Annotated in this window: 55 protein-coding genes, 1 pseudogene and 1 riboswitch (1 of these 57 running past the window's edge); of the genes and pseudogenes, 13 read left to right on the forward strand and 43 right to left on the reverse strand. The window is 53.5% G+C overall.

The features are described 5' to 3' along the window. Both EDM21_RS24780 and EDM21_RS00010 read right to left on the reverse strand, forming a co-directional pair. A pseudogene (locus EDM21_RS24780) lies at positions 1–271 on the reverse strand (hypothetical protein); the annotation flags it as partial. Between the two features lie 192 nt (positions 272–463). After that, positions 464–1,780 (reverse strand): purine/pyrimidine permease, encoded by a 1,317-nt coding sequence (locus tag EDM21_RS00010; protein ID WP_157331715.1) that lies wholly within the window; start codon positions 1,778–1,780, stop codon positions 464–466. Positions 1,781–2,309: 529 nt separating this feature from the next. On the opposite strand from EDM21_RS00010, the gene EDM21_RS00015 reads away from it, so the two are divergent. Next, entirely contained in the window at positions 2,310–3,488 is a 1,179-nt protein-coding gene (locus EDM21_RS00015) for a MalY/PatB family protein (protein WP_157331717.1), read from the forward strand. 207 nt (positions 3,489–3,695) lie between these two features. On the opposite strand, the gene EDM21_RS00020 is transcribed toward EDM21_RS00015, so the two are convergent. Continuing rightward, the gene (locus EDM21_RS00020; RefSeq protein WP_157331719.1) at positions 3,696–4,193 is read right to left on the reverse strand and encodes an SMI1/KNR4 family protein; all 498 of its coding nucleotides are present in this window, start codon (positions 4,191–4,193) and stop codon (positions 3,696–3,698) included. 21 nt (positions 4,194–4,214) lie between these two features. Continuing rightward, positions 4,215–5,225, reverse strand: a complete 1,011-nt coding sequence (locus EDM21_RS00025; RefSeq protein ID WP_157331720.1) for an HNH endonuclease signature motif containing protein — start codon at positions 5,223–5,225, stop codon at positions 4,215–4,217. A gap of 241 nt (positions 5,226–5,466) precedes the next feature. Here EDM21_RS00025 and EDM21_RS00030 point away from each other — a divergent pair, with 241 nt between their 5' ends. Continuing rightward, positions 5,467–6,450: a ketoacyl-ACP synthase III gene (locus EDM21_RS00030; RefSeq protein WP_157331722.1), complete on the forward strand. Its 984-nt coding sequence runs from the start codon at positions 5,467–5,469 to the stop codon at positions 6,448–6,450. A gap of 132 nt (positions 6,451–6,582) precedes the next feature. Here EDM21_RS00030 and EDM21_RS00035 read toward each other — a convergent pair whose 3' ends face one another. The 7 genes from EDM21_RS00035 to EDM21_RS00065 all read right to left on the reverse strand — a co-directional run bounded on the left by EDM21_RS00035 (position 6,583) and on the right by EDM21_RS00065 (position 11,347). Continuing rightward, complete coding sequence (locus EDM21_RS00035; protein WP_157331724.1) at positions 6,583–7,263, reverse strand: hypothetical protein; 681 nt, start codon at positions 7,261–7,263, stop codon at positions 6,583–6,585. Further along, on the reverse strand, positions 7,260–7,592 hold the full coding sequence (locus tag EDM21_RS00040) for a hypothetical protein (RefSeq protein WP_157331726.1): 333 nt from the start codon (positions 7,590–7,592) through the stop codon (positions 7,260–7,262). The genes EDM21_RS00035 and EDM21_RS00040 overlap by 4 nt, the downstream gene beginning before the upstream one ends. 18 nt (positions 7,593–7,610) lie before the next feature. Then, positions 7,611–7,901 carry a hypothetical protein gene (locus EDM21_RS00045; protein ID WP_157331728.1) on the reverse strand — a complete coding sequence of 97 codons (291 nt, stop codon included), beginning with the start codon at positions 7,899–7,901 and terminating at the stop codon, positions 7,611–7,613. Between the two features lie 134 nt (positions 7,902–8,035). After that, positions 8,036–9,172, reverse strand: coding sequence for a hypothetical protein (locus EDM21_RS00050; protein ID WP_157331730.1), 1,137 nt, complete (start codon positions 9,170–9,172; stop codon positions 8,036–8,038). Beyond that, positions 9,078–9,965 carry a glycosyltransferase family 2 protein gene (locus EDM21_RS00055; RefSeq protein ID WP_157331732.1) on the reverse strand — a complete coding sequence of 296 codons (888 nt, stop codon included), beginning with the start codon at positions 9,963–9,965 and terminating at the stop codon, positions 9,078–9,080. Before EDM21_RS00055 ends, EDM21_RS00050 begins: the two co-directional genes overlap by 95 nt. A 118-nt stretch (positions 9,966–10,083) precedes the next feature. Beyond that, a complete protein-coding gene (locus tag EDM21_RS00060; RefSeq protein WP_157331734.1) occupies positions 10,084–10,692 on the reverse strand; it encodes a DUF1796 family putative cysteine peptidase in 609 nt (202 codons plus the stop codon). Positions 10,693–10,717: 25 nt separating this feature from the next. Further along, positions 10,718–11,347: a DUF1796 family putative cysteine peptidase gene (locus tag EDM21_RS00065; protein WP_157331736.1), complete on the reverse strand. Its 630-nt coding sequence runs from the start codon at positions 11,345–11,347 to the stop codon at positions 10,718–10,720. Positions 11,348–11,523: 176 nt separating this feature from the next. On the opposite strand from EDM21_RS00065, the gene EDM21_RS00070 reads away from it, so the two are divergent. Further along, on the forward strand, positions 11,524–11,919 hold the full coding sequence (locus EDM21_RS00070) for a hypothetical protein (protein ID WP_157331738.1): 396 nt from the start codon (positions 11,524–11,526) through the stop codon (positions 11,917–11,919). A 107-nt stretch (positions 11,920–12,026) separates the two neighbouring features. Further along, complete coding sequence (locus EDM21_RS00075; protein WP_157331740.1) at positions 12,027–12,491, forward strand: hypothetical protein; 465 nt, start codon at positions 12,027–12,029, stop codon at positions 12,489–12,491. Between the two features lie 124 nt (positions 12,492–12,615). Here the strand turns inward: EDM21_RS00075 and EDM21_RS00080 are convergent, their stop codons facing one another. Continuing rightward, the gene (locus tag EDM21_RS00080; RefSeq protein ID WP_157331742.1) at positions 12,616–13,848 is read right to left on the reverse strand and encodes a glycosyltransferase family 4 protein; all 1,233 of its coding nucleotides are present in this window, start codon (positions 13,846–13,848) and stop codon (positions 12,616–12,618) included. A gap of 250 nt (positions 13,849–14,098) precedes the next feature. Here EDM21_RS00080 and EDM21_RS00085 point away from each other — a divergent pair, with 250 nt between their 5' ends. Next, on the forward strand, positions 14,099–15,013 hold the full coding sequence (locus tag EDM21_RS00085) for an NAD-dependent epimerase/dehydratase family protein (protein WP_157331744.1): 915 nt from the start codon (positions 14,099–14,101) through the stop codon (positions 15,011–15,013). 101 nt (positions 15,014–15,114) lie between these two features. Here EDM21_RS00085 and EDM21_RS00090 read toward each other — a convergent pair whose 3' ends face one another. From EDM21_RS00090 to EDM21_RS00100, 3 genes are read right to left on the reverse strand one after another with little or no spacing between them, the layout of a single operon-like run. Further along, a complete protein-coding gene (locus EDM21_RS00090; RefSeq protein WP_157331747.1) occupies positions 15,115–16,155 on the reverse strand; it encodes a glycosyltransferase family 4 protein in 1,041 nt (346 codons plus the stop codon). Between the two features lie 53 nt (positions 16,156–16,208). After that, positions 16,209–16,391 (reverse strand): hypothetical protein, encoded by a 183-nt coding sequence (locus tag EDM21_RS00095; RefSeq protein WP_068774004.1) that lies wholly within the window; start codon positions 16,389–16,391, stop codon positions 16,209–16,211. Positions 16,392–16,424: 33 nt separating this feature from the next. Continuing rightward, a complete protein-coding gene (locus tag EDM21_RS00100) occupies positions 16,425–17,654 on the reverse strand; it encodes a glycosyltransferase family 4 protein (protein WP_157331748.1) in 1,230 nt (409 codons plus the stop codon). A gap of 199 nt (positions 17,655–17,853) precedes the next feature. On the opposite strand from EDM21_RS00100, the gene EDM21_RS00105 reads away from it, so the two are divergent. Further along, positions 17,854–18,207: a hypothetical protein gene (locus EDM21_RS00105; RefSeq protein WP_157331750.1), complete on the forward strand. Its 354-nt coding sequence runs from the start codon at positions 17,854–17,856 to the stop codon at positions 18,205–18,207. 126 nt (positions 18,208–18,333) lie between these two features. Here the strand turns inward: EDM21_RS00105 and EDM21_RS00110 are convergent, their stop codons facing one another. Next, entirely contained in the window at positions 18,334–18,708 is a 375-nt protein-coding gene (locus EDM21_RS00110; RefSeq protein WP_157331752.1) for a hypothetical protein, read from the reverse strand. A 287-nt stretch (positions 18,709–18,995) separates the two neighbouring features. Between EDM21_RS00110 and EDM21_RS00115 the strand changes: the two genes are divergently transcribed. Then, positions 18,996–20,192, forward strand: a complete 1,197-nt coding sequence (locus tag EDM21_RS00115; protein WP_157331754.1) for a glycosyltransferase family A protein — start codon at positions 18,996–18,998, stop codon at positions 20,190–20,192. A gap of 66 nt (positions 20,193–20,258) precedes the next feature. On the opposite strand, the gene EDM21_RS00120 is transcribed toward EDM21_RS00115, so the two are convergent. The 23 genes from EDM21_RS00120 to EDM21_RS00230 form a co-directional block, all read right to left on the reverse strand. Continuing rightward, positions 20,259–21,341: a glycosyltransferase family 4 protein gene (locus tag EDM21_RS00120; protein WP_157331756.1), complete on the reverse strand. Its 1,083-nt coding sequence runs from the start codon at positions 21,339–21,341 to the stop codon at positions 20,259–20,261. A 127-nt stretch (positions 21,342–21,468) separates the two neighbouring features. Beyond that, a complete protein-coding gene (locus EDM21_RS00125) occupies positions 21,469–22,212 on the reverse strand; it encodes a glycosyltransferase (protein ID WP_157331758.1) in 744 nt (247 codons plus the stop codon). A 6-nt stretch (positions 22,213–22,218) separates the two neighbouring features. Continuing rightward, positions 22,219–23,058 carry a glycosyltransferase gene (locus tag EDM21_RS00130; RefSeq protein WP_157331760.1) on the reverse strand — a complete coding sequence of 280 codons (840 nt, stop codon included), beginning with the start codon at positions 23,056–23,058 and terminating at the stop codon, positions 22,219–22,221. Between the two features lie 32 nt (positions 23,059–23,090). Then, the gene (locus EDM21_RS00135) at positions 23,091–23,987 is read right to left on the reverse strand and encodes an NAD-dependent epimerase/dehydratase family protein (RefSeq protein ID WP_235917953.1); all 897 of its coding nucleotides are present in this window, start codon (positions 23,985–23,987) and stop codon (positions 23,091–23,093) included. Further along, positions 23,969–24,799 carry a dTDP-4-dehydrorhamnose reductase family protein gene (locus tag EDM21_RS00140; RefSeq protein WP_157331762.1) on the reverse strand — a complete coding sequence of 277 codons (831 nt, stop codon included), beginning with the start codon at positions 24,797–24,799 and terminating at the stop codon, positions 23,969–23,971. Before EDM21_RS00140 ends, EDM21_RS00135 begins: the two co-directional genes overlap by 19 nt. Next, positions 24,796–25,782, reverse strand: a complete 987-nt coding sequence (locus tag EDM21_RS00145) for a polysaccharide biosynthesis protein (RefSeq protein WP_157331764.1) — start codon at positions 25,780–25,782, stop codon at positions 24,796–24,798. The genes EDM21_RS00140 and EDM21_RS00145 overlap by 4 nt, the downstream gene beginning before the upstream one ends. Continuing rightward, on the reverse strand, positions 25,772–26,863 hold the full coding sequence (gene wecB / locus EDM21_RS00150; protein WP_157331766.1) for a non-hydrolyzing UDP-N-acetylglucosamine 2-epimerase: 1,092 nt from the start codon (positions 26,861–26,863) through the stop codon (positions 25,772–25,774). The genes EDM21_RS00145 and wecB overlap by 11 nt, the downstream gene beginning before the upstream one ends. Positions 26,864–26,885: 22 nt before the next feature. Then, a complete protein-coding gene (locus EDM21_RS00155) occupies positions 26,886–27,074 on the reverse strand; it encodes a hypothetical protein (protein ID WP_157331768.1) in 189 nt (62 codons plus the stop codon). A gap of 5 nt (positions 27,075–27,079) precedes the next feature. Continuing rightward, on the reverse strand, positions 27,080–28,804 hold the full coding sequence (locus tag EDM21_RS00160) for a glycosyltransferase family 4 protein (RefSeq protein ID WP_157331770.1): 1,725 nt from the start codon (positions 28,802–28,804) through the stop codon (positions 27,080–27,082). Between the two features lie 214 nt (positions 28,805–29,018). Next, positions 29,019–29,429 (reverse strand): hypothetical protein, encoded by a 411-nt coding sequence (locus EDM21_RS00165; RefSeq protein WP_157331772.1) that lies wholly within the window; start codon positions 29,427–29,429, stop codon positions 29,019–29,021. 117 nt (positions 29,430–29,546) lie between these two features. After that, positions 29,547–30,713, reverse strand: a complete 1,167-nt coding sequence (locus EDM21_RS00170; RefSeq protein ID WP_157331774.1) for a CgeB family protein — start codon at positions 30,711–30,713, stop codon at positions 29,547–29,549. Between the two features lie 27 nt (positions 30,714–30,740). After that, positions 30,741–31,844: a CgeB family protein gene (locus EDM21_RS00175; protein ID WP_157331776.1), complete on the reverse strand. Its 1,104-nt coding sequence runs from the start codon at positions 31,842–31,844 to the stop codon at positions 30,741–30,743. Continuing rightward, positions 31,841–32,713 (reverse strand): dTDP-4-dehydrorhamnose reductase, encoded by an 873-nt coding sequence (gene rfbD / locus EDM21_RS00180; protein ID WP_157331778.1) that lies wholly within the window; start codon positions 32,711–32,713, stop codon positions 31,841–31,843. The genes EDM21_RS00175 and rfbD overlap by 4 nt, the downstream gene beginning before the upstream one ends. Then, positions 32,710–33,729 carry a dTDP-glucose 4,6-dehydratase gene (rfbB, locus tag EDM21_RS00185; protein ID WP_157331780.1) on the reverse strand — a complete coding sequence of 340 codons (1,020 nt, stop codon included), beginning with the start codon at positions 33,727–33,729 and terminating at the stop codon, positions 32,710–32,712. Before rfbB ends, rfbD begins: the two co-directional genes overlap by 4 nt. After that, a complete protein-coding gene (locus EDM21_RS00190; protein ID WP_166541748.1) occupies positions 33,730–34,449 on the reverse strand; it encodes a sugar phosphate nucleotidyltransferase in 720 nt (239 codons plus the stop codon). 343 nt (positions 34,450–34,792) lie between these two features. Next, the gene (locus EDM21_RS00195) at positions 34,793–40,228 is read right to left on the reverse strand and encodes a WIAG-tail domain (RefSeq protein ID WP_157331783.1); all 5,436 of its coding nucleotides are present in this window, start codon (positions 40,226–40,228) and stop codon (positions 34,793–34,795) included. A 324-nt stretch (positions 40,229–40,552) separates the two neighbouring features. Then, positions 40,553–41,701 (reverse strand): glycosyltransferase family 4 protein, encoded by a 1,149-nt coding sequence (locus tag EDM21_RS00200; protein ID WP_157331785.1) that lies wholly within the window; start codon positions 41,699–41,701, stop codon positions 40,553–40,555. Between the two features lie 19 nt (positions 41,702–41,720). Further along, positions 41,721–42,056, reverse strand: coding sequence for a L,D-transpeptidase family protein (locus EDM21_RS00205; RefSeq protein WP_166541749.1), 336 nt, complete (start codon positions 42,054–42,056; stop codon positions 41,721–41,723). A gap of 220 nt (positions 42,057–42,276) precedes the next feature. After that, entirely contained in the window at positions 42,277–43,083 is an 807-nt protein-coding gene (locus tag EDM21_RS00210; protein WP_157331787.1) for an alpha/beta fold hydrolase, read from the reverse strand. A gap of 65 nt (positions 43,084–43,148) precedes the next feature. Then, positions 43,149–43,925, reverse strand: a complete 777-nt coding sequence (locus EDM21_RS00215) for a carbohydrate ABC transporter permease (RefSeq protein WP_235917990.1) — start codon at positions 43,923–43,925, stop codon at positions 43,149–43,151. A 154-nt stretch (positions 43,926–44,079) separates the two neighbouring features. Next, entirely contained in the window at positions 44,080–44,970 is an 891-nt protein-coding gene (locus tag EDM21_RS00220) for a carbohydrate ABC transporter permease (RefSeq protein WP_157331791.1), read from the reverse strand. Between the two features lie 110 nt (positions 44,971–45,080). Further along, positions 45,081–46,406, reverse strand: a complete 1,326-nt coding sequence (locus tag EDM21_RS00225; protein WP_157331793.1) for an ABC transporter substrate-binding protein — start codon at positions 46,404–46,406, stop codon at positions 45,081–45,083. A gap of 202 nt (positions 46,407–46,608) precedes the next feature. After that, complete coding sequence (locus EDM21_RS00230; RefSeq protein WP_157331795.1) at positions 46,609–47,259, reverse strand: glycerol-3-phosphate responsive antiterminator; 651 nt, start codon at positions 47,257–47,259, stop codon at positions 46,609–46,611. A gap of 200 nt (positions 47,260–47,459) precedes the next feature. Continuing rightward, a riboswitch (Lysine riboswitch) is annotated at positions 47,460–47,650 on the forward strand. 120 nt (positions 47,651–47,770) lie between these two features. On the opposite strand from EDM21_RS00230, the gene EDM21_RS00235 reads away from it, so the two are divergent. After that, positions 47,771–49,225, forward strand: coding sequence for an amino acid permease (locus EDM21_RS00235; protein ID WP_068773981.1), 1,455 nt, complete (start codon positions 47,771–47,773; stop codon positions 49,223–49,225). Positions 49,226–49,307: 82 nt separating this feature from the next. Here EDM21_RS00235 and EDM21_RS00240 read toward each other — a convergent pair whose 3' ends face one another. Both EDM21_RS00240 and EDM21_RS00245 read right to left on the reverse strand, forming a co-directional pair. After that, complete coding sequence (locus tag EDM21_RS00240) at positions 49,308–50,843, reverse strand: sodium:solute symporter family transporter (protein WP_166541750.1); 1,536 nt, start codon at positions 50,841–50,843, stop codon at positions 49,308–49,310. Positions 50,844–50,877: 34 nt separating this feature from the next. Then, complete coding sequence (locus EDM21_RS00245; RefSeq protein WP_157331797.1) at positions 50,878–51,195, reverse strand: DUF485 domain-containing protein; 318 nt, start codon at positions 51,193–51,195, stop codon at positions 50,878–50,880. 544 nt (positions 51,196–51,739) lie between these two features. Between EDM21_RS00245 and asd the strand changes: the two genes are divergently transcribed. The 4 genes from asd (at position 51,740) to EDM21_RS00265 (ending at position 55,611) form a co-directional block, all read left to right on the forward strand. After that, positions 51,740–52,531 carry an archaetidylserine decarboxylase gene (gene asd / locus EDM21_RS00250; protein ID WP_157331799.1) on the forward strand — a complete coding sequence of 264 codons (792 nt, stop codon included), beginning with the start codon at positions 51,740–51,742 and terminating at the stop codon, positions 52,529–52,531. A gap of 23 nt (positions 52,532–52,554) precedes the next feature. After that, the gene (locus tag EDM21_RS00255; RefSeq protein ID WP_157331801.1) at positions 52,555–53,808 is read left to right on the forward strand and encodes an MFS transporter; all 1,254 of its coding nucleotides are present in this window, start codon (positions 52,555–52,557) and stop codon (positions 53,806–53,808) included. Positions 53,809–53,989: 181 nt separating this feature from the next. After that, entirely contained in the window at positions 53,990–54,814 is an 825-nt protein-coding gene (locus EDM21_RS00260) for an alpha/beta fold hydrolase (RefSeq protein WP_157331803.1), read from the forward strand. A 113-nt stretch (positions 54,815–54,927) separates the two neighbouring features. After that, entirely contained in the window at positions 54,928–55,611 is a 684-nt protein-coding gene (locus EDM21_RS00265) for a hypothetical protein (RefSeq protein WP_166541751.1), read from the forward strand. Here the strand turns inward: EDM21_RS00265 and EDM21_RS00270 are convergent. Next, on the reverse strand, positions 55,586–56,869 hold the full coding sequence (locus tag EDM21_RS00270) for an enolase C-terminal domain-like protein (protein WP_157331805.1): 1,284 nt from the start codon (positions 56,867–56,869) through the stop codon (positions 55,586–55,588). The genes EDM21_RS00265 and EDM21_RS00270 overlap by 26 nt on opposite strands. A gap of 161 nt (positions 56,870–57,030) precedes the next feature. Here EDM21_RS00270 and EDM21_RS00275 point away from each other — a divergent pair, with 161 nt between their 5' ends. Further along, on the forward strand, positions 57,031–57,291 hold the full coding sequence (locus EDM21_RS00275; protein WP_157331807.1) for a hypothetical protein: 261 nt from the start codon (positions 57,031–57,033) through the stop codon (positions 57,289–57,291). 246 nt (positions 57,292–57,537) lie between these two features. Here the strand turns inward: EDM21_RS00275 and EDM21_RS00280 are convergent, their stop codons facing one another. After that, positions 57,538–57,671, reverse strand: the 3' portion of a protein-coding gene (locus tag EDM21_RS00280; RefSeq protein ID WP_157331809.1) for a hypothetical protein. 337 nt of this gene lie beyond the right edge of the window; the window shows 134 of its 471 coding nt (coding positions 338–471); its start codon lies off the right edge, out of view; it ends in the stop codon at positions 57,538–57,540.

Below are 57,671 nucleotides of genomic sequence, written 5' to 3' on the forward strand. Positions count from 1 at the left end.
TATATTTGTCTCGAACCAGATCGTAGATGAAAGAGAAGTCGATGGCATTCTCGATTTTACGTACTAAATGATGCTTAGGGACTAACTCGTCCAAGGAATGAACGGAAACTTGAAAGCGACCTTCGTTTTTGCTCTTACTCAGCATTTTTACACCTCGGCTCACCGTCTTACTTACTAATTCGATAAAAAAGCCCGTAGACCCTGCTCCTTGCGGAACTTTGTCTACAGGCTGAAAGCAGGGGAATCTCTCCCCTGCTTTTTCTCGTGCCATTTCCAATTGACCCGAATGTTCTCCGCTCCTGCCTAGCTTAGATACGCTGGATGCCTCTGCCTTAACCTGCAAAGACATACGTTCCGAACCCGGTAACACGTTCCAACACGTTCCTCAGCGGCCAACCGGGCGCAAGTTGGGAATATCCGCCTGAAACGGCCGCAGAAACGAATCCATGGCACCCGGTCAAAATTAACGGGAACCGCTCGTTCCATCCTTGCCGCGCAAAGCAGCTTTTTCCCGGTAAATGAACAGCTGCTCCAGTACGATACAAACCAGCATCCCGAGCACCAAGCCGTTGTTGGCGATGGTGCGGATCAACCCCGGGAGGTGAGCGATCGCCTGGGCCGGAACGAACAGGCTGCCGATCCCGATCATCAGCGACACGCCGATGATAAAGAAATCACGGTCGCCGCCTTGGAGCGACTGATACTCACGAAGCGCCAGACCGATCATGGAAGCGAACGGTATGAAGATAACGGCGTAGCCCACCGGCATCGGCAGCGAAGTCAGCACCGCCGTAACCGGCGGAAAGAAACTGACCAGGGCGATACCCGCGGCTGCCAGAATAAACGGCAGCCGCTTCACAAGCCCCGTGGTCAGCATGAAGCCGGCGGTGCCGGATATCGGCACACAGCCCATGGCTGAGAATACACCGCCCAGTGCGGTCGATACGCCCATTATCAGGCTGGTGCGGTTGTAGTCGACAGGCGGCATGTCCGGCTGGCTCTTAGCTACAACTTTTTCAACGACGGCAATACTTGCAATCAGATTCGCCAGCAGCAGCAGACCGATAAGAATCGAGGTCGGAAGAACACCCGCATCCCACTGCGGCAGCCCCCACTCGAAGATCCCCGGGATATCAAATGCCGAAGGAGCCGGAAGAACCTCCGGCGCGATCCCGAGAGCGATAAAGAGCAGCCAGCCCGCTAGGAGTGAAATCAGCACGGAATAGTTGCGCAGAAACCCGAATCGGCTTCTAGGCAGCAGCATGGCGATCAGAAGCACCCCGAAGGCGGGAAGCGCCACCCGCACATCTACCTCGTCGGTCAAATATCCGATCCCGAACAGCCCTTTCATAAAGGAACCGCTGAGCTGCGCGACGAGAATGATCAGATACGTACCGGTCACAAGCGGCGTAAACAGTTTGCGGATCTTGCCGATCCAGCCCATGGCGCCAAGCAGCAGGAACAGTCCGCCCGTAATAAGCATGCCCATCTCCAGTTGACGAAGACCGTCGGACAGAGCGAGCGAGCCGGAAGCAATCAAACCGGCATAAACAACAAAAACACCCCACCATAAACCGGCCGGGCCTTCCATCATGGGCAGCTTGTGCCCGAATAAGGTTTGTAACAGAGCCGAGACCCCGATTAACAAGAAGGTGCGCTGCATGAAAGAGGCGATCTCCTCCGGTGGAAGGCCCAGCGCGTTCCCTACAGCGAGGGGTGCAACAAGGCTACCTGCCAGGATGAAAACCAGCCATTGTATTGTGGATAAGAATAACCTCATAGAAACAGACTCCTTGTCGATTCAGCACCAGAATAACCTCACATACCCGTGCAATACGCATACCATGTATTCTTAGTGTTTAAGATATGTTGCAAAAAACAATCATATCCCACCCTCATTAAGATTGGCAAGCTATAGAATCTCCCTTTTAACCCTCTTATATCCGCATTTTAACTTCGATACAATTTATTGCAACGTAGAACGTACAGCTCCTTGCTCTGGCAGCGGACGGTTCCCACAGGGATACGGATCAGGCAGTTCATACCGTGAAAAACTGCAAACATCTTGCAGGAAGGTTCATTTTGCGGCCATGTTGATACAAATGCGGTCCTACTTCTGTTTTCTCCGCTCTCCCCGGGCACTCCTGCACATCCGATTCCTCCCTGCTTGATTAGCAAGCGTTCTGCCACTACTATAAGGAGATGAGAACCCTCGGCTTCACCGGGCCCGTTCTTCAAGCACCACTTTACATATCCATGCATTTTCAAGGCCTATAGACGCTCTACACATCATTCAGGAGGAAACTGCTATGAACTTCCACATTCCAATTAACCGACTTAATTCCGCTTCGCTAAAATGGGATCGTACCGACGTTGTGTACGGCTCATCCGATATTCTGCCGCTGTGGGTAGCCGACATGGATTTCGCCGCGCCGCCTGCCGTGATCCGCGCTTTGCAGGAACGCGCCGAGCATGGCGTACTCGGCTATAGTTACATTACAGACTCCTACCTGGAAGCTATTGCAGGCTGGATGAGAACACGGCATAACTGGGACATCCGGCAGGACTGGATTCAGTTCTGTCCGGGCGTTGTGCCCGCACTGAGCTTGATGGTGGAGTGTTACACCAAGCCGGGCGATGCCGTTATGATCCAGACGCCGGTATACCCGCCTTTCTACCAGGTGGTCAAGAACCACGGGCGGCAGCTCGTACTGAACCCTCTTCATCTATCGGCTGAAGGGGACTACACCATGGATTTTGACCGGCTGGAGCAGGATCTTGACGCGCATCCGGTCAAAATGCTGATCCTGTGCAGCCCGCACAATCCGGTGGGCCGGGTCTGGACCCGGTCCGAGCTGGAGCGGCTGGCAGAGATTTGCACGAGCCGAGGCGTCATTGTCGTCTCCGACGAAATTCATGCGGACCTCGTGTTCGAAGCCGGAGCCCATACACCTTTTGCGGCCGTCTCCAAAGAAGCGGAGCAATGCTCCGTGATTTGTACTGCGCCGAGCAAGACGTTCAATATGGCCGGACTGAACACAGCCAACATGATCATCCCTAACCCCAAACTCCGCTCGGCTTTCCGCAAAGCGCTGCAGCGCTACTCGCTCGGATCCATCACGCCGACCGGACTCGCAGCAACCGAAGCGGCTTACAGAGAAGGCGGGGAATGGCTTGACGCTTTGCTCGAATACATTCAGGAAAATATGAAGTACGTCCGGCAGTATATTCAGCAGAACATCCCGGAACTTAAAGTCAACCAGCCGGAGGCCACTTATCTGTTGTGGATTGATTTCCGGCAGCTCGGTCTCAGCGGCGAAGAGCTGGCCCGTTTTCTGCTGGATGAAGCTAAACTTGCCTTGAACGCAGGAAATTCATTCGGGCAAGACGGGGAAGGATTCATGCGAATGAACGTAGGCTGTACCCGTCAGACTCTGGAGGAAGCCATGCAGCGGCTGGATCGGGCGGTTGCCCGGAGACGGGTGTAGGGTTAAAGAGCTCGGTTAATTTGGCGCGATACTAAGAGAAGCCGGATTTTATTCCTAACGAGTTTCTCTTAATCCGCACCGTAAAACAAATCCAAATCCAAATCCATTTCTTTTCTCCAGGAGAATGAACAGCAAAACCCTCTTAACATCCAAATGGATGCTAAGAGGGTTTTAACTTTAACTAATCCGTCTTCGTTTTAACTCTTCTTATTTCCATTCCCAGAATTTAGTCCCCTGACAGACAACTAATCTATCTAACCAAACGTCAAATCCATAATTAAAAAGTACAGAAGGGCTGGACAATGATTCCTCATGGTCTTGAAAGGATAAGTAGTTTCCTTCGTCTACCTTATTGGTGTCAATTACTAAGAAATCGCCAATATGAAAAGCGATCGGAACCAAGTGATCAGGAAACTGCAAGTATGGCAGGGTTAATAAATCGTTTATATTAAAAAACTCCCAAGACATTCCATAGTACTCATCATAAAATATCTTAGCTCCGTTTGTAATCAATAAAAATTGTTTATAGTCCTCAGGAAGAGTCCACTTTTTCTCATTACAAAGCGAAGTAATTTGTTGAATAGTTGCTGGTTCGTTAAACACGCATTTTGTATTATATAAATACCCGTCACTTGATTGGATTAATCTGTGCGTATCCTTATATAATTCTTTTAGGCCAGTTATAGTTTTATCTACTGATGCCATAATAACAAGCCTCCCTTGCTATTAATATAGTCTCCAAAAGGAAGTGTGAAACAGTTGATGATATTGTCGGGGCAAAGGAATTAAATTATAAGGGCTGTTTGTACCGCCATATTCCCTAGGAATGATATGATGAATATCATAGTCTTCCCAATTAAAAGCCGGTTTTCCATAATTGGTAACGTACCAAGCGATATAATCTCTTCTGTCGTTATTCGTCCAGTCTACTCTAAGGTGTGTGGGTACGGCATTCATATTACTGAAATTCGGCTCAGTTAGTCGTATGCCTGAGTGTGCGTCGGTATAACTAAAATAGGGTACAGCGCCACGATTATATAGGATCGTACTTGTATATCCTGTTTTGAAACCAACTGAACTACTACCTTCATAAATTATAGCACTATAATAGCCTCTCCAAAAGTACGTACTTGCTGTTATTGTAGTTGTCGTGGATTGTTTATAACGTATGTTTTGATAATTCGTAGCTAATGTAGAAAATGATCCAAATCGTGACGTACTAGCTTCTAGTGTATTTTTTATATTTAAATAATCAGCTTGCTTCCCTATATATCCATCATATGTAACTTTGTGTTGAATTATAGAGTTATTTACATTACTATACATTTCGTTCGTAATTACAACGCCATTCATTCCTGCTGTTGTTGCATTTGTCTGTGTTTTGAAATTATCTATAAATTCATCTAGGCTCATTGTATTGTTATTTGTATTGTTATATACAACTATTTGAGTTGTCTTAGATAATACATAAACATCCTGGATCACTGATTTTACTTTACTGTCTTCCAAGTATTTTTTCGCCTCTAAAAAGAATGGCTCTTTCGGTAAAGAATCTAGTTTCTTAATTAATCTTTCAGTAGATACATTAGGGTCATTACCTGAAATTACTGATTCTTGTAAATTCCTTTCTTTGCTACGAGAAGATTGTAAATCATTGGAGTCGGCCGCAAATACGTTAACGACTACTGAGAAACACAAAAACAGTGTCAATAAAACCGATGATAGAATTTTTTTCATAAAACACCTCAATAAGTATTTTTTTGTAAAATTATCAACAATATGTATACTACTTTATTTAATGATTTTTGTAAATGGACATTGTATAAATAAACGTGTATTGAAAGATGCTTTAGAACATGTCTATTCATGTTATAGATCATTGCTCTTTGACAAAGATGTACGGATGGTGTAAGTTTAAACTATAAAATTAGTACCAGATACTAATACTTGATACCAAAAAATCGTCGAGGTGATTACTATGGAATCGAAGGCCCGCATCTCAGCTATCGGCAGCTATGTCCCTGATAAAAGACTGACAAATCACGATCTGGAAAAAATGGTGGATACGAATGATGAATGGATCGTACAGCGTACCGGCATGCGGGAGCGGCGTATTGCCGCTCCAGGGGAATTCACCAGCCATATGTGTATCTCCGCTGTTCAGAACATGATGACGGAATACGGGGTGTCCGTAGACGATGTGGACCTGATTCTCACGGCGACGAACACACCGGATCTTCCTTTCCCGACCGTCTCCTGTCTCGTCCAGGCGCACTTCGGCATCCCTTCGACCGGAGCGCTTGACCTCAATGCAACCTGCGCCGGGTTCGTGTATGCGCTGCATACCGCCAACGCTTTCGTCACCGCCGGTCTCCACCGCAAAATTCTTGTGCTCGGAGCTGACCACATGTCGGCGATTACCGACTACACGGACCGGACTACGTGCATTCTGCTTGGTGACGGCGCGGGTGCCGCCCTGGTAGAAAGGGTCGCAGCCGAAGATGCGGGCGCGTTTATCGGGCATCATCTCGGATCGGACGGCAAAGGCGGTATTCACCTGTATCGCGCGGGACTGTCGGATACTTTAGAAGATAAACTGCTCGCCGGAGCGGGCAAGCTTGTCCAGAATGGACGAGAAGTGTATAAATTCGCAGTCGGAACCGTTCCCAAAGGGGTCCATGCCCTTCTGGAGTCCAGCGGTGTGGATTCCTCCGAAATCGACTGGTTTATCCCTCACAGCGCCAACCTGCGTATTATCGAATCTTTATGTGAGCGTGCCGGTATTCCAATGGACCGGACGCTCTACAGTCTTGAATATTACGGCAATACTTCTGCCGCAACAATTCCGCTGTCTATTCATATGGGTGTGCGGGAGGGCAAAATCAAGCCCGGCGACCTGCTCATGCTCTACGGGTTCGGCGGCGGCCTCGTGCACGGCGGATTGCTTGTCCGCTGGGGCTGAGCCTGCGGACGCCTCTGTGCCCGCGTGACCTGAGCGGGCATAGGCGCACACTTCAGCCATGCTGACCTGGCATGGCTGAAAGACGGCGGGCGCGGACTTGCCTAGCCGCACAAGCATCGGCGGGGGCTTTGGCTAAGCCCGCCGCCGGCGTTTCCCGCTGCTGCCTGCGCAGACGCCTCCTTGCAGCCACGGCGCTGCCGGCGTCTGCGAGGTATGGCGGCGCGGAGGCAGCAGCAGGTCGATTTTGCGCAGCAGCACGTAGTGGTACGCCGCAAGGCGAAGAAGCAGTGCTTCCGGCGGAAGCACTGCTTCTTCGCCTTTTGCGCGCGGGGCTGCTTGCTGCTGCCTGCCGCCGCTTGCGTTTCTTTCTACGGGGTTCTGACACTCTGCAGCGCTAATGCCGGCAGCCATGCGGTTTTTCCCCGCATCTGTCCCTGCCCGGCTGCCCCTCTTGGCTGCGTTAACTTGTGTTTCACGTACGTTTCCCGTTTTACTGGCGGCCGCTTCGCCGCTTGCTGCATTCCGCTCCTGCCGTTCCTGCCGCCTGCCGCCGCTTGCGCTCATCGAATGCTTCACTCGATGGGAGTTCTCCGGCCCAGCGGCATGATCCCGTTTCTGTGAAGTTTTCACAAATTTACGCTTCTGCTCCGATTGGAAATTCGCCCGTACGCTGTCGCTTCCCGCATCATGACGCTGCAGCGCAGGAACAGCCACTGCGGCACTTTCAAGCAGACGACTCAAAGCCCGCTGGCTTCGGGCGAGCGATTGAAGCATATCCAGTTTCCAGGCGGGGCATTCCCTCCATGCTGTCATCCCATTGCGCCTCCATCAAATCCTTGAAAATGGCCCATACCTCCGCCATTCTCATTGTCCGTTTCACCCACAAGTATCTGTAAGTGTCTGCCAAGCGCCAGCTCCATTTTGGTCATGGCATCGATCAGCTCCAGCAGACCTTCGTGTATTTCCAGCGGCTGCTGGACCTGCTCGGTATGGGAAGCAAAATGAGCGGCATTCAAATGATGCGTAATCCAGGCACGGGATTTCTCCGCTTCAGCCGCCTTGGATTCCAGGATGGATGCGATGCTCACCTGCATCTGCGCAGCGGACTGGAGGATTTGGATATAAGAACCTTCTCTGCTCATCCGTTTTCCCCGCCCCTCTTATTCGTTTTCGTCTTCTTCACTCAATTCTTTGACGGCCAATTGCAGATTGGTAGCGAGTGCCTCTTCCAGCTCCGCCAGCGAGGCCAAATAATTCGTCACGCTTTTCGTTACTCCCGCGGATTGGCTAAGCAGAGATTCGATCCCCTCAAAAGTCGGATGTTGATCCGGAATCTGGCCGATTAAACCCGACATATGTGCGCATACTTCACTTTTATAATGCAGAATCCTGGACAGCTCCAAATGGGAGCGCGCCATATGCCGAAGGATTGCGCTTTTTTCCTGTTCCATAATACGCCCCCTATGAGCAGCCTTTAATCTTTAATGTTTCAATTTCCCGGCCCCATCCTTCAACATATGCAGGATGCCGGATGCAGGTGTACCGTTGGCCGGCGCTCCGTAATCATAACCTTCCGCCGCAAAAGTCACCCGTTCTCCGCATACTCGCGTTTACGCCAGTTATCGGGATACAAGATCCGGCTGCCTTTCTTCTCCATAGCCAGACGAAGCCCCTCCAGATGCGAGCCGACAGAACTCCGGTCCACACTGGCATAAAGAGGTCTTCTCCCTCTTGCATGCTTCCTTTTGCCGCGGTTACCCACAGACGCCACCGCAAGACCTCCGAGCAGAGCTGCTGCATGCGCCTTGGCCGGATCAGACAAATGATCGCCGATCCTTTCAATTGCCTGCTTCGACATTGCATGAGGAACAGCTGTTAAACTATCCGCCAGCAAATCTCCTCGTCCCAGACTGTAGTTCACGAATTGTTTTACAATCTCTCTATCCTCTCTTAGATGAAACAGCGGCAGATCCGATGAGCTGTCCGACAGCGCAATGTCGATCCCGCTGTTTGTAAGCAGCACGAACGGGACAAAATCTTCCGCCTTCGAGGCGCAGCCCGTTTCGAGAACCAGGACAAGATCCGATTGTATCCCCCTGAATAATCCTCCATCCTCATTCCCGGCCGCTTCCAATAACTTGGCTCCAGGGGGAATGAGTGCACGAATTTCTTCACGGACAGGATGCGTTCCATCTTCCGGGACAAGAATCAGCTCATGCAGCGGGATACGGTTAAGTTCCCGGAGAAGTGCGGCGGTCTCTGCCGCCCCCGCCTCCTCTCTCAGCTTCACCACGGCTGCTATTGTTCGATGCGTCGGTAACGGAAGCCAGTTCTGATCAGGCAGCCCCCGCTCTTCACAGTAGCCGAGCGCAAAAGAAGCAGCCGCAGCCGCATAGTCTTCTCCCTGCAGCGTTGTTATTCCGAGCGTATTGGCATGGCGGCTCCATAGAACACTCATGTCCAGCTTATCATCAGCCAATCCGTCCGGATCAGGCCGAGCACCCCGCACCTCACTCAGCTGTACGGGGTATACACCAGCAAGCAGGCGTCCCAGGTGGTAACCGGAGGCGGCCCGTTCAGCCGGTGTAGATACCCGCCTCGTCCGCCCCCTCTGAATACCCTCCCGCCTAATCCCCGGGGTTCTCAGCGGTCGTGATTTCCTGCTGGAAGCTCTCCGCTGCTTCGGGCTCACGCTCCGTCTTTGTTTCGCAGGCCGTTTCATTCTCTCCCTCCTCCGCCGGTTCTACCGGCCGGGCCGGTAACGCTGCTGCTTCCAGCCAGTAATGAAGAGCTTCAAGATGATCCCCGACAATAAGATCTCCGACAGGGTCCCGTCCGGCTCCCTTGCGGCGCAGCGGATTCTTGGCTCCTACGGCAACATACTCGACAGCTTTCACAAGGAGTCCGCTGCGGACGGCAGCGGCGAGTGCTTTGGGAGGCACAGCGAGCACCTCCGTTCCAATCGCATCCAGAGCCCTGCGGCTCAAGGCGTGCGGAATGGTCGTCAGGGAGGTGCCCGACAAATCAGGCCGCTGCATAAAAGCGGTTAATGCGTGCTTGGCTAGAATAACCCGGTGTACAGCCGAACGCTTCGACGGACCGATATAAGTATTCATGGCCACATCAACCCCGCTTTCGACCGCATGTATAAACGCAGCCAGCTTGCCGGCAGGAATTACAATATCCCCGTCCGTAAACAGCACAATATCACCAAGCGCCGCCCTCGCTCCGACCGCTCTGCCGACATCGTGGCCCAGAGGATCGGCATAACTAATAATACGCGCACCCATTTTTTCCGCCAGCCGCCTGGAACCGTCTGTGGATCCGTTGATCACGACAATCACTTCTATGCTGGAATGGGCCCGGTAAGCTTCCCGGATCACGGCAGCAAGTCTGCGCCGTTCATTATACACGGGAATAATCACCGAAACTTTCGGAGACGGATCATTGATATAGCCTCGCTTGCTTGTAAAGTCATACCGCCGCTTCCGAAGGGCATTACGCCGTTTTTTCATCGCTATTCCCCCTGTCCTCTTACAGAGTCCCTGCTTCCTGTTATTACAGTATGGCTTTGGCACAGTCGGCGGGAGGGCTATCGGGGAATTACATAAAAACGGGCTGCACCGCACCGGACTAACGAACCTTGACATCTTGGAGCAGCGTTTCCCATGAAGCGGGATTCAAACTGTAACATTGTACGGCGCATATTTTCTCCAGCGGCCAATCCAATTCTTCAATGACGTCATAATTCACATGATTAATAATGAGAACCCGGTAATCGTAACTAATCGACTTGTTCAGTACGCGTTCCAGTTCCTGCGCTTCCTCAAACGAGGCATCCGTCCTTACAAACAGCAGGTTTCGGCCATGCATCATATAATGCAGAGTCCGGTATATCCGCCGGTCGAGCTTAGCTCTGTATTCCGGATATGAACTCAGATTGAAAATCGTATTGTGCCTCTCCGGAAAATCGTGTCCTGCGATCAGCCGGTATTTTTTATCCATAACCAGAAAATTACCCCCTGCATAATCCATCCCGATCGCTTTCAGATTAGGGAGCTGCATAAAACCCGCGAATCTGTTCTCAAGCACTTTGTTGACATCTGTCAGCTCCGAGACCATCCAGTCAAATACACCTGAGAAAGGCCGCAAATTGAGTTTTCTCAATTGAAGCGAAGGCGTACAGTTCTCACCCAAACTAAAAATCGCATCATACGTTCCCGGAATTCCGCTTAATTTCATATCCGCTCACTCCTCTCTTGCCTGCTTATCGTGCATGAATGTCCGTAAAGAGAGCTTCCCACCACTTGTCGCTGTTAAAATTCCAGATATCCGCGTAAGGAACCTGGACGGCGCATGTACGGGGCAGCGGCCAGTCTAATTCGACGATCCCCTGCACCTGTTCATATTCAACCAGCAGGATTTTGAAATCGTGAGTGACAAGTCCGCTCAGCACCTGCTCCAGCTCCGCTGTTTCCTCATAAGTTCCGTGCATACGGATGAATAAAATCTGCTGATCTTCCTTTAGTTTTTTCAAAAACCGGTTAATGCGGCGGTCCAGCTTCTCTTTAAACTCCCTATAGGTGTAGAGCTGCTGCGGCGAATTCCTCGTAACCGGAAAATCATGAACGGATATTACCTGATAAGCGGAATCTTGTACCTGATAATTAGGTTGCATCGTATCCGCCTCGACGACGCTCATATTGTGAAGCGCCATAAATCCGTCGAACTGCCTGCTGAGCAGCCGGTTTACGTCCGTAAGAGAATCGGAAATCATCCAGTCCAGTACGCCGGCGGAAGAACGTAATCCGTGCTTCTCCATTTGAATGGCCGGCAGGCAATTCTGTCCCAGGCTGAACACGGAGTCATAAGTACCCGCTAAATCTTTTAAACGCATCGAACTCCCTCCTTTAACATCCTGTTGTATACAATGCTCGAACCGGTTCTTCAGTTTGGACCCCCGTCCTTGCCGCCAAAAATAAACGCGTACATCCAGTCCCTCGAACGATCCCGGCATACTTTATTAATAAGGATGTGTGAACTGATCCATCCGGAAACACGGAGGTGAGAGACATGTATAAATACTACCAGAAGGTGGAAATAGCTCCGCATACTCATGCGCTGCCTCTCCTTGCAGGAGAGCATGAAATATACTTATGTCCCCTATATTTGTATCAGATTACGCCGGGCAGCCGGATTATCCTTAAAGCAAGCATCGCCTGGAGCAATACGGTCCTCTCTGATATCGGAGAATTGGAGATCAAGATAAGGCGGGACCACCCGTCCGGAGAAGTTCTGGAAAGCAGTGAAGATTCACGCTTTCGTACCGGCACAGCCAAGATTGAAGGAGAAGACAGAGGAGGCTCGGCCGAAATAGCCCTGTATTACCTGACTGTCCGTTCCCCGGGAAGCAAAGCACGGGTCGAAGGCCCCATTGTGTTCGAAGGATTTGTCCTGGATGAGGAATGAATACCTGTAAATGTATGTTTTCCTCCGGTTACTTGTCCGTGACGAAACATCAGAAAAATGAATTTACTAATCCTGTAAGAACAAATTACCTGAAGGGGATGACAAACATGGCGACTGTTTTGGACTATCAGACTAATGATGCTCTAATAGGCGGGGGCTCCCTACCTTTTCCGTTAACGAACCCTCTGCTGGGAGGAACTGAGGTTGGGATTGCAACGATCAATTTAACGCCTGCGGATACGACTAATCTGCTCAGGTTCGAAGGAACCATCGGCTGGGCACCGGATCTTCTTCTCCTTACTCCGCTGCTTCCGATCCTGCAAGTAAGAATCCGTGTCGGCAGCCCAACGGGAACGGTTATTTACGAAGTCGACGATTCTGCCCTTATTGGAACCGGCGTACTAACAACCATCACAGATAACCTCATGACCGTTTCCTTCCAGCATACGCTGCCGGCTACCTCTGTTCCGGCCGGTTCACAGCCTTACTTCCTGACCGTTTCTCTGCGCGGACTTGGGAGCGCCTCGATTCGCGGACCTGTTCATTTCGGGGCATTCGTTATCGCACCGTAACATCATCTTCCCAAACGGCAGACGGGATCTTTCCCGTCTGCCGTTTTCATTTCTCCAACCGAGCCTTAACCCGCACACAAAAAGCCGCACGATGCAGTCGTGCGGCTTCCATCCAAAAGCTTTTTTAAAAACGGCCACGACTTCGGCCAGCGGTTAAATACGCCTTCATGAAGTGCTCCGTCATCCGGTCCAAAGACCACCGCTCGCAGCCCGAAAGACGGGCCGCCTCCCCCATCTTCAGACGAAGCGCATCGTCCTCCAGAAGAAGCTCCAGATGGCAGGCCAGTGTGCCGGTGTCACCAACTGCAGACACGAAACCCGTCTCGCCGTGAACCACCATCTCCGGAAGACCGCCGGCACTTGAGACGACAGCCGGCTTGCCTGCCGCCTGCGCTTCCATCACGGCAAAAGGCTGATTGTCCTGGACGCTCGGATGTACGAAAATATCCGAAATTTGAAGCACGGCCGGCACATCGTCCCGGTACCCGAAGAATAAGATATCTTCCGCTAGCCCTGCCGCCCGGGTCTGGGCAACCAGTTCATCGCGTTTGTCGCCGTCCCCGATCAACCAGCACACCCAGTCGCTGCGCCTTTGTTTCAGCGCAGCGAGCGCTTCAATTAAAAAATGAATCCCTTTTATCGATTCAAGACGGGCCGGACAGACAATTACCTTTTTGTCCGGGGGATGAAGCAGGGAAGTTCCGGCAGCAAGTTTCTGGTGGAACGAGTACAAATCCAATCCGTAAGGGGAGACTTCAATATGTTCCGGCGAGACTCCGTATTCTTGCGTCAACACATTTTTCAGCCAGTGAGTAGACGTCACCACCTTATCCGCCGCCATCGCCCCATGGTACTCGAGCGCCCGGTAGTAGCAATGGGCAAGCGGTCTCTCAAGCGCGGAATCACGCCGGCCGTCTTCGTCCAGTAAAATTTTGATTTCTCTCGCAAGAGATCCGTGAATACTTGTAACTAAACCGGTGGCTGCCGGCCTTACCCGGTTGAGCGCAATGGCGGCGAGAACATCCTGCGCGTGGATAACATCATACTGTGCCAGACCAAATGAGGCAGCGGCCAGTTCCATGCAATACCGGTCGATTTCCACCCTGTGTACAAGCTCATCCCTGTAAAGCACAGGCAGATTATAACGATTCAGTTTCGCTTGTATTAAATGAAGAAGATCCTCTTTAGCTACTTTACGATCTGTCCCGTATAAATAATAGACAGGTTCGTCCGCACCGTTCCCCATAATATCCACGCGGTGGCCCCAATTCTCCAGCCTGCTTTTGAGCTGCAGCATAAAAGGCCAGACCCCGCCGACATGCGGAATGGGCCAGTAGGTCACCAGCAAAATATTCATTCGCTCTCCCCCATCCTTTTGCAGTTCTTCCCGATCTTCGGATAGTGCCCGCCCTGTCTCACGTCTCCAGTAACCTGATGCTTTATCTTATTGACGGGACTTCTCGGATGAAAGGGCGGGCCGCCTTGCGGATATAAAAAAGGCGGAAAAATCGGAGCCGCTCCGCTAGCGAACCCGCTGCCGCCCGGTCCTCCTCCTCGCTTAATTCATACGATGAGTAGGACTACACACTAAAATGCGAGGTGCATGTATGAGAACGGTAGTGACCGGCGGAGCGGGGTTTATCGGCTCCCACTTGTCAGAAGCCCTTGTCAGGGACGGGCATGAAGTCCATATTCTCGATAATCTGTCGAGCGGCAAGAAGGAATGGGTACCCCCAGGCTCCACCCTGCATCAAACGGACCTGACGCAGCCGGAAGCGGCCGGGCTGATCGGACAGCTGCGTCCGGAGGTCGTATTTCATCTGGCGGCCCAGGCCGATGTCCAGCGTTCCATTGCCGATCCCGCACTCGACGCGGATGTGAACATAACCGGTACGGTAAGGCTGCTGGAAGCCTGCCGGAAGCATGGCGCGGGCCGATTCGTATTCGCCTCTACGTCGGGTGTATATGGAGACAGCAGCAGCCCGTTGCTGTCCGAAGACGCGCCAGCCGCCCCCCTCTCCTATTACGGCCAGTCGAAGCTGGCGGCTGAAGGATACATCCGGATTTTCAACCGGCTGTACGGACTGCCGTATACCATTCTCCGATACGGCAACGTATACGGCCCCAGGCAGACGCCCAAGGGTGAAGGAGGCGTTGTTGCCGTATTTATGGAGCGCCTGCGCCAGAATCTGCCGCTTGGCATCCACGGCGACGGGGAGCAGACGCGCGACTTCATCTATGTCCGTGACGTAGTCGAGGCCAATCTGTCCGCCGCCTCAGCCCCGGGAAGCGGAGTCTATCATGTGAGCACAGGCCGCCCCACTACCATACGCCGAATCGCCGAGCTCCTTGGAGACTTCCGGGGACAGGAAGTCCCCATTCATTTCACACCACCGCGTCCCGGCGATATCCGCCACAGCTGTCTGGATAATACCAGAGCGAAGCAGAGTCTCGGATGGTCGCCCCGCTTCCGTGTCGAGGAGGGACTTCTCGACACGTACACTTCCTTCCTCGGCAAGTAGCCGCCTTGCCGGGCGCAGCACTCCCGCAGGCGGTCCGGATTCATCAAGAGGCCCCGGTATTCTCTTCTGACAGGAGAATACCGGGGCCTCTTGCTCCTGGCTCAGCGGCTGTTCCAGATCGTATGGATGGCCTGCGCGAATGCTTCTACACTTCGCGCCCAAGGCCACTGATATGAATCCGATTCGCCTTGGAGGGCAAGACGGCTGCGAAGTTCCTTATCGTGGATCAACCGGATTATATCGGCCGCCAGGCGGTTCTGATAGCGGTAGGACAGGAGACAGTTATGCTCATGTCTCGCGTAATCCAGATTGCCCCCCGAATAAGTCGTAACAAGCGCCGCCCCGCATCTCATCGCCTCCAGACCCGGCAGAGATCCCGAATCATAGAGGGAGGAACTGACGTAGATATCCGTTTTGTTGTACAGGTAACGGAGTTCTTCATCCTTATTCGGCAGACAGAATTGAAAGCTGCCCGTATCACGCAGACGCTGCAGAGTCGGTGCCGTATGAAATTCATCCGGCGGGCAGATCAGATTAATTTCAGTATCGGGATAATAGTGTTTGACGAAAGCGAGTTGGCTGACCAGGTAATCCTGATCCCGGTGCCAGGCGATTCCACCCTCCGAATTGCGGACGACAGCCGATATTTTCACAGTGGGAGGCGTAGAATGGCGCAGATTCAGATTGTGCATGAACGGGTCAATTCCAATGGGTACAATATGTCCCCGGATTCCATGATTCAGCTCGATAAGTTTCTGCTGCCAGCCGGACAGCACGATTAAATGCGGTGTGCAGTGATAAGTAGGAAAGGTGATATGATCATCCGGCAAAAAGGTAGGTTCATAACAGAGACTGAAACGGGCATGAACGCTCCGGTCTCTCCTGCTTGCTTCCACGCATGCGGGCACTGTCGTATAGAAATTGGAAATGACTATATCTCCGGGGGGGATGTCATCGGCATCCAGCGTAATGCTGTGACGGCCCCGGACGATCTTGGACCGCAGATCAAACTTCACCTCTGCATGGGCAGGCATAACGATCGTGACATCATACCCCTGATCTGCTAATCCGTTCGTAATTTCTGCGAGCATTCGCTGGGCTCCGCCAAAATTCAAAGTCAGGATGGGAAAGACGAGTCTCATGCTCTTCCTCCTTTCACATAAACACTTCCTGTTTCCTTTCTTTGCAGGCTGTTCTAACCGTTGGGATGATTGTTCAGAATGTGCAGAATAACGGGATCAGGCATCCGGTAACTGTCAGGGAGCCCGGCTCTGATCTGGTTCCAAAGCTTGTAATCGACAAGATATTCGGGATTGGACACCTGTACGGAAAAAAGCGAATTGTAAAGATCACCCATTACATAGACTTTCTCGCTCATAATCATTCTCCTTTCTCATGCACCCATTGCATTTCAGGCCTGGGCGGCGGCTTTAGCAACCGCTCTGCCGTATACATCGAGAAGCCTCTGAACCATCAGATCCATGGACCAGTGGACCGCTCCCCACTGCCCCGCTTCCCTGCCCATCGCTTCCCGCATAGCCGTGTTCTCCAGCAGCGTATACAAATGCGTGAACAACTGCTGGCTGTTACCCGATTGGAAGATAAGTCCCGTACGGCCGTGTTCGACCATTTCGGGCACACCTGTGGCGTCGCTGACCACGGACGGCTTCCCTGCCAGCTGCGCTTCAATCAGCGATAAGGGCTGATTGTCTACATAGCTCGGCTGGACGAATATATCGGATTGGGCAAGCAAATACGGCACGTCGCTGCGCCTGCCCAGGAACTGAACGGTCTCCAGCAGCCCCAGCTCCGTACACTGCCTGTTAAGCTCCGCTTCCATATCTCCCTCTCCCACAATCCAGCAGACGAAATCGTCCCGTACCGTCCGAAGCAGTGCAGCAGCCTCGATGAGCAGGGAAACTCCCTTAATGGGAATGAGGCGGCCTGTGAAGATGATCGCTTTTTTGCCGGGAGGCTTATAGACAGGAGAACTCGAATACCCCATTTGCGCATAAAAATCTCTCGTATCGTATCCGTACTGAAACACTTCTACCTGATGCTGAGGCACAGAATACTCCGTTGTCAGCAGCTGTTTCAGCCACTGGGAGGACGCGATTGTAATATCGCTGCTTGTGGCGCCGAGATGCTCAATCGCCGACTGGAACCGCCAGATAACGGATTCCCCGAGATTTACGTTATTCTCCATCAGATGCAGCTTGATCTCGTGGGCCACAGAGCCGTGCAGGCTGGCGACGAGTCCGGTACGTGCCGGTTTGATCCGCTTGAAAGACCGGGTAGCCAGGACGTCCTGTGTATGAATCACGTCATATTTATCCAGTCCGAAATAAGCGGCCGCCAGCTCCATGCAAAGTGTGTTCAACTCAAAATGCGAGAGCCAGGAACTGGAGTGAAGAACCGGATACAGCTCAGGGGTTATCTTCTTCTCCAGAAACGGCCGCACCGCATCTTTATGGAATACACGACCACTAAACGGCATATGAAACACGCTTTCATCCTCACTGTTGCCGAATACATCGACTTCGTGACCCAGCGCCTCCAGCTTTTCCTTCATATTAACCATAAGCGGCCACACCCCGCCCAAATGCGGAAGCCGCCAGTAGGTAGCGAGCAGTATCTTCAAGAATTGTCCCCTCTTTTCTGCGCGAGACTCCTAAGCAGCGTCTTGTCACCCGCATACATTTATCCCTACAGCATATGCGGCTATGCGTCTTTTCCACGGGTCGTTTGCCTCACCAGGCTCAAAATGTGTACGTGTCCATACGCCTGCGGAACATTTACATATACTGAACTATGCCGGATTGAACGGAAGGAAGGTGACCATGTCTATTTACCGTTTTGACGCCTATGAATACGGATCCTGCGATTCACGCTATATCCAGTGTTTTGATCTGATCTTCCAGAATATCGCCCAGCGGCACTTTGACGTGCTTGTTCAAGGCTATCAGGGCGAGAACCGTTTTGTTCTGGGGCTGTACCATCTTGATCCTGCGCCGCAGCCCGGCTCCATTGCCCAACTGCCGACTGCGTACAACCATAATCAGCCGTTTACGCTCTACATTCACACGAATCTGACAACCCCATACCCCCTGACGATGACGATGTACGCTAAGAACGAAGGAGCTCTGATCGCAGCATTCACCCATAATGAATTGACGGTCATCGATCCGCTTTGAACCTTGTATTTCGCCATACAAAGAGGCCCTTCCTCAGGAAGCGGCCTTTTAGAGTTACGTTTCTTTTGTAAGCTTGCCGCAGCCGGAAGTACGTATTCGCAGGCATACGGGCCAATCGTCCGGAAACTAGCCTCCCAATGACGGAATCGGGGTCAGTTCTGATTGCAGTACACGTTGAGCAGGTACGAGATTGTTGAAAGTATCCAAACCGAACACGGAAGCAACGACCAGATTAGGCTGCGGGGCAACAACAGCTATCTGGACTTCATAAGCCAGCACACCGGCAATAAAAAATAAACGGATATCTGCAAACCCCGGCGGTACCGTGTACGTCTGGAAATAAAGCGGGGTCTTGGCAACACCCGTACTCAGCGTATAAAAGATTTCAACGACAATCTGGGCTGTATTTACCGCGTCTTCGTTGCTGATATTAACGGCTACATTCGCGGCGGCTGTTCCGAAATCCCTCGTATTGAGTATCAATCCTGTCGTAAAGGCCATCTTTTCACCCCCATTCCAGTGGTCTCTCAGGCAGTATATTCATAGCCGTAAGAAAAGATTGGACGACCCCCGGGGACGTCCGAAATTCGGGATATTGCCTGCCTTCGCAACTTCGAAAGTCGACGAAATGGCCGCTATCGAAATGGACAACTGTGAAATTAGTTGCATCTCTCATGCAGTGTCCACACCCGTCAAATGGAATGGAATAAACTGAAGTATGCAACTCACAGATCGGCAGCACATAGGGCCGTTACAACTAACCGGCCGGAAAAGAGGGGATATTGCCCATGAGAGATGTCGGCATCGTTATGCCGGTATATTTGCAGAAACCGTCTTATTTACAGGAAGCCATTGAAACTATTCTTAACCAGACGTATACCGATTTCCGGTTTATTATTGTTATCGATGGCGTATCGGAACAAATGGGCCCGCAGATCCGGCAACTGACTGCTCACGACAAGCGAGTCGAAATTCTCGAGAATGACCGGAATATGGGGGTTTCCGCTTCACTGAACCGGGGATTTGAGCCGCTTTTTGAAGATCCGGATATCCGGTATATTACCTGGGTATCCAGCGATAACCGCACCCATCCTTATTTCATAGAACTTCTCCGCCATGAACTCGTACTTGCACCAGAGGAAGTCGGGCTGGTCTACAGCTGTTTCCGTGAAATAGACGGAGAGGGACGTCCGCTTCGCGACGAGGCCTTCCAGGAGGAATTCCGCCGGTACCAGGATAAGCCGAAGGAGGAGCTTCTGGACGTATGTATTGTCGGGGTATCCTTCATGTACAAATCCTCTTACGCCAGGAAGATAAACGGTTATCATATGGAACCCGTAGAAGATTATGAATATTGGCTGAGGCTATCAGACTTATGCGATCTGCGGTATATCCCCGTAGAACTTGTCGAGTACCGGGTGGACTCGGATTTCAGCATTTCGGCCCGTCTCAAAGGTTCCATCGAGCAGCACAGGCGCTGGCGCCATGCTTTCCGTCTGACCAAGATGCAGGCCAGAAGAAGAAAGAATATCCCTCTGGAAACAACCATTTACTTACCGGTGACAGAAGCTTCCGAGAAGCTTCCGGAGCGGCTCGACCAGCTGCTGGACCAATACTACAGCAACTTTCAGGTGGTTGTTGTTGACGTGACCTCCGCTCAGTGCGCCCCCGACCTTCTGCGTGATATTAAAGATCCTCTGCTGAGCTTCCGTTCGTTTCCCGGGGCCGCACCCGTTAAAGCCGTTTGTGCCTGCCTGGAAGAGCTTACGACTCCATTCGCTTCTGTTGCTTACAGGGAAAAAGATTTTGAATATATGGATCTTCAAATTTTAACGAACGCCCTGCGCGCAGCTCCGGCGGGAACTCTATCCGTTTCCTACAACAGCAGCCGGAGTGATCTTGCCTATCGTTTCGACCCTCGGGCGGGCATGCCTTCGACGGAGCTTTTCCTGTCCGCCAGGCTGAAAGAGCTGCTGCTGAAATAGTCAGCCGACACCCGGCCCCAGATTCCGATTCCATGACAAAACGCTTGGCGATAACCGCCAAGCGTTTTAAGTGCGCTTCTCCATCACTGGGATACCCAGCTCACCCAGCATATGAGTGAATTGCTCGGCATACAGGCCGGGAGAGAACTGCTGCGCCGCATGCCGGCTTGCCCGGTAGCGTATTTCTTCCCGCAGCGGCACGTTCTCCATCAGCTCCGAGATTTGCCTGTACGCCTCTTCATGATCGTCGTGGGGATAGAATCTTCCCGTCACGCGGTCTGCGATGAAACTTCTGACTCCGTCCGAATCGGTGCTGACTACGGGACACCGGCAGCACATAGCCTCCAGGACCGCGTATCCGAATCCCTCTACACGCGAGGTCGACAGCAGAACACCGCCGGAATCGCCGATGATGGAGTACTGCCTGGCCATCTCTTTGTGCGGGATATTGGGCATGACGGTCAAACTCGAGCCCAGCTGGTAATCCCTTACCATCCTGCGGAAATCTTCTTCCTCGGGGCCGAGCGTATTATCTACATACATACGGATTTCAAACGGCCGCCCGCGGGTCTTGAACAAACGGCCGATCTCCAGCAGGCTTCGCCAGTTTTTATTCCGTTCGAGTCTCCCCACCCATCCGATAATAGGGACAGGGGCCACTGTATCCCCTTGAAAACGGAAACGATCCGAATCTATGCAGTTATGAAAACTGAACCTTCTCATACGGGCGTAATGTGTGTCGAAAATTTGAATCAGATGCGGGGTACGGGGGTACAGGACACCGTCGGCGTGAAGAACGAGCAGCGGAGCAATCCGTTTCAGAATAAATTCCGCCTCTTCTACGCTTCCGAGCCCCTGTGCCTCATAGATAATTTTTCCTTTATAGCCGCCCATACGCAAAGGAAGAATCAGCTCCGCCACCGTAGAAATAATAACGGCGTCAAACTGTTCACGTGCGACAAGTTCCCGGATCTCTTTCTCGTCCCCGGTCACGTATACGGGAATGCCGTCCAGATTCTGCAGTCCCGTCCCTTTGTGCAAATACAGCAGGCTGCACGCTATCCCGATCTTTCCCAGCGCGATAATCCGCTGCCGGTTCAGGGTTTCCATCCCTCCGCTCGGGATATAGAACACAAATAGCAGCTTCATGACTCACCTTCTTTCCAACTGCTTTAAACGAGGCTGCCCGCATACACCAGACCGCTAGTCATCCTCTGAATCCGCAAAAGGACCCTAACAATCCGATTGTTCCTATCGGACTTCCGCTTGCGCCCGGCTACTTCTCTGTTTCCATAGAAGCGATGCGGGCTGCAACCACCGGGTTGTATCTGGCACGCAGCACAGCCACCTCCTGCTCTGCGGCCTGCTGATGATTCCGGCTTCCCATCGCAGGATGGAACCGGTACTGGGTCAGCTTCTCGTTCAGGAATTCCATCTGTACTCCGGCAGCCGCAAGGCGCAGCCACATCTCCAGGTCCTGCGTGTACTTAAATGTCTCGTCGAATAAGCCATAGCGCCTGAACAGCTCTTTATGCATCACAACCGTGCAGCCGTTAATGGGATTGTACTGGAGCATGTAGGTGTACAGCTTCGAAGACGTCGTAAAGTGCAGGGTGTTCCCGGCATCCGTAGGAAAATTAGGTGCGTGCATGACACGGCCATGCTCATCGACGACTTCATAATTCGTGAAACCGACAAGTGCATTCTTTAAGCTTAATTCCGCTATTTGAGCCGTTAACTTATGGGGATAGAAACGATCATCCGAACTAAGCCAGGCGATATAGTCGCCGGTAGCTTGGCGGATTCCATGATTTAATGCGGAAGCTGTCCCTCCGTTCGCTTTACCTAAATAATGTATCCACGGCATATAGGGCGTTATTCTTTCCTGATGCCGGGTGGAACCATCGTCAACGACAATAATTTCTATATCGGGATAAGTCTGGCTCAAAGCACTTACGATGGCCTGATCTACATAAGCACAATTGTAAAATGGGATAATGATGCTCACCCGGGGCGGCATAATCTTCTACCTCCTTCCTTTCCTTTTTCCTGACTTGCCCGATGCGCTTGCAGGCTTAGCAAGCTTTCTTTTCCGGCGTTTGGCTGCGCCGGCGCCAGCTTTGCGCAGCGGACGCCTTCTCGTGGCAAGAAGGCTCTTCTGGCTGCGGGAAAGGCGCAGAAGAAGCTTCCGGTACCGGCTTCTTACGCTTAATACCTCTTCCCAGATGGCAGGCTGATGCAGGACGGTCCCCATTCCGCCATGAAGACGGTACAAGGTCAGCGGATAATCAAAGAAATCCAGAGGAAAACCCGCCAGAAGCACCCGGATCCAGAACTCATAATCCTGTGTGTAGCGGAGTGTCTCGTCGAAATAACCGACCGCATCAAATAAGTCCCTGCGCATCATGACCGTGCAGCCATTGACCGGGCAAATGGATAAAAAAGAGCGTGTAAATTCATGCGGATACCGGTACCGGTAAGCCACATTCGCATGCGTCACGGCTCCAGACTCATTGATCTGATCGAAGCCTGTATGGCTGAATAAGGAATTCCGCTCCAGCATGAACTGCACTTGGCGTTCCATCTTATCGGGATAAAAAAGATCATCCGAGCTGAGCCACGCTGTATAATCGCCAGTGGCGCTCCGGAAGCCGAGATTCAGCGCAGATGCGGCTCCCCCGTTTTCCTTTCCGATATAGATCAGCCGGTCCATGTATGGCTCCAGTTTTTCCTTATGAAGAGTAGAGCCGTCATCCACCACAATCAGTTCGATATTGGTGTAGGTCTGGTTCAGCACGCTGGAAACCGCCTGATCCACGTACGGACAATTATAGAAGGGAATCACGACCGTTACTTTCGGCAGCATGCATTCACCTCTTTTCTTCTATATGGCATGAGTCAGACATGTCTGTAATAGTCCAGCGCATCCGAGAGTGATTGCTCAAACGGAATTCGCGCCGACCATCCCAGCGCTTTCAGAGCCGTTACATCCATTCGTCTGACAAGTTCCGGACGCGGTTTATTCTCGACCTCCAGCGGAAGCGATGCAGAAGTGAGCGATTGGAAGACCGACACAATCTCGCCTAGGGAGCGCGGCTGCTCTGTCCCAATCGAGTAAACGGCGCCCGGCACTCCTTGGTCGAGAATGATTTTGTATGCCGATACCGCATCCCGCACATCCACATAGTCGCGTTCTTCGCCCAGTGAGGACAGACGCAGCGGTTCGTGCGCTGCACCTGTCTCCAGGCCGGCTATTTTGCGGGCAAGCAGACCGCATATACCTGTGGAGGGACCCGGTCCGATCAGATTGGACGGCAGAGCCACCATGATCTGCTGCGAGAACCACAGGTGCCAAGCCTGAGCTGCATACATCAGCAGCATTTTGCTAAAGCCGTACGGATGCGGAATCGGCTGTCCGGCAGCGGCTGTGCCAAGCATGGACCCCGCAACAAGAATCCGTGTGTCCGGACAAGACCGGAGCGCCTCGAGAAGGTAAACCGGGGCCATCAGATTCGCCTGCAGGAATGAGCCGGGATCACGCCAGGACTCCGCTACCGAATTGCGTCCTGCCAGATGCAGTACCCAGTCCGGTCTGATTTCGTGAACCAGGCGAGAGACATCCTCCGGCTTTGTCAAGTCACAGACATAGGGGGTTCCGCCTGTGACCCGGGCGGAGGCACTTCGTACGACGGCTGCGACCTCCATACCGAGCGATGCGAAATACGAGCAGGCCGCAAGGCCTGTAAAGCCGCTGGCTCCCGTGATGAGAATCCTGGTCATTCCCGCCACATCCATTCGCTTAATTCCTTCAGCATCGTATCGTAAGCGGGCGCAGTATACCCGATCTCCGGTCGGGTGCTTCTGAGTGTCCGATTGAGCTCTACGGACGAGTCTTCGCGAATCTTAATATCCGGCCGGCCGAAATGGCTGCGGAATACATGCAGCAGTTCGTACTTGCTTATTCTTTCCGGGGCAGTCAGATGTACCAGTCCGGTTATTTCCGGTTTCACAAGGATATCCCTGATGAACTTGGCCAGCTCCAGTGTCGTCACGCCGTTCCAGTAAGCTCTCGTATATCCCTTCACTTCACCGGTCTGGCCAAGAAACCACTCCAGAAGACCGATCCCCCCCGGTCGGATCTCGGGCCCGATAATAGAAGTCCGCACCGTGAGATGAGGGGCTTCTATTACTTCGCCAAGAGCTTTGGAACGGCCATACACGGATATACTGTCCGGCTCATCGTCCTCGGTATGGTCACCGTGACGGCCCGAGAACACGCAGTCTGTACTGATATGAATCAGCCGGCTTCCGGCACTCCGGGCTGCTTCAGCCAGATCGTGCGGAAAAATCCCATTAACGCGGAAGGCGTTAACGGGGTCAGCTTCGGCAAATTGATTCAAGATGCCGATGCAGTTAATTACGGCATCCGGCCTGATTGCCTCCATCAGGCTGCGGATCCGGGTCATATCCCGGGCATCAGCCTGAAGTCCGTTCCGATCGCTCCGGTCCCGGGTCGTGTAGGCAACGCTGTATGCGGGCAGTCTGCGGAAATATTGTACTAGTAAGTGTCCTGCCATTCCCTGCCCGCCCACGACGAGCAGTTTCATGTGAGAAACCCTCCTTTGACCAGCAGAGCTCTGATCTCGTCTTTCTCCATGAGATTGTCTTTGGAAGAGAAGCTTGTAATATCAGCCCCCGGGTAAGCGGAATAGTATTCCTTGAGTCCAGGAATATCAAGAGTCGGCAGAATGACCAGATACTGTTCGTCGTACAGAATGGTCGTCTGGCTTTCGAATTCCGTCAGCAGAATTTCATGGATTTTCTCGCCTGGTCTCGTACCGGTCTCTGCAATCCGGACGTCGCTTTTGCCCGAAGCTTCGATAAGAATATCCGCAAGATCAATGATTTTGCACGTCGGCATCGTCATAACGAATATTTCACCGCCCAGACTTTCTTCCGAAGCTTTGAACAAGAGAGTAATGGCATCCTCCAGTGTAAGAAAGAACCGGGTCATCCCTTTATCTGTAATTGAAATTTGACTTTTCTCATGAATCTGCTTCGTGAACAAGTGAATCACGCTGCCGTTCGTCCCCAGCACGTTACCGCCCCGGACACACACGAATTTCGTCTCCGTACGCAGCAGGTTGGCGTGTACGATCAGTTTTTCCCCGATAGCTTTGGTCATGCCGTAGAAGTTGGAAGGATTGGCGGCTTTATCGGTTGAGATATAGATCACTTTCTTCACGTTGTTTTCGATAGCCGCTTCAATGACATACTGTGTCCCTACTACATTCGTTTTGAGTGCTTCATAGGGCTGCTCCTCACAGACGGGCACATGTTTGAGCGCCGCCAGATGAAAAATATAATCGACCCCCGCACAAGCGCGGATCAGCGCCTCCCGGTCACGGATATCACCGATGCAGAAGCTGAGACGGCTGTCCTCGAATGACCTCTGCATCGCCACCTGTGTCGATTCATTACGGGAAAACACAATAATTTCATTCGGATTCTGGGGGAGGAGCTGCCGAATTAGTTCATAGCCCCAGGACCCTGTTCCCCCCGTTACCAAGATTCTCGTGTTACGAAACATGAAGGTTCCCTCCCAGCAAATATTTCACAACTTTAGCCGATACATCCGTATCCAAATAGCCTTCCGGACAATGCCAGGAGCGAGGCAATTCTTTCATCAATCCGGCGGCATCTATAATTCTTTGAGCTTGCAGTCCCGACACAATATTGCTGCCGCAATCAATGGTTTCCGGTCTTTCCGTCGTCCTGCGGACCGTTACTGCCGGCACGCGGAATATACAGCATTCCTCCTGAACGGTTCCGCTGTCAGTCAGCACGCAGCCGGCATTCTTCTCCAGCTTGACAAAGTCGAAGAATCCGAAGGGCTCGTGAAATTCCACAAGCGGGTGGACGGTCAAGTCTTCCTCAGACAGCTTCGACTTGGTGCGCGGATGCAGGCTGCAGATTATCCGTAGGCCGAATTTCTCCGCCGTTCCGCTGAGCCCCTTCACAATCTCCTGCAGATGCGGGGAATGATCCACATTCTCAGCGCGGTGAATCGTCGCAGCCATATATTCGCCTTCCCTGAGCCCAAGCCGCTCCAGTACGCCGCTTGCTTCTATTTGCGCAGCGTAATGCTGCAGTACCTCGTAAATCGGATTACCCGTGAGTACGATCCGCTGGCTCGGCACCCCCTCCCGGATCAGGTGTTCCTTGCTCTGCTTCGTATACGGCATATTAATCGTCGAAACCGCATCTATAATTCGGCGGTTCTTCTCTTCGGGTACTGTAAGATCAAAACAACGGTTGCCCGCTTCCATATGAATAACGGGGATGCCCATCCGTTCGGCCAGGATAGCCCCCAGAGCACTGTTGGTGTCCCCCAGAAGAAGAACACGGTCGGGACGTTCCCGGATGAAGATCGTTTCCAGTTCAGAGAACATAGTCGCCAGCTGGCCTCCCAGGGATTGCTGACGGTCCTGAAGCACATGGTCCGGCTGCCGCAATCCCAGTTCTCTGAAGAACACGTCGCTCAGTGTATACGTAAAGTTCTGGCCCGTATGCACCACAATATGCTTTTCCGCCAACCGGTCCAGTTTCTGCATAATGAGGCTGAGACGGATAATTTCAGGCCGGGTTCCGAGCAGCGTCAAGATTTTCAATTCCTGCACCTTCCTTCCGTGATTACCGAGCGATTGATAAGCCTTCATGCATACACACGGCAGGGGGATAGGACCGCTTGCGCTCATGAGCACGTTCAATCCGTTCTCCCGGCTGCTTAGCCGCCCCTTCCACCGGCTTGCAGGCACCCGTTCGCAGCCTGACCTCTGGCGCCGCCTTTGCGCAGGCAGCCCCGCCCCGGCGCGTACGCAATCCCGCTACCTCCGCCTGCGCCCCCGGTCCTTACCGGCCTTCGTGCGGGAGGCTCTGCTGCGCTGCACGCTTGCTGCCGGACGCCCCTGCTGCCCGCGCGCCGGCCTGCTTCCCGCTCGGCTGCGCCTTGCAGAGCGGCTTGTGCCGGGCTGCCCCCGGCCGGTGCCGCTCTTGCGCTGCATACGCGAGGACCGGGCCTTGGTCCCGGGCTTGCGTCCGGCTGCGCTCCTCCGCCCGGAGCGTCCGCTTCCGGCAGCCGCAGCCCGCTTCTTGCGGCGTGCGCGTCGCCCCGCACCTCCATGACCCGGCAGGGGAGCCGCTTCACCGAAAGAACACGCCGCAAATCCGAGCGGCTGTGAAGCAATCAGCGCCTGAGGCACCTGCACAGGTACCGGCGGCAAGCCGAGCAGACGGAGCTGCCCCGCTGTAACCGGGTAGCGGACCCCATCCCGCAGCACGTACAGCTGCGGATCGTTTCCGCGTACAAGGACTGCCGGCTTCGCAATGGCTGCGAGCACGGGTGAAGCGGCTTTGACGGCTGCAATCCGCGCCTCCATGCCTGCCAGCAGACTTTGCTGGCGGATGCGGTACATGTCAATGCCGAACGTTTGCGAAGCCGCAGCGAGATTGCGGCCCCCGGTCACCCCTCTCAGCTCCGGATCCGCAACCAGCTCTGCGATCCGTCCGGCGAGGCCGGCCACATCCCCTCTCATGACGAGAAAACGGCCATTATCCGTATGGTTCAAAACTTCACGCAGGCCCCCGGAATCGAATGCTACAACCGGCTTCCCGAATAGCATTCCCTCAAGGGCCGTCATCCCGAAACCTTCCTCTGCCAGACTCGGTACGACCACAACATCCATAGCCGGATAAATCTTACCGATGTCACGTTCGAAATCTACCCAATGGAAACGCCGCCCATAGCCGGAGACGGCCGTTTTCTCATAACATTTCCTGTAAAATCCGATGTCCGTCGCACGTCCGGCTATTATAAATTGTACTTGCGGGCCGGCCGGACAGAGCTGCAAGGCCGCTTCAATAAAGTGCTCCAATCCCTTGGTCGGGTAAATGTCTGAAGATATATATCCGGCCAGAACCGTATCTTCGCTTATGCCGAAGCTTCCTCTCAACCTTTGCCTCGACTCCGCCCACTGCTCCGGTTGAATACTCTCGGGATGCCAGGAAGGATACAACACCGGGTTCGCTTCGCTCCCTGATCCCCCGAATGCGGTGAGCGTCGCTTCTGATATACCCGCCACAAGATCTGCGTGTGCGTTAATATAATTTACAGAAACCGGCGTAAACCCGGTGTCTATCATTTTCTCTGTGATCATCCACAGAACGGGAATCCCGAGCGCCTTGGCGGCCAGAGGGGGCAGCACATTCACACAAGTATTGGCAATGACCAGCTCAGGCGCATACTCCCCCAGCACACACAGCAGCCCGCTCATGGCTCCCCGCTCTTTAACAGGCAGATCCTCCAGCTGCTGCTGCAGACCGGGTCCTGGCGTATATATTTCCCACAGCAGCGGATAGGAGACGCTGACCGTGTAAATCCCCGCTTCCCTTGCTTCTCTTGACAGAATACCCTCACCGGGCACAACCAGGATGCAATCATGCTGTGCCTGAAGTTCTCTTGCCATGAAGAGCAGCAGCTTCTCGGCTCCGGTTATATGTTCCTTTGAACAAAGGTGGGAGAAGAGCATAATCCTCATGCTTCGTGCGCTCATCGGCAACATACCTAAACCGCAGGTATGATGTTCACCTCCTTTTGTCTGGGTAGTACAATATATTAGCGGGGCATTCTTCACGGCACGACAGTTGAACCCGTATCATTCGTACAAATTTCAGAAGCACTCTTCCGCCCGGATGCCATAAAAAAGAAACGGGCTCGCCCCGGAACTGTAAAATCCGTTCCGGGAAGCCCGTTCCTGTATGTGGTCATCAAACTTGAGGCGGGTTCTGCAGAGTTTGTTCTCCATCAAGCAGTCCTTGAGCAAGACCTGCTTGAAACCCCGTATTATAGCCTTCATGAAACGCCCGATTGTATACGGGACCAGCTGCTTTTCTGCGTTTTACAACCGTTTTCTTCCGGCCTTTGCGGAGATCTGCCGCAGTTCTCCGCTTCGCTCTCGTTTTGCTTTTCGCAGCGGCAGCTGCGGCTTTTTTGGGAGAGCTGCTTTTCCGGAAGGGACGAGCCTGTTTTGCGCCCGCAGGGCCGGCAGCGGCTTTCTTTCCTTTCACTACCCGCACGGATTTCAAGCGGGCAGCTCTGGTTGCCTGCTTAGAGGTTGAACCGCCGGGCCCTCCAGATGAGCGTTTTGAACGGCCCGCCTGTTTTTTATAGGTGTCCATCGCTTGCTGTCATTCCCTCCTGCCAGTCGGCCGGCAAGTAATCTTGCTTAAGCACTCCCTGTAGTATATGCCGCATGAACGCGGGCGTTCGTTGGACGGATTCTTCCTCCGGAACAGCTATAGGACGGGGTCAACCTCGGGTTGTGCAGCAACCTGCACTTCCCCATCTGTGAAAGCGACACGGAACAGCTCCGACAGCCTGTGTGTGAATGTATGCTCCCGCATCGTCTTGTTGAGCCCCCGCAGCGCAATTTCTCTGCGTTCATCCTCGTGAGTCAGATAATAATCCAATTTATCCCGCAGTTCCTCTGCCGAGGCATAGGTTACAATTTCCGAGTCGGGGATATAGAACCGGGATAAATCATCACGGATATCCGTCAACTGAAGCACCCCGCAGGCGGATATTTCAAACGTACGCGGATTCGGTGAAATAGCACGGATCCCCCTGCTGTTATTATTGAACTGCTCATCATCGAAAGCCCGGTGCAAGTTGATTACGATTTTGGACCCGTTGTAATAATCCGACGTTTCTTCCGGCTGCATCCATTTGTTCAGATTAATCCGGCGCGCCAGCTGCCGGTAAGAAGCCAGACGGTCCCACCACAGTCCGGAGAAGTGAATATCATGCTTCAATAAAGAGGGAGTAATGGAGTTGAAGAGATTAACCCGGTTCCAATAACCCGACCCTACAAAACTTACCGCACGGTGATTATCGGCAGAGACTGCCTTCGGACGGTACATTCCCGGATAAACCGCCATAGGAAGATAATGTACATTCTTACAGCCATGCTCTATATAAAAAGCGACACAGTTAAGCTCCATCGTAAATACATAGTCAAAAGCCAAAGCCAGATTCAGCGTCACATCCGTATAGTACGGATCATCCAGCAGCCACACCGCTGTGCGGATCCCCCACATCCGGATCTGATCCAGCTGATCGGGCGGCAGCATCATCGCATCCAGAACCAGCACAAAATCCGGATTTTCCTGAGCGGCCACCAGAGACAGCTCCGAAGTCGGCTGCGTCCATACGAGCTCCCTCACCAGGGGCCGGATACTTTCGATGACCGCTGTATCCAGCGGGGAGTAAGGGAGCCCTTTGCCCGAGGTTACATACAGCACCTTCTTATCCCAGACAGGAACCGGTTCCTGCGGGAGCTGCCGCATAATAGATTCGCAGCGGCCAAGACGGTACCCGGATTCAGCCCCCAAGGCATATCCGTTCTGCCAACCTTCGGCTTGAGCGGCTGCTAGCGTTTGCCTTCGTTTCTTATGAGCCGGCATGTCATCTCATCTCCTTTTCTGCAAAAATTATATGGATGTGAAGATAGGCCCCAAAAGCCTGCCTATCCGATCTGCAAAGGTATGCTCCATCCGGGTGCGCCATAATCCCTTCACCGCTACAGACCGTCTGCTTTCCTCGTGGTTTAAATAGTAGATGATTTTTGCAGCGCACTCTGCCGGAGTCTGGAACGTCTCGATCTCGACTCCGGGCACATATAAATTCGGCAGATCCTCCCGGATATCTGTCATTTGAAAAGCACCGCAGGCCGATATCTCGTACGTCCGGGGGTTAATCGAGAGCCCCCTCATCCCGGCCGAATTTTTGCTGTATACCGGATCAACCGCTTCCCTGTGAAGATTCAGCACAATTCTGGCCCCATTGTAATAGTTGACCGCTTCCTCCATCGGGCTCCATCCCAGGCGGATTCCGCTTCGCAGCCGCTTGTAATGCTTCAGACGATCCCATAGAGCGCCGATCAGTACAATTTTGATGCCGGGCAGAGAAGGAATCAGCTGGTTGAAGAAATCAATGCGGTTCGGGAAGGCATTGCCTATAAAACAAACATCGCTCAGATATTCCGGACTGACAGGCTGCGGCATAAAAATATGCTCGGGTGCAGCTAGCGGAAGATGGTGGACATTCCTGCATCCGAGCGAGACATAATAAGCGGCTGCATTACGCTCGTGCGTAAAAACATAATCGTAATGAGCCACGAGTGTGGAGGTTAAGTCCATGAAATACGGATCATCGGCGAACCAGATCGCTGTCATGATACCGAGCTGCCGGATCTGGTCTATCTGAGCAAGATGATCCTTCGGAAAAACGTGGAGACCGTTGAGAACCAGAACCAGATCAGGCATGCTCCCTGATGCCGCCTCCAGTATACGATCCGGTCCGCTCACGATCAGTTCCCGCACCGCTCCCGCCAGAGCCCGTTCAATTCCGGTATCAATCGCCTCGAATCCTTGTTTGATAAACAGAACCCGTTTGTCACAGAAAAATCCCGGTTTCGGCGGAAGCTCAGCCAGGACGGTCTGACAGCTGCCGATACGGCGGCCCGCTTCCCGGCCCCATTGGTATCCGTTGTTCCAGGCCTCCCGGATACCCTGTTTAGCGTAAGAAGCACTCATTGCCGATCCCCTGCATCCTGAGCAGCCGGCCAATCGGCTTGCAAAAAATGATGAAGCGCTTCTTTCCAGGGTCTGAGCGGTGTGACTCCGATTCCATGAATTTCCGTATCCGCCAGTGCCGAATGCTGCGGCCGCGCTGCGGGCAGCGGGAAAGCTTCCGCTGTCACCTGCTCCATCCGGACATCCGGAATACCGAGAAATTCGATAATTTCACTTGCAAATTGATAGCGGGTGCAGACACCCGCATTCGATCCGTGGTAAGTGCCGTAATGCTCCGTCTCGATCAGCTGCCCGATCAACTCCGCCAAATCGTAGCTGTAAGTGGGTGAACCGAACACATCCCCCACCATCTGCATCGGACTGGCCCCTCGGGCCTTCTCGATAATTTTGGTGACGAAATTGCTGCCGCTCCGACCGTACAGCCAAGAAGTACGTACAATAAAATGCCGCTCGCACAGCATGGAGACGAATTTCTCGCCGTGCAGCTTGGAAGTGCCGTACACACTGATCGGATTCGGTTTGTCTCCCTCCGTATAAGGGGCCCCCTTGGCTCCGTCGAAGACGTAGTCGGTGCTGACATAGACGAGCTTGGCACCGCTGCGGGCAGCGGCCTCCGCCATGTGCCACGTGCCCGCCGAATTAACCCGGTAAGCGGCCTCCGCCTCGCTCTCCGCTCCGTCCACATTCGTATAGGCGGCCGCATGGATAATGACGTCCGGCCTGATCCGGTTAACAACCGCTTCAACCGCCGTATCGTCTCCTACATCGAGCTGTCCTCTTGTGAGCGCATGCAGTTCATGCCGCGCGGCAAGTACACGGATGAGATCCCGGCCCAATTGGCCGCCGGCTCCCGTTATAAGTACCTTCAAGAACGCCCGCCCCCTTTCAGGTAAGGGTGGTTACGGTACTCTCCGCTCAGAATGGACTCCCACCAGGAGCGGTTCGCCGTATACCAGCCGATTGTCGCGCTCAGCGCTTCTTCAAAGCTGCGCTCAGGTTTCCAGCCAAGCTCACCCGCAAGCTTGGCAGCGTCAATCGCATATTTTCTGTCGTGTCCGGGCCGGTCCGCGACAAATTCAAGCAGACTTTGGGGCAGACCCAGCTCCTGAAGCACCCTGCCCGCCACCTCCAGATTAGTGCGTTCATTTCCTCCGCCGATATTATAGACCTCTCCCGGCCGGCCCGCTTCCAGAACCGCGTGCAGTGCCGAGCAGTGATCGTCTACATGCAGCCAGTCCCGGATATGAAGGCCGTCTCCGTAAATCGGCAGCGGCAGATTGTGAAGGGCGCGGATGATCAGGGTAGGAATCAGCTTCTCCGGAAACTGCATCGGACCGTAATTATTGGAGCAGCGCGTCACGATAACGGGGAAGCCGAACGTCTCGTAATACGCGCGTGCGAGCAGATCGCCTCCTGCCTTGCTGGCGGAGTAAGGACTGTTTGGAGCCAGTGGCGTCGTTTCTGTAAAAGCCCCCGGTTTGCCGCCAAGAGAACCGTACACTTCATCCGTGGAAACCAGAATGAATCTCGGGACGGCTGCCCGTCGCGCCGATTCAAGGAGCTGCTGGGTCCCCAGCACATTCGTCCGGACGAAGGAGGCCGGCTCCTGAATGCTGCGGTCCACATGTGATTCTGCGGCAAAATGTACGATCGCATCAAGCTGCGTTTCCTCCATGATCCTATCCAGCAAGCCCGCATCCGCTACATCCCCGCGCAGGAATGTATACGTGTCCGAAGGGATCAGATCCACCAGGTTATACGGATTCCCGGCATAAGTCAGCAGATCGAGGTTGATAATCCGGTCCCCCGGATTTATCTTGCGCCAATAACGGATGAAGCTGCTTCCGATAAACCCCATCCCTCCGGTTACAAGGAGTGTGCCCATTTAACTCTCCTCCTTCCGGATGTGAGCAGCCGCTTGATAAAGCGATTCATGCGTACCTGCATCTACCCACCAGTTTTGCAGCATACGATAGGTCAGCTTGCCTGCCTTGGCGTACGCATTATTTACATCAGTAATCTCCAGCTCGCCCCGGCGGGACGGCTTACAGCTGGTAACAAGCTGAAACACTTCGGAATCATAGAAATAAATCCCCGTCACACAGTAAGAGGATTTCGGATTGGAGGGCTTTTCTTCAATAAAAGCAATCCGTTTATCTTGCAGAACCGGTACCCCGTAACGTCTTGGATCGGATACCTCTTTTAACAGCACCATGGCTCCGTCGGTCTGCTTTGCAAAATCCGCCATATAAGGCTGCAAAGAATCATGAAACAAATTATCACCGAGAAGCAGGACGAATTTCTCCCCTTGCCCGATATAACGCGCCGCCAGTCCCAGCGCCTCGGCTATGCCGCCCGCCTGCTCCTGTATGGCGTAGGTAATATTCATGCCCCACTGCGATCCGCTGCCCAAATACTCCGTATAAAGTCCAGCCGACTGCTTTCCAGTCACGAGCAGCACATCCAGAATACCGGCTTCTTTCATCTTCTTAATGGAGTAGTGGATCATGGGATACTTTCCAACAGGCAGAAGGTGTTTATTGATAATCGTCGTCAGGGGCCGCAATCTGCTTCCTGTGCCGCCTGCCAGTATAACTCCTCTCACAAGGCATACCCCTTTCCTCCAGACTTTGCCGCTATGAGAACAGCCGCTACGAGCCTGAATGCTCCTTCTTTACTTCCTTCTTGCAATTTCCGTTTCTGCATCCGTTTTTTCCATCTTCAAAAGAGATAGGTATATGCTAAATCATATGCTTTTCCCTATATAGGGAACTAGGACTCTTAACTATATCGTGTAAAATTGGCCTTTGTACCCGTATAAAGTGTCATGGGTGCTTTAGCCCGGGAAAAAATAGGTACGGAAACGCAGTCAAGCCTATTCATATAGACAAAAAAAAGAGGATATACGCCATTGTTACAGACGTATCATCCTCTGTTATAGAGTCCGTTTAGGTTTTGGGACCTACGGCAATCCAGTTCAAGACCGCATCGAATTCAACTTGCGGCTGCGTACGGATGATCGAGATTACAGCCGATTTGGGCGACTTGAGCTTGCATACGGCGTAGCACGCCACGTGGCTGCTGGTTGCGACGAGAACATAATCTTCATTCGCGTATGCTTCCTCAAAAGCAATGCCGATCTCCAGTACTTCATCCCGTTCCTGGAAACGGAAGGAGGCTAACCCGAACTGCTGAATGGTCTCTTGCTTGGAGGAAACCTGCAGCGCTCTGAAAGAGAGCTTACTCGGTTCTATGGAAGCAGGGGCCAGATGCTCCGACCGGACGGCTTCCGGGGCCAGCTTGGCTTCGGTAACGGAACCTTCTGACAAGTGAATCTGCTGGACCGCGCCTGTTGCGATTTTGGCATACGTTACACTCCCGTCCTCCAGCTGTCCGTGCTCGATAAGACCAGGCTGCAAATGCTCGGCTCCGATAGAACCCGGTGCGATTTTGTCGCCTGTTACAGAGGCATCCGCCAGCTTGGCGGAGGTGATCACCCCTTGGGCGAGCTTCTGCTCCGTTATCGCTCCGTCAGCGATCAGAATCGGCAGAACCGAACCTGCCTGCAGGTGCTGACTCGCGACAGAGCCGATGCGCAGGTGCTCTTCACCGATGCTCCCGGAGGTAATGTGCCATCCTGTGATAACGTCTGCCGCCAACGCTTCGCTCGTCACGGAGCCTTCCGCCAGCGCTTCGCTCGTCACCGAGCCTTCGGCCAACGCTTCGCTCGTTACCGAGCCTTCGGCCAGCGCTTCGCTCGTTACCGAGCCTTCGGCCAGCGCTTCGCTCGTCACAGAGCCGGCCGCCAACGCTTCGCTCGTCACCGAGCCTTCGGCCAGCGCTTCGCTCGTTACCGAGCCTTCCGCTAATGCTTCGCTCGTTACCGAGCCTTCGGCCAGCGCTTCGCTCGTCACAGAGCCTTCGGCCAGCGCTTCGCTCGTCACGGAGCCTTCGGCCAACGCTTCGCTCGTTACCGAGCCTGCCGCCAGCGCTTCGCTCGTCACCGAGCCTGCCGCCAGCGCTTCGCTCGTTACCGAGCCTGCCGCCAGCGCTTCGCTCGTTACAGAGCCTGCCGCCAGCGCTTCGCTCGTCACCGAGCCTGCCGCCAGCGCTTCGCTCGTTACCGAGCCTTCGGCCAGCGCTTCGCTCGTTACCGAGCCTTCGGCCAGCGCTTCGCTCGTTACCGAGCCTTCGGCCAGCGCTTCGCTCGTTACCGAGCCTGCCGCCAGCGCTTCGCTCGTCACCGAGCCTGCCGCCAGCGCTTCGCTCGTCACAGAGCCTGCCGTCAGCGCTTCGCTCGTCACCGCGCCTGCCGCGAGCGCTTCGCTCGTCACCGAGCCTGCCGCCAGCGCTTCGCTCGTCACCGAGCCTGCCGCCAGCGCTTCGCTCGTTACCGAACCTGCCGCCAACGCTTCACTCGTTACCGAGCCTGCCGCCAACGCTTCACTCGTTACCGAGCCTTCGGCCAGCGTTTCGCTCGTCACCGAGCCTGCAACCAGCGCTTCGCTGGTCACCGAACCTTTAGCCAGCGCGGTTCTCGTCACAGAGCCATCTGCCAGCGCGGCTCTCACTACCGCTCCATCCGCCAACGCGGTTTTCGTTACCGAACCATCCGCCAGCGCGGCTCTCGTCACCGAACCTTCGGCCAGCGCCGCTTTCGTTACCGAACCTTCTGCCAGCACTTCGCTTGTTACCGATCCTTCCGCGAGCGCAGCTCTCGTCACGGAGCCCTCAGCCAGTGCCGCTCTCGTTATCGAGCCTTCCGCCAGGGCGGCGCTTGTCACTGAACCCTCAGCCAGCGCGGCTTTCCTCACGGCCCCTTCGGCCAGCGCTTCACTCGTTACGGAGCCTTCCGCCAGCGCTTCACTGGTCACCGAGCCCTCGGCCAAAGCTGCCTTGGTCACAGTGCCCTCTGCTAACGCTTCGCTCGTCACCGATCCTTCGGCCAGCGCCGATTTCGTCACGGAGCCTTCAGCCAGCGCAGCTCTCGTTACCGATCCTTCCGCTAGTGCGGCTCTCGTCACAGAGCCCTCAGCCAGCGCTGTTCGGGTTACCGAGCCCTCAGCCAAGGCGGCATTCGTTACCGAACCCTCTGCCAGCGCTGCGCTTGTTACCGAGCCTTCCGCCAACGCTTCGCTCGTCACAGAGCCTTCGGCCAGCGCTTCACTCGTCACCGATCCTTCAGCCAACGCTTCGCTCGTCACCGAGCCTTCGGCAAGCACTTCACTGGTCACGGAGCCTTCCGCCAGCACCGCTCTCGTTACCGATCCCTCAGCCAGTGCTTCGCTCGTCACCGATCCCTCTGCCAATGCGGCTCTCGTTACGGAGCCTTCAGCCAGCGCGGCTCTTGTCACGGAGTTCTCCGCCAATGCAGCTCTCGTTACCGAACCTTCCGCCAGCGCGGCTCTTGTCACCGATCCCTCAGCCAACGCCTCGCTGGTCACCGAGCCTTCGGCCAGCGCTTCGCTGGTCACCGAGCCTTCCGCTAATGCTTCACTGGTCACCGATCCCTCGGCCAGCGCTTCACTGGTCACCGATCCCTCGGCCAGCGCTTCACTGGTCACCGATCCCTCGGCCAGTGCTTCGCTGGTCACCGATCCCTCGGCCAGTGCTTCGCTGGTCACCGAGCCTTCCGCCAGCGCTTCGCTGGTCACCGAGCCTTCCGCCAGCGCTTCGCTGGTCACCGAACCTTCCGCCAGCGCTTCGCTCGTTACCGAACCTTCCGCCAACGCTTCGCTCGTTACCGAACCTTCCGCCAACGCTTCGCTGGTCACCGAACCTTCCGCCAACGCTTCGCTAGTCACCGAACCTTCCGCCAATGCTTCGCTCGTTACCGAACCTTCCGCCAGTGCCTCGCTCGTTACCGATCCCTCGGCCAGTGCCTCGCTGGTCACCGAACCTTCAGCCAGCGCTTCGCTCGTTACCGAACCTTCCGCCAGTGCTTCGCTCGTCACCGAGCCTTCCGCTAATGCTTCACTCGTCACCGAACCTTCCGCCAGTGCCTCGCTGGTCACCGAGCCTTCCGCCAACGCTTCACTCGTTACCGAGCCTTCCGCCAACGCTTCGCTGGTCACCGAACCTTCCGCTAACGCTTCGCTCGTTACCGATCCCTCGGCCAGCGCATCGCTGGTCACCGAACCTTCCGCCAGCGCTTCGCTCGTCACCGAACCTTCCGCCAGTGCCTCGCTCGTTACCGAACCTTCCGCGAGTGCTTCGCTCGTTACCGAGCCTTCCGCCAGCGCATCGCTGGTCACGGAGCCCTCCGCCAGCGCCGCTTCCGTCACGGCACCGTCTGCCAGATGAAACGCCTCGATCGTTTCCTCTGCAAGATGGTACCCTTCCACAATGCCAGTCGATAAGTGATGGCTGCCGATTGAATTTTCAGCGAGATGCCCTCCATTGACCGCCTGTTCGGATATTTTCGCAGCCGTTACCGAACCGTTAGCCAGATGTACGGACTGGATTCCAAAAGGTTGAATGTGCTCGCTTTCGATGGAGCCGCGTGCGATTTTACGATTCGTCACACTATTGTCGTTCAGCTTGGAAGTGCTCACGGCATAATCCGTCAACTTGTCGGTCGATACCGATTCCGTCGCCAGCTTCGATGTAGTAACGGCTTGATTAGCCAAATGCATGGTCAGCACCGCATTCTCTCCGATATGCCGGCTATCGACTGCATTAGAAGACAGCTTAGACGCAGTGACGACTCCGTCTTTAATCAGTTCCGTCGTAATCTCGGCCGCACCGATATGCCTGGAGGCAATTTCCCCGTCTGCGATATGCGCCGCATGGACCGCACCCTCCGTTAGATGGCGCGGTTCGACGGCGCCTCGGGCCAACTCCTGCGGTCCGACCGCTTCACCTGCAATCTGAGCGGAGCCGACTGCTTCGTCCGCAAGCTTTTCACCCGTAACGGCACCCGGTTTTAAATGATCTTCTCCAATAGCTTCCACGCCGACATGCTGCTCGGTTATCGAATTTTCCTGAATATGACCCCCGGATATCGCGCCGGGTGCAATTTTATTGCCTAGAATGGCGCCCAGCTGAATATGTCCGGTTGCGATACTTCCCGGTGCGATTTTGATTTCGGTGACAGCCTCATTACGGATTTTATCTGTTGTAATCGTATCGTTGGCAAGTTTGGCCGAGTTAATGACGTAATTGCCCAGATGACGGGAAAGAATCGCGCCGCTTTTGATTTTCTCCGAGGTTACCGCCTGATCTTCCAAACGCTCCGGAGTGATGCTGGCTTCCGCCAAATGATGGGTTTGGATCGATTGCGGAGCAAATTTTGCCGCGTCAAAAGTCTGGTCGGCCAATTTCTCCACCGTAATGCTCTTATCTGCGATTTTATCCGCTGTAATCGAGCGGATCTGGATATGATCCCCGTTAACGATGCCGTAGCCCAGATGTTCCCGGAGAACGGCTCCCGTAGCCAGTTTCTCACTCGTTACACTGCCGTCCGCCAATTTGGAACGGTCAACGGAAAAATCCTGGAGGGAACGCGTCCCGATGCTGTAAGGTTTCAGCTTCGACTCATCTATCGCACGGCTTGCGATTTTCTCCCCTGTGATAGCCGCTTCGACTATATCATCGGTATAAACGACCGCCTGGCCGTTTTTTTCATCTTTACGCTCGTTCAGGAGAATCAGCGGCGAACCGCTTTTGGGAGAACGGGAATCCGGATTTTTATCTGAACTCCGGTCCGGATTTTTGTCCGGGTTTCTGTCGCTGGTTTTACTTTCTTTGGCCGCAGTCCCGCCGCTTTCCTGCGCAGCGGCCTCTTTCTTAGAAAGGACCGCTTTTCTGCTTCCCGTCTTCGCGCTGTAAGCTTTCGGGCTTTCCGTCTTATCAGGTTCTAATTCGGACACCACCGGTTCCACAGGGGCTGCTGCCTGGATCTCTTTACGCTCTGCTGCTTCTCGTATTTCTGGTGTTGGGACAGAGATTTTATCCTTTATATGATCCGCTGCCGCTGCCGCTTTCACGGAACGGTCTCCCTTATCTTGCAAGGACTCTCCCATCTCCTCTTCATCCTCAACCAGAAAATCCAACAGTTCCTCTTCCGCGAATTCCAGATCGGGATGATCTTCCGGAATCTCGGACAGAACCGGATTGCCGGTAAGGCTCTTATTGGTTAACAACCCTTCCGATTTCCCTCGCTGCAGACCGGCAGGCTTAAACTTTACAGGCTGCTTCGAGTTATTTTCAGCGGCAGGGCCGCCCTTCTTAGTCTCTATTTCCGTTTTGGATATCACGGCATCACCGCGCTTCTTGCTCCGTTTGGATTCCTCATCCAACCAATTGAGTTCATTCATGCTGGCGTTATATTTACCTGAAGCGGAACGCTTGCCGCTCCCCGCCGCATTTTTCTGCTTCTTCATCTACATCTTCCTTTCCGGATCATCTCACTTCTGCATCATATGCAGGCATCTGCTCTGGTGTTTACGCCTGTTATTGAAAAATACCGCAGATTTCTCTCTTTCCCCTTCACCCGCAGCCGGTCATGACATTTGTTAAACTCCTGCAAATCTATTTTTCCGGACCATCCAAGAGGTCGGTTACGCACATAAAAAAAGAACCGCACGCATGTTGAACTGCACCCCACTCGTTAGACATCACCTAACAATTGGAGGTCAGCTCACATGTGCGGCCCTTTTCCTATCCTAAAGAACGCACTCCTTCAAATAATTGACTTTCCGGTACGTTTAATTCAAAAGCTCATACAGAATACGCTGCCGCTCCGCCATCCGCTCCCACGTATACAGCTCCGAGGCGCGCACAAAAGCCTGCTCCCCCATCCTGCGTCTAAGTTCTTCATCCGCTAATATGCGGCTGATCGATTCCGCAAGACCCGCTTCCACTGCATGAGCCGGTACGAGAAGTCCCGTCGCTTCGTGCATGACAATCTCGGGAATCCCCCCTACCTCCGTAGCTACCACAGGCACGCCGCAGGACATCGCCTCTACGTTTACGAGGCCGAAAGCCTCGCTGCCCAGCGAAGGAACCGCCACGACATCTGCCAGCCGGAACCAGGCTGGAATCTGATCGTGGGATACATAGGGGATGAAGCGGATCCGGCCCGGATACCCCGCTGCAAGCCGCTTCAGCCGCCTCACATAGGCCGTTTGCCTGGAGCTGCCGTACCCTGCGCCGCCAATCACGAGCAGCACCGCATCCGGGTGGGCGGCGAACACGGCAGGCATCGACCGCAGCAGCGGCTCGACGCCTTTCATCGGCAGCAGCCTCCCGGCGAACACGATGATTTTGTGCCCGGCAAGTCCCAGGGAAGCCAGCATCTCCTGCCGGGCTTCCTCCTGGCTCCAGCGGGGAACGAAGCTGGCCGGGTCTGCACCCAGAGGGTTGACCACCACCCGGTCCGCAACGGAGGGCACACGCGCGATAACCTGCTGCCGCAAAAATTCGCTGTTTACGAAGATGAGATCGGCGCACCGCAGACATTCCCCGACTTCCCTGCGCCCGATGTGCGGCTTCGAAATAAACGTGATCGAATGCAGACCCAGGCAGATCTTGGCCCGCTTCATCCGTTTACGCAAGTACCGGACAAAACGGGGACGATTCTCGACCTGAATGACGTCCGGCTTCAGCTTCATCAGCTTGCGGCAGACGGCAGCGATGTAGGGCTGCCCCCCCTTGAAGCTCGGCCGCATGTAATCGACCCCGCCTATTTGTTCACGGGCGGGCCTAAGCCTCGTTCTCCTGCCCAGGACGGTGACCCGGGCAGCTGCACTAAGCCGGTCTGCGAGCCGTTCCACAACATGTTCAACCGAGCTGCTCGTTCCCGAAGGAAGTGCAAACGAACCCGGCGACACAATGGCGATCGATGTCCCGTTCATTACACACCTTCCTTCCCTCCTACGGATGAATGTTTACGACCGTACCAACCGGCACTACTTTCGCCAATGCAAGCACATCGGGATTCTTCATCCGGATGCATCCGTGCGATGATCTTTTACCGATTGAAGAGGGATCATTCGTCCCGTGAATGCCGTAATGCCTCTTGGAAAGGCCCATCCAGAAAGCTCCGAAAGGCCCTCCCGGATTGGGCTGTTTGTTTATAATCGTGTACGTCCCGACCGGTGTCTGCGTAACAAGTTTACCGACCCCCACCGGATAACTGTTGACCGCTTTTCCATCCTCATAGAGCGTAAGCTTGAACGCCGATATATCGATATCGATCCTGTAGGTCACTTAAGCGCCCTCCTCCGATTCTGCCTTCCGCAAATCTCCCTACACATAAGATATGTCGGCATGACACGCCCCGTATGGGTAAATGGACAATAATGAACGCTTAAGCTTGTGTGGTTCCTCTTTGGCCGCAAAAAAAAGAAGACACCGTACGATTTGTACGCAAGTCTTCATCCTGATCCTGTTGACCACATCTTCGGAAAATACTTCTTGCAGAGCAGCTTCATTCAAATAGAAAGGACGGTATCTCCCCTGTAACGAACCAGGATTCTACGGTTTTATTAAATAGATCAGGGGCCGCCAAGGAAAACCCGTGTCCGATTCCGGGAACAATCAGACATTGGGCGCCCGGATGGCTGGCGGTAATTGTAAGAGCCGATTGCTTCATGATCCGCTTTTCTTTTTCCCCTGCCGTCACTAGGATTCTGGCCTCGCTGCTGCTGAAATTACGGGGAATCTCGTAGGACATATTCTCCTGTAGTATGGTGATCAGCGCGTCCGCACTCAATCTCTTACTGTCCGCGTAATAAGATTCCCAATATTCCTTGCCTATAGACAACTGCTCGGCCTGTAGCTTGGAGAACGCCCGGTTACGAGTCAATCCGTGCGTTAATCGAATAGAAGGTGCGATCAGACGGCGCATTACCGGCATCGGAATGACCAAAGCACTGTCGATTACGGCGTAATTAATCAAGGTTGGAGCGAGTCCCAATATCTCAAGAGCAATCTGGGCGCCCAGTGAGAATCCGACTAGATGAACGGCCTTGCCGCCCGCTTCCAGGCGTATGAGGCCAATCAATTCTTCCGCACACCCGCGTATGGAGAAAGTGCCCCCGGAACGCGCTCCGTGGCCTTGCAACGTAGGAACCAGGCAGCGGTACTGCGTAAAATAACGGACCTGCTTCTCCCACATCCAGCTCCCCGCACCACCACCGTGCAGAAAAACCAAAAGCGGAGCATCCCGATTGCCATGTGCTTCGTAAATCTTGTAGGTTTCGTCAGCTTCATACGTAAAAGTCACCAGCTCCACAGCTTCCCCTCATTCCTGATGCTTTTATTCTAGCATGAAAGGAGGATCGGAACGGGCTTCATTCGTTACTTCATGCCGGACTGCATAAAACTGTTCATGAACTGGCGCTGGAACAGTGCGAATCCCGCCAGCAAAGGCGCGATAACGATCAAAGTAGCGGCGCTGACTTCGGCCCACTGGGCTCCTGTCTCGAATGACTGGGCAAAAATCGCCAGACCCACCGTCAGCGGACGGTTCTCGACCGAATTCGTCACAATGAGCGGCCACAGGAAATTGCTCCAATGATAGCTCAGCGAGACCAGCGCAAAAGCGACATAAGAAGGTTTTGCCAGGGGCACATAGATGCGCCACAGAATCTGCCACTTCGAGCAGCCTTCCATAACAGCCGCCTCATCCAGCTCCGGAGGAATGGTTTTGAACATTTGCCGCAGCAGGAAAATACCGAAAGCCGACGCGAAATACGGCAGCATAATTCCCAGCTTGGTATCGAGCAAGTTAAGCTCTTTGAGAACGTTATAATTAGGAAAGACCAGTACATCGGCCGGGATCATAATTTGTACGAGAAATAACAGAAACACCAGATCCTTGCCCTTGAAAGAAACGCGCGCAAAGGCGAACGCCGCCATCGTTACGGTCAGAAGCTGGACAGCGAGGATGCCCAGAGCGATGACCATCGTGTTGGCGTAATACAAACCAAAAGGAGCCGCATCCCAAACATTCCTGAAGTGCTCCAGCGTAAAATCCATGGACCCGAACGGATCTGTAACGGAATCCTTCGGTCTGAAGGCGGTCCAGACCAGCCACATCAGAGGCACCGCCCAGATTACCGCAATCAGGTACATCAGCGCGTTCAGCCAGAAGTCCAACGCCCATAGCCCCCTGAACCGGATCCGGGTCCTGCGGATGTCCGCATGCCTGCGGCCGGTTCGCTTGGATTTCGGAGCAGCGGCTCCGGCAGTTGTGTATGACATAAGCTCCTCCTTTGGGTACGTGCCGCTACCGGTAATGAATATGCTTGTCGAGCCCGAAGTATTGGAGAGCCGCCAACGCCATCAGCAGAGCGATCATAACCATCGTCATGGCCGAAGCAGCCCCCTGGTCCCAGAAGCTGAACGCCGACTCGTAAATGTAGTACAGCAGCAAGCTGCTCGCGTTATCCGGTCCGCCCTTCGTCATAATAAACAGGTGATCCACCAGTTTAAAAGAGTTCGTCAGCGCGACAATCATGACAAACAGTGTCGTCGGCATCAGCAGAGGAAACGTAATTTTACGAAAAACCGTCCATCGCCCTACGCCATCTATGGCAGCGGACTCGAATAAATCCTTCGGAATGTTCTGAAGACCCGCCAGATAAAAAATCATCAGGTAACCGGCTTCTTTCCAGACGATCATCACGATCATCGCCCACATAACCGTGTCCTGGCTTCCGAGCAGATGCACATCCGTCCCCTGACCAAGCCATCCCGCCAGCCTGCTGAGCAGACCGTATTGCGGCGTGTAAATAAACAGCCATACGCTCGCCGCCGCAATCATCGGAATCATATTCGGATAGAAGAACGCGGTGCGGATCCATCCCTTTGCTTTCAGCGCTTTATTGGCAAAAAGAGCCATCAGAAGCGCCATCCCGATTGCCGACGGCACCGTTCCGAGCGCAAACCACACATTATTCAGAAGCACCTTCCGGAAAACCGCATCCTCCGCCAGATTCATGTAATTGTCCAGCCCGGTATAAAGCGGGTCCGGTGTAGCCAGGTCTGCCTGATGAAAGCTAAGATACAGCGTCTTTACCATCGGATAGAACGTGAATAGAAACAGGAAGATCAGAGACGGCAGCAGCAGAAGCCATGCGAAGCCGTTGTCTTTCCAAACCGAGATTTTACCGGTCAAGTCTGTCTACCTCCTTATAGCCGCTTCGGACAACAGCAAAGGAACCGGCAGAGTCCAAGAGACCTGCCGTCCCCTGTATATTCTCGTACCGTTACAGCCGCCGGTTTTGCTCACTTGTTAAAAGGAGCGAGCGCTTTTGCCGCTTCTTCCTGCGCTTTCTTGAGTGCGGCCGCCGGTTCAGCCGTTCCTGTCAGCACAGCCTGCAGCTGGTCGCTCAAAGCCTTGGACACTTTGCCGTTATTGTGCGTGGACAATTCGGCTGCCGCATACTGCAGCTGATCCCTTGCTACGAGCGCGGGCGGGAATTCGGCGGCGTACTTTTTCATCGCTTCCGTTTCATACGCTGATTTACGGACCGCCACATAGCCTGTTTCCATGCTCCACTTGGCTGCACGCTCCGGCTCGGTCATGAACTTAATGAATTTCCAGGCAGCCTCCTGCTTTTTCTTGTCGATATCTTTGAAAATATAAAAGTTGCCGCCCCCTGTGGGGCTTCCGTACGACTTCTTCCGGGGCAGGAAAGCGACTCCGAAATCAAACTTCGCGTTGTTCTTCACGTTGGTCAGATTGCCCGTCGTATGATACATCATGGCGGTTTTGCCGGCTATAAAGTCAGAAGGTACCGTAGCCCATTCCGTCACGCCCTCCGGCATCACCTTGTCCCTGCTCGCCAGATCCTTCCAGAACTGCAGACCAGCCGTATTGTCCGGCGTATCGAAGAACACCTTCTTCCCGTCCTCGCTCATCAGGTTCTTGCCGCTTTGCAGAGCAAACGTCTGCATCATCCAATAAGCGAAGCCGGATACCGGAATTTCAAGTCCCCAGCGGCCTTCCTTCTTGAGCTTCTTCGCATACTCGGCCATTTCGTCCCACGTCTGCGGAGGTTTATTCGGATCAAGTCCCGCTTCCTTAAACATCTCTTTGTTGTAATAAAGAACGATAGTGCTGCGCTGGAATGGGATACTGTAGGTTTTGCCGCCTGTCTGGGAGTTGGCCAGGAAAGCGGGATAGAAATCCGCCAGCCAGTTCTTGTCTTCCTTGGCGATAAACTCGTCCAGAGGAAGAACCGCATTCATGTCAAGCAGACTATAGAGTTCTGTGGACAGATTCACGGCGACATCCGGCGGATTCTTGCCCTGGACACCCGCCTGCGTCTTCACGGCCGTATCCGCGTAGCTGCCCGTGTACACGGGCTTGACCGTAATATCCGGATGCTGCTTCGTGAAGTCCGCCGCCATCGCTTCAATAGTCTTCGTAAGCGGACCGCCGACCGCAATCGGATAATAGAAGGTCAGCTCCGTTTTCTCAGCGGATGCGCTTTTGCCGCTCTCCGGTCCCGGTGTGACGGTCTGCGGCTCCGCCTGGGATTTGGCGCATCCGGCCGCAAGACTTGCTGTCAGAAGAACGGCCATGCTCATGTTCAAGAAAGATTTCATTATACTTTCTCCCCCTACACCATTGTTTGCTTGCCAGCTGCTGGACACAACTAAAAACCCTTTATCCGCTGCACACCGGAACACGGGCCGGCCGGAACCTCCGCAGAGTCCTTGCCGATCCTATCTATGGTGCTGACGCATAAAGGGTTTTCTCCTCGTCTCAACCCTTGCCGATTCAGTTGGTTACCAGCTCCTATCTACTCTACCGGTGCAGTGTTACCCCGGTGTGTTGGCGGATTGGAGAATTTGTAAATGCGTGTGTATCCGCCGCCCCGGTTAGAATTCCTTCGTTTGCCCATAAAGCCCGGCTGCCCATAGAAACCGCAGCCGCACCAGCCGCAAGCGCCGCCTCCACCTCTTCATGGTGATGAATCAGCCCCCCTGCAATAACCGGGATCTGCAGCCGCGAACTGACCTCGGCAATGACACGCGGAAGCAGGCCCGGCATGATTTCAACCGCATCCGGTTCACTCTGCTGAACGTTGGCAATCCCGTTATCCAGAGCCGCCGAATCAATGAGAAACATGCGCTGGATCGTAAGCAGGCCCTGTTTCTTCGCATGCTTGATCAAGTGCGATTTCGTTGAAATGATACCTGTCGGCTGAACCTTCTCCGCCAAATATTTGACGATAATCGGATCATTGCCGAGCCCGTTAATAAAATCAACATGCAAGAAAACCTTTTTGCCGGCATCCAGTACCTGCCTGACGTAATCCTGCACGGTAAATAAATCGCCTACCAAAAGAAACACAACCGGAAGGTCGCTTGCACAGGCAGCTTTTAAGTCTTCGGCCCTGCGGACCGCTGCAATGATTCTCTGCGAACCAAAATCACCTATACTTCTTCTGCTCATAGTCACCCTACTTTCTTAACTTGCTTCTATCGTACAGGCCCGGTGTTTCGTCCGTATTATCGTAATGTTTTCCCTTTGTAAAAAAACAAGCCGCAATGAGTGCGCTTCCAGTTTCTCCTATTGCCTGAAAACGACTTTTTCTCTATACTTGACGTAGCCTGTCATTATACAAATTTTATAGCAGAAATCCTCATCCATTCCGATGAGGTAGAGGTTGCGGATGCTATCAGTAACCCGGGGGAGACGAACAGAGACGTCTGCGAAGCCGGGAGAAAGGAGCAGCCGCCGAAATTCGGGGCATCTTCTCAGATACCGGATTGGGTCCGCATTCGAATAGAAGCGGAACTGTCACTACTGCCCTTCCAAGCAGCGGTGATGCGCTATCTTCATGGAAGACGAGATAGAAGCAGCAGCCGCCGGAGAACCTTTCGGCGGCTTTTTGTTATCACATCTTATTAACCGCCGGTCAAGTAGCGCACCAAATTAAATTTGAACTACAGAGGTGTTCATTATGAAACAACCGTCCTCCAGCCACTCTTCGGGAGAATTAAGACGGGGCCTGAAAGCGCGTCACTTGACGATGATTTCACTCGGCGGCTCGATCGGAACGGGACTATTCCTGGCAAGCGGCGGAGCCATTGCCTCTGCCGGACCTGGCGGAGCCCTGCTGGCCTATGCGGCTATCGGCATTATGGTTTATTTTCTCATGACGAGTCTTGGCGAGCTGTCTGCCTATATGCCCGTATCCGGTTCCTTCTCCACGTACGCTTCCCGGTTCATCGATCCCGCATTCGGATTCGCACTCGGGTGGAACTACTGGTTCAACTGGGCGATTACTATTGCAGCCGAACTGTCCGCAGCTACGCTGATCATGAAGTTCTGGCTTCCGGACAGCCCTTCAATTATATGGAGCGTGCTATTCCTGCTGCTGATGTTCCTGCTCAATTACTTGACTGTCAAAGGGTACGGAGAATCCGAGTATTGGTTCGCCCTGATTAAAATCGTGACGGTCATCGTATTTATTATCGTAGGGATTCTCATGATTTTCGGCATCATCGGCGGCGAGGCCGTCGGTTTCAGCAACTTTACACTGGGCGATGCACCGGTTAACGGAGGCTTCATGGCCATTCTCGGCGTCTTCATGGCAGCCGGTTTCTCCTTCCAGGGAACCGAGATTGTCGGGGTTGCCGCCGGTGAGAGTGAAAATCCGCGTGAGAACGTGCCCAAAGCCATCCGCACCATTTTCTGGCGCATCCTGCTGTTCTACATCCTGGCGATTTTCGTGATCGGCCTGCTCATTCCGTATACGAATCCGAATCTGATCAGCGGCGACATCGAGAACATCGCGGTCAGCCCGTTCACACTCGTGTTCGAGAAAGCCGGACTTGCATTTGCCGCTTCCGTGATGAACGCAGTCATCCTGACGTCGGTTCTGTCTGCGGGCAACTCCGGCATGTACGCTTCTACACGTATGATCTTCACCCTCGCACGCGAAGGCAAAGCCCCGCGCTTCCTGGGCAAGCTCGACAGCCGCGGCGTGCCTGTCTTCGCCCTGCTGGCAACGGCAGCGGTCGGCATGTTCGCCTTCCTCGCCTCCCTATTCGGCGACGGGGTCGTCTACATCTGGCTGCTCAACGCTTCCGGTATGTGCGGCTTCATCGCATGGCTCGGAATCGCGCTCAGCCATTACCGCTTCCGGCGCGCCTTCAATCTTCAAGGGCGCAGCCTGCAGGAGCTGCCTTACCGGGCCAAATGGTTCCCGTTCGGCCCGATTTTCGCTCTGTTTATCTGTATCGTGGTTATTCTCGGACAGAACTACTCCGCTATCTCCGAGAACGGCATAGACTGGCCGGGTCTGATCGCCTCGTACATTGGAATTCCTTTGTTCCTGTTCGTATGGCTGGGTTATAAATTCACCAAGAAGACCAAGGTGATCCCGCTGCAAGATTGCAAGTTTGATGAGTAATGGATGAGGGCAAAAGAAAGAAGCCAGTCCCGCGCATGCGGGTCTGGCTTCTTTTGGGTTCCAAGGAAAGGCCGATGCTTCGTTACATATTCATATTGCCCACGTTCGCTTTAACGACAATCTCGTCAAATTTGGCGCCGGATGACTTGTTCTTCGACAAGATCGTACCCAGATACGCGCCCAGGAAGCCCAGCGGGATCGAAATAATACCCGGATTGGTCAGCGGGAAGATCGGATTTCCTACGAAGATCGCCTTGCCCGCTTCCGGGCTCCAGACGCTCGGGCTGAGCGCTACGAGAACCAGCGACGAGATTAAGCCGACGAGCATGCCCGTAACGGCGCCTGTGGTGTTGAAACGCCTCCAGAACACCGTAAACAAGATAACCGGCAAGTTGGAGCTGGCTGCGATCGCAAAGGCGACCGAGACCAGGAACGCCACGTTCAGCTTGGATGCGGCAAGAGACAGAATAATCGATAGAATCGATACGCCTACAGATGCCCAGCGTGCAACTTTCATCTGCTCCGACTCGCTTGCTTGCCCCTTGCGGAGAATGTGGCTGTAGAAATCATGCGCAAAGGCCGATGCGGCCGACAGGACGAGCCCTGTGACAACGGCCAGAATGGTGGCGAACGCAACGGCGGCAATGAACGCGAAGAAGAAATCGCCGCCCAGTGCCCGCGCCAGCAGCGGAGCAGCCATATTGCCGCCCTTATCTTCGGCGATAATGTTGTCATAGCCGACGAAAGCGGCCGCCCCGAAGCCCAGGAACAGCGTCAGCACGTAGAAAATCCCGATGATCCACGTCGCATAAACGACCGAGCTGCGCGCAGTCGGCGCGTCTTTTACCGTGAAGAAGCGGATCAGAATGTGCGGCAGGCCCGCGGTGCCCAGCACAAGCGCAAGATTAAGCGAGAGCGTATCCAGCGGAATTTTATATTTATTGCCCGGATCCAGGAACTTTTCTTTGAGCGGTGTCGCAGCCTTCAACTGGTCGAACATTTCTGTCAGGCTGAAGTTGAATTTCGAGAAAACGACCAGCGACAGGACGAAAGTTCCCCCCATAAGCAGAACAGCCTTAACAATTTGTACCCAGGAGGTGGCTGTCATGCCGCCGAACACGACATAAACCGTCATCAAAAGGCCCACGATCAGAACAGAAGTGGTGAAGTCCAGGCCAAGCAGCAGCTTAATCAGGGCTCCCGCTCCGACGAGCTGGGCAATCATATAAAACGTTGAGATTGTAATGGTATTCAGAGCGGCCACGCCGCGGATTTTCTTCTCATTGAAGCGGGCGGCGATCATATCCGCCACTGTATATTTCCCCAGGTTTCTCAGCGGTTCGGCAACCAGGTAAAGAACGACGAGATACGCCACAAGGAAACCGATACTATAGAAGAAACCGTCAAAACCGGCGAGGGCAATCGTACCGGCAATGCCCAGGAAGGATGCGGCCGACATATAGTCGCCTGCGATAGCCATTCCGTTCTGCCATCCCGTCAGACCGCCGCCTGCGGTGTAGAATTCTTCCGTTGAGTTTGTTTTTTTGGCTGCAAAATAAGTAATTAACAGGGTCAGCGCTACAATGCCGAGAAACAACCAGAATGCCATCAAATTCACTGGACTTCCCTCCAAAAGTAGAAATGAATGCGGATTAGCCTCTCATCTGCTGTTTGATTTCCTGAACCATGACATCGAACTTCGCAGCTCTCCGGGAATAAAGGATGCACAGCACCCAGGTCATAATAAATTGGGCGAACGCAAATACCCAGGCCCACGAAATAGGGCCGATTGCAGGAGTGTTAAGCACGGTGGTGTACGAGGTAAGAACCGGCAGCGTAAAATAAAACGCAAAGAAAAACAAAGAGAGCGGCAAAATAAACTGCCTTTTTTGTTTCAACAGCTTTTTAAACTGGCTCGACTGCACAATCTCGGTGTAATTAATCTCCTTAGCCTTAGCCCTTTTTTTCATATACTGCCTCCTCCTATCCTGTGTTCAATTAAAGTAAGCGCTTTCAAATGCTCCTTTTTTATTATAAACTAATCTTGACATTTTGTACCAGTATTTTTTGAGGTACATCATTCTCTGCCCGGATCTCTTACGTAAACAAAGGATGACAACCGGCATCCTGTTTGGCCCTTTGAGAGGTGCTCATAATGAAAATATAAGACAACTTATTGAAAAATTTCAGCTGCCGGAACGAATTGTCAACATCGTAGAACTGCCCTGGGTTCCGTTCACAGAGAATCATTCTTGTCATTTCAAGCCTTTACGTTTTGATCTCAACACTGGAAGCCCCGCTGGCCATAAACGGCGGGACCTGGAAGATATATGCACACGCGAGATCACCTCATACGTACGTGCTAAGCGTATAGTGAAGCCACACCGCTAAAACCGGCATTATCGGCTCCATCCGGCTTATAAACCGCGGTTTCCGCAATTGTCAAAACGTTCATTCTATGGCAAGATAAAGCGAAGAGAACGATCAACCATAGATAGGAGCACTTGAATTAGCATGAAACCATTGTTTCGACTTCTAACGGAACTCTCATCCCGCAAATGGATCTCCCGGATGACTGGTTCGTTTTCCAAATCCGCTGCCAGCCGTCCGCTCATCCCCTGGTTTGCCAAGACTTACGGTATTCCGGTCGAAGACGCAGAGAAGGCTGTTGCGGAATACGCTACCCTTAATGAATTTTTCACCCGCCGTCTGAAACCGGGACTGCGATTGATTGAACCTGATCCAAACGCGCTGGTCAGTCCGGTCGATGCCGTTATCACCGGTATGGGACCGGTGGATTCGGGCCAGATGCTTCAAGTGAAGGGGCAGGATTACACGATTGAGGAGCTGCTCAACCGTTCACCGCGCACCATCAACTATGACAGAGGCTTTTTCTTCGTGCTTTACTTGAGCCCGACCGACTATCACCGGATTCACTCACCGATTACAGGTGAGGTTCTTGAGAAAGAACACGTACCCGGCAAAGTATATCCCGTTAACGAATTCGGACTGCGCCATATGAAACGCGTTCTCAGCCGCAACGAACGCCTCATCACCGTCATGGAACATGACGCCGGAGAAGTTGCCGTCGTGAAGGTTGGCGCCATGAACGTAAGCAGCATCCAATACGTTGATGCGCTTCCTTCCAACCTGAAAGCCGGCGATGACCTTGCCTACTTCGAATTCGGCTCCACAGTCGTGCTCGTCACGGAGAACGATATCCTGACTCCGCGTACTGATCTCGCTGTCGGAAGCAAAGTGCGTATGGGAGAACGTCTGGGAACACTGAAGCGTCCGGGTCACTAAGATTCGAAAGGAGTGCCGTCCCTATGTCAATCCGTGGGGCTGTTAAAACCGGCACTATAAGGCCCTCAGCAGGAGTACCAGTGTCCAACCCGACCGTATACCGGGTGCTGTTCGCCATTAGCCTGGTCCATTTGTTCAATGACTCGATTCAGTCGGTCATTCCCGCTATTTATCCGATTCTCAAAGAAAGCATGCAGCTCAACTATTCACAGATCGGCTGGATCTCGTTCTACTTTAACTTGACGGCATCGATTATGCAGCCGGTAATCGGCATTTACACAGACCGGAAGCCGAAGCCGTACATGCTGCCTCTGGGCATGGCCGCCACGTTCCTCGGCATGCTGCTGCTCGCTTACGCGCCGTCCTACGGCTTCGTTCTGCTCGCCGTATCGCTGGTCGGCCTCGGCTCGGCCGCGTTCCATCCGCAGGGCTCCAAGGTCGCGCATCTGGCTGCCGGATCACGCAAAGGACTCGCCCAGTCGATCTTCCAGGTCGGCGGCAACGCCGGCCAGTCGCTGGCTCCGCTGCTGACCAAGTGGATCTTCATCCCGCTCGGCCAGTTCGGCGCGATCTGGTTCACGCTCGTTGCAGGCGCCGCCATGCTCGTGCAGACCTACATCGCCTTCTGGTACCGGGGCCTGCTCTCAGCAGGCGCCACTACCGCCAAGAAGACGGTCCAGCGCACAATGGACCCGACCAAGCGGAAGCAGATCATCTCCGCTATTATTGTCCTTGTGTTCCTGGTCTTCGTCCGTTCCTGGTATTCCGCTGCCATGACCAGCTATTACGCGTTCTATTTGCGCGATGTGGTCGGCACCACACTGGAACAAGCGCAAATTTATATTTTCTTGTTCCTTGCAGCCGGAGCACTCGGCACATTCTTCGGCGGTCCGCTTGCAGACCGGTTCGGCCAGAAAACGATCATTCTCGGCTCCATGCTGGGAGGCGCACCGCTGGCTGTACTAATCCCTTATGTAAGTTTGGAATGGGCAGCCATACTGCTGCCGCTGATCGGATTCATCGCCTTCTCCAGTTTCTCGGTCACGGTGGTGTACGCCCAGACCCTCATCCCCGGCAAAGTGGGCATGGTCTCCGGACTTATTACCGGATTCGCCTTCGGTATGGGCGGCTTGGGCGCACTCGTGCTGGGCAGTCTGATTGACATCTACGGCATCAGCCTCATTATGAAGCTCTCCGGCTACCTGCTCATTCTCGGCATTCTGACGCTGCTGCTCCCTTCGGACCGCAAGCTCAAAGAATGGTCGTCTGAAAACTAGCCTTTGCATTACGTATCAGTAAGACCAGACAAGCCGGCGCAATTTTCCTGTGCCGGCTTGTTTTTTGCATGCAAAAATCACTATTGTTCCTCCTCTGTCCCCAATCCCGGATATATTGTCCAACCTCTTCCTCATACACTAATCTCATCTGAATCTTACTACCTTAAGGGAGGGATCAAGAATGGGGTTTTACATACCGGTGGAACGGGGCGTTAATATTTATGTCGAAGATTTGAATCCGGGCGGAGCACAGACCGCTTTGTTCATTCACGGGTGGCCGCTCAATCACCTGATGTATGAATATCAACTCAATCAGCTCCCCAAAGCGGGAATACGCTGCGTTGCCATCGACCTTCGCGGTTTCGGCAAATCCGACAAACCTTGGGAGGGCTACTCTTACAACCGGCTCGCAGACGATCTGCGAATAGTGATTGACACCCTCCAGCTGGACAAAGTCACGCTGGTCGGATTTTCCGTAGGAGGCGCGATCGCCATCCGGTATATGGCCAAACACGCGGGACACCGGGTTGAGAGGCTTGCTCTGCTTGGAGCGGCCGCCCCTTCTTTTACACAAAAGCCGGGCTTTCCCCACGGCATGAACCCGGATGAAGTTAACCTGCTTATTCAGGCCTCTTATACGGATCGTCCGCAAATGATCAAGGACTTCGGGAGCCGTTTTTTTGCACGCTATATATCTGTGCCTCTAGAGAACTGGTTCCATAGTCTGGGCCTTGAGGCATCCGGCCATGCAACGGCTATGGTGGCAGCTTCGCTGCGTGATGAAGACCTGCGGCACGACTTATCGAGGATTGCAATTCCAACCATTATTTTACACGGCCTGCAGGATCAGATCTGTCCTTTTCCTCTAGCGGAGGCTACCCGGGACGGAATCAAAAATTCACAGCTTATTCCTTTCCAGTACAGCGGTCATGGCTTGTTTTACTGCGAGGTCGGCAAGGTTAACAAGGAACTGATCCGGTTTATAACGATGCAAGCGGGAAAATAATATTTTTCCATTATATAGGAACTTTCCGGATGTTTTAGGATTCCGTTCTCATTGTCAAACCTCGCCTTGCCTGCTATACTTCATAGACAACTTTCAAGGACGGGGTGTCTTACGTGATCAGAATCGGTTGTTTTCATGCCCATTATTCAAATATTGAATACATTGATAAAGCGCTCAGCTCTTTTAATGTAGAACTGGTCCATTTCGTAGATCCTGGACTGGACCGGATTAAACAAGATGCCGACTTCTCCGAAGAGTTAATCCAGGACAAAATAAAGGCAGCCTTGGATTGGATCTCCCGCTGCCATGTGGATGCTATTTTAATTACGTGTACGTTTTTCACATCGAATTTGCCTGAATCTCTTCCTTACGGAATTCCTGTGATTAAAATCGATGATCCATTGTTCCACAAAATGTGCCAGCTTGACCGGCCGACCACACTAGTATTCACCAATCCGGATACAGTCGAGGGGACGATGCGCCAGCTGACTGCCTATGCGGATAAAGCGGGCAAAGAGATCAGCGTTAACCCCGTTCTTCTCGAGAACACCTTCCCGCTCCTTATGCAGGGCAAGAAGAACGATTACATTGATACGGTCGCACGGGGACTCACTCACATGCTCGAAGAAAATCCGCGTCAGCTGGTCTTTACCGCCCAGTTATCCATGGTGCCGGCTGCACAGCGCGCTTCCAAGGATCAGGATTTCTTTATCGGCAATCATCTTGATTCCTTATCTTCCTACCTCAAAGAAGTCCTCAATCTCACGCCTGTCAACGCTTCTCGTAATACCCGCTAAGTTCAAAGACACCACCGCTTCTCTTATAAAAGGCTTCATCCAGCAGGAACCGGCCGCTTTCAGGGATTGTCCAGGCAGCGCCGGCAGCTGGATGATAGCTCTCCAGGCGGTCCCAGCCGCTGTAGTTCTGCCGGCCGTTTGATTCCATGAGACTGTGACTCATACCCGGCAGAGGCTTCAGATGCGCTGCAAGCACGCGCGTCCATTCTACCAGCAGCGGGTTAGCCGTCAAATCGGCGCAGAAGCAGGGCACTCCCCGTTCTGCTGCAAGCGCTGCCACCTGGATGCTGAGGCTCATCGACTTGGCCGCCGGTTTCAGGGCGATCGCGCCGTATCCGAGGTCCATGTAGTGCCGTGCGTCCTCTTCGGACTGGATACTCTCATCGGCTGCTATACACGCCGGCACATCATCCACCGCGATTTCCCCGCCGCTCAGGAACGGCTCTTCGACCAGCACAACCTTCGGCAGTGAACCGCTGCGTCCCGCATCCTCCAACAGCCGCAGCAGATCATCCTTAGCTTCGTAACGACCGTTAAGGTCGAGGTAATAGCGGATAGGCTCACGCATGTTTGCCTGGCTCTCCCAAGCGGTAACCAGCTTATGAATATGACGGAAACGCTGCATATCCCAGTTCAGCATATCTTCACTGCCGGATGACCCTCCCGGTGCAGAGCCCAGCTTGATCTTAAGCACGGAATACCCGTCCGTGAGTAAATCCGTGATTTCCTCGTCACTCGTACCGTAAGCAACTACAGGGACAGTCATGACAGCCGGGGCACCCGGTTTAAGGATGGACGTGCAGGGCTCAGGCAGCAGATCAACGAAGCGGGAAGTCCCCTTCTCGCGCGCGTACAGCACCCAGGCTGCAAAATCAATCGCTGCAAGCGCATTCAAAATAAAGGTCGGACGAACGGATTCGAACCCTCTGCCAGCGAACCAGCTATCCGCTCCCAGCGAGCGAAGCTGTCCGAACAAATCCAACGGATGCTCGAATGTGACGCCTTCCAGACGGGAAGCTGCTTCCCGGGTCCACTCCATCATCAGTTTATTGGCATCCTGCTCACCCAGAGTCCCCATCAAATGGGTGTCAGACCAGAGCGGACTTTGAACGCCAACCCCTATCCCCCTGTGCCCTTTGTCGCCTTGCAGCTTAACGATAGGCTGCCAAAGCTCGGTTAGCTGCCCCCCCTTGAATCCAAACGGATGAAGCAGTGGTTCCCTGTCCATCTGTACATTTACACCTGTAATAGTAGGCAATCTGTGCACCTCATTTTCCAATCCTGATTCCCGGATATTAGTTCCACCGGTACCCATATCTTAGGAATCCCACATCCGATTTGTCAACAGCCTACGATTTATCGTAACTTTATAGACAAAGGAACGTATCTTTATCAACACAACCAAAGGAGCTGACATGCATGCAGCTTACTGCCAAACAACAGTATCTTCTGCTCGGAGGGTTCGCTCTGCTTTTCACCATTCTTTTCGGCGTAGCAAGCATCATGAACATGCCAGAGGTTTATATGCGCAAGACAGGAGTGGTTGGAGGGTATGTCGATCACGATCTGCTGTTCAGGAAGTATTTAATTTGCGGGCTTATTAGTTTGGGCATGACGGTTTTCTATGGAATACTGCTTCTTATTGAAAGCCAGGCCGTTGTCTTCGAAGAGGCAGAATAATAACGGGGTGAGGGCACGTTCCGCTTACCTCTTAGCCCCTCATCCCAATTCACTTGAAGCGTAGCTGTGGAGTTGTTTTTAAGCGCGTGGTTATATGCGCGAGGTTTTTTGCATGAGATTTTATAGATGTGGTATTATGCGTGAGGTCTCATACACGAGGTTACATGTACGAGGTTTCATGCGTAAGGTCTCATACACGAGGTCTCATGTACGAGGTCTCATGTACGAGGTCTCATGCGTGAGGTTTCACGCGCGGGTACCTTCCAAGCTTTCCCCGGCAGTCTCCACCAGCTCATTCATTCCCTGAGGCCGTGGTTCTTCCGCCTTCCGAATCACTTCCAGCGATACGAGCAATCTGGCGATTGGAGTTGTGGTTATCC

The organism is Paenibacillus lutrae (genome assembly GCF_009757775.1).
Classification (GTDB): Bacteria; Bacillota; Bacilli; order Paenibacillales; family NBRC-103111; genus Paenibacillus_F; species Paenibacillus_F lutrae.

Bases quoted from the DNA above. Each gene is read 5' to 3' on its own strand.
- EDM21_RS00010 (WP_157331715.1), bottom strand. From the start codon at position 1,780: ATGAGGTTATTCTTATCCACAATACAATGGCTGGTTTTCATCCTGGCA.
- EDM21_RS00015 (WP_157331717.1), top strand. From the start codon at position 2,310: ATGAACTTCCACATTCCAATTAACCGACTTAATTCCGCTTCGCTAAAA.
- EDM21_RS00020 (WP_157331719.1), bottom strand. From the start codon at position 4,193: ATGGCATCAGTAGATAAAACTATAACTGGCCTAAAAGAATTATATAAG.
- EDM21_RS00025 (WP_157331720.1), bottom strand. From the start codon at position 5,225: ATGAAAAAAATTCTATCATCGGTTTTATTGACACTGTTTTTGTGTTTC.
- EDM21_RS00030 (WP_157331722.1), top strand. From the start codon at position 5,467: ATGGAATCGAAGGCCCGCATCTCAGCTATCGGCAGCTATGTCCCTGAT.
- EDM21_RS00035 (WP_157331724.1), bottom strand. From the start codon at position 7,263: ATGACAGCATGGAGGGAATGCCCCGCCTGGAAACTGGATATGCTTCAA.
- EDM21_RS00040 (WP_157331726.1), bottom strand. From the start codon at position 7,592: ATGAGCAGAGAAGGTTCTTATATCCAAATCCTCCAGTCCGCTGCGCAG.
- EDM21_RS00045 (WP_157331728.1), bottom strand. From the start codon at position 7,901: ATGGAACAGGAAAAAAGCGCAATCCTTCGGCATATGGCGCGCTCCCAT.
- EDM21_RS00050 (WP_157331730.1), bottom strand. From the start codon at position 9,172: ATGAAACGGCCTGCGAAACAAAGACGGAGCGTGAGCCCGAAGCAGCGG.
- EDM21_RS00055 (WP_157331732.1), bottom strand. From the start codon at position 9,965: ATGAAAAAACGGCGTAATGCCCTTCGGAAGCGGCGGTATGACTTTACA.
- EDM21_RS00060 (WP_157331734.1), bottom strand. From the start codon at position 10,692: ATGAAATTAAGCGGAATTCCGGGAACGTATGATGCGATTTTTAGTTTG.
- EDM21_RS00065 (WP_157331736.1), bottom strand. From the start codon at position 11,347: ATGCGTTTAAAAGATTTAGCGGGTACTTATGACTCCGTGTTCAGCCTG.
- EDM21_RS00070 (WP_157331738.1), top strand. From the start codon at position 11,524: ATGTATAAATACTACCAGAAGGTGGAAATAGCTCCGCATACTCATGCG.
- EDM21_RS00075 (WP_157331740.1), top strand. From the start codon at position 12,027: ATGGCGACTGTTTTGGACTATCAGACTAATGATGCTCTAATAGGCGGG.
- EDM21_RS00080 (WP_157331742.1), bottom strand. From the start codon at position 13,848: ATGAATATTTTGCTGGTGACCTACTGGCCCATTCCGCATGTCGGCGGG.
- EDM21_RS00085 (WP_157331744.1), top strand. From the start codon at position 14,099: ATGAGAACGGTAGTGACCGGCGGAGCGGGGTTTATCGGCTCCCACTTG.
- EDM21_RS00090 (WP_157331747.1), bottom strand. From the start codon at position 16,155: ATGAGACTCGTCTTTCCCATCCTGACTTTGAATTTTGGCGGAGCCCAG.
- EDM21_RS00095 (WP_068774004.1), bottom strand. From the start codon at position 16,391: ATGAGCGAGAAAGTCTATGTAATGGGTGATCTTTACAATTCGCTTTTT.
- EDM21_RS00105 (WP_157331750.1), top strand. From the start codon at position 17,854: ATGTCTATTTACCGTTTTGACGCCTATGAATACGGATCCTGCGATTCA.
- EDM21_RS00110 (WP_157331752.1), bottom strand. From the start codon at position 18,708: ATGGCCTTTACGACAGGATTGATACTCAATACGAGGGATTTCGGAACA.
- EDM21_RS00115 (WP_157331754.1), top strand. From the start codon at position 18,996: ATGAGAGATGTCGGCATCGTTATGCCGGTATATTTGCAGAAACCGTCT.
- EDM21_RS00120 (WP_157331756.1), bottom strand. From the start codon at position 21,341: ATGAAGCTGCTATTTGTGTTCTATATCCCGAGCGGAGGGATGGAAACC.
- EDM21_RS00125 (WP_157331758.1), bottom strand. From the start codon at position 22,212: ATGCCGCCCCGGGTGAGCATCATTATCCCATTTTACAATTGTGCTTAT.
- EDM21_RS00130 (WP_157331760.1), bottom strand. From the start codon at position 23,058: ATGCTGCCGAAAGTAACGGTCGTGATTCCCTTCTATAATTGTCCGTAC.
- EDM21_RS00135 (WP_235917953.1), bottom strand. From the start codon at position 23,987: ATGGATGTGGCGGGAATGACCAGGATTCTCATCACGGGAGCCAGCGGC.
- EDM21_RS00140 (WP_157331762.1), bottom strand. From the start codon at position 24,799: ATGAAACTGCTCGTCGTGGGCGGGCAGGGAATGGCAGGACACTTACTA.
- EDM21_RS00145 (WP_157331764.1), bottom strand. From the start codon at position 25,782: ATGTTTCGTAACACGAGAATCTTGGTAACGGGGGGAACAGGGTCCTGG.
- EDM21_RS00160 (WP_157331770.1), bottom strand. From the start codon at position 28,804: ATGAGCGCACGAAGCATGAGGATTATGCTCTTCTCCCACCTTTGTTCA.
- EDM21_RS00165 (WP_157331772.1), bottom strand. From the start codon at position 29,429: ATGGACACCTATAAAAAACAGGCGGGCCGTTCAAAACGCTCATCTGGA.
- EDM21_RS00170 (WP_157331774.1), bottom strand. From the start codon at position 30,713: ATGCCGGCTCATAAGAAACGAAGGCAAACGCTAGCAGCCGCTCAAGCC.
- EDM21_RS00175 (WP_157331776.1), bottom strand. From the start codon at position 31,844: ATGAGTGCTTCTTACGCTAAACAGGGTATCCGGGAGGCCTGGAACAAC.
- rfbB (WP_157331780.1), bottom strand. From the start codon at position 33,729: ATGGGCACACTCCTTGTAACCGGAGGGATGGGGTTTATCGGAAGCAGC.
- EDM21_RS00195 (WP_157331783.1), bottom strand. From the start codon at position 40,228: ATGAAGAAGCAGAAAAATGCGGCGGGGAGCGGCAAGCGTTCCGCTTCA.
- EDM21_RS00200 (WP_157331785.1), bottom strand. From the start codon at position 41,701: ATGAACGGGACATCGATCGCCATTGTGTCGCCGGGTTCGTTTGCACTT.
- EDM21_RS00215 (WP_235917990.1), bottom strand. From the start codon at position 43,925: ATGTACCTGATTGCGGTAATCTGGGCGGTGCCTCTGATGTGGCTGGTC.
- EDM21_RS00225 (WP_157331793.1), bottom strand. From the start codon at position 46,406: ATGAAATCTTTCTTGAACATGAGCATGGCCGTTCTTCTGACAGCAAGT.
- EDM21_RS00230 (WP_157331795.1), bottom strand. From the start codon at position 47,259: ATGAGCAGAAGAAGTATAGGTGATTTTGGTTCGCAGAGAATCATTGCA.
- EDM21_RS00235 (WP_068773981.1), top strand. From the start codon at position 47,771: ATGAAACAACCGTCCTCCAGCCACTCTTCGGGAGAATTAAGACGGGGC.
- EDM21_RS00245 (WP_157331797.1), bottom strand. From the start codon at position 51,195: ATGAAAAAAAGGGCTAAGGCTAAGGAGATTAATTACACCGAGATTGTG.
- asd (WP_157331799.1), top strand. From the start codon at position 51,740: ATGAAACCATTGTTTCGACTTCTAACGGAACTCTCATCCCGCAAATGG.
- EDM21_RS00255 (WP_157331801.1), top strand. From the start codon at position 52,555: ATGTCAATCCGTGGGGCTGTTAAAACCGGCACTATAAGGCCCTCAGCA.
- EDM21_RS00260 (WP_157331803.1), top strand. From the start codon at position 53,990: ATGGGGTTTTACATACCGGTGGAACGGGGCGTTAATATTTATGTCGAA.
- EDM21_RS00275 (WP_157331807.1), top strand. From the start codon at position 57,031: ATGCAGCTTACTGCCAAACAACAGTATCTTCTGCTCGGAGGGTTCGCT.